The 55,501-nt window shown below is 71.5% G+C and carries 54 protein-coding genes (2 of these 54 only partly in view); 30 read left to right on the top strand and 24 right to left on the bottom strand.

The annotated features are described in order from the left end of the window. A protein-coding gene (locus OHS58_RS28455) for a flavin-containing monooxygenase (protein WP_328644604.1) crosses the window boundary here: on the top strand, positions 1-853 show its 3' portion. Its footprint begins 605 nt before the window's first position; 853 of the gene's 1,458 nt are visible here — the last part of the coding sequence; the start codon falls outside the window, past its left edge; the stop codon is at positions 851-853. A 64-nt stretch (positions 854-917) separates the two neighbouring features. On the opposite strand, the gene OHS58_RS28450 is transcribed toward OHS58_RS28455, so the two are convergent. From OHS58_RS28450 to OHS58_RS28440, 3 genes are all read right to left on the bottom strand, one after another. Then, entirely contained in the window at positions 918-1,388 is a 471-nt protein-coding gene (locus OHS58_RS28450) for a helix-turn-helix transcriptional regulator (protein WP_326944062.1), read from the bottom strand. A 202-nt stretch (positions 1,389-1,590) separates the two neighbouring features. After that, positions 1,591-3,240, bottom strand: a complete 1,650-nt coding sequence (locus OHS58_RS28445) for an LCP family protein (RefSeq protein WP_442788285.1) — start codon at positions 3,238-3,240, stop codon at positions 1,591-1,593. A gap of 339 nt (positions 3,241-3,579) precedes the next feature. Continuing rightward, positions 3,580-5,733: a phospholipase gene (locus OHS58_RS28440; RefSeq protein ID WP_328644603.1), complete on the bottom strand. Its 2,154-nt coding sequence runs from the start codon at positions 5,731-5,733 to the stop codon at positions 3,580-3,582. Between the two features lie 153 nt (positions 5,734-5,886). Between OHS58_RS28440 and OHS58_RS28435 the strand changes: the two genes are divergently transcribed. Both OHS58_RS28435 and OHS58_RS28430 read left to right on the top strand, forming a co-directional pair. Beyond that, entirely contained in the window at positions 5,887-6,744 is an 858-nt protein-coding gene (locus OHS58_RS28435; protein ID WP_328644602.1) for a hypothetical protein, read from the top strand. A 242-nt stretch (positions 6,745-6,986) separates the two neighbouring features. After that, entirely contained in the window at positions 6,987-7,124 is a 138-nt protein-coding gene (locus tag OHS58_RS28430; RefSeq protein ID WP_326958317.1) for a hypothetical protein, read from the top strand. Here OHS58_RS28430 and OHS58_RS28425 read toward each other — a convergent pair. Both OHS58_RS28425 and OHS58_RS28420 read right to left on the bottom strand, forming a co-directional pair. Then, positions 7,110-8,510: a GGDEF domain-containing protein gene (locus OHS58_RS28425; RefSeq protein WP_442875475.1), complete on the bottom strand. Its 1,401-nt coding sequence runs from the start codon at positions 8,508-8,510 to the stop codon at positions 7,110-7,112. The genes OHS58_RS28430 and OHS58_RS28425 overlap by 15 nt on opposite strands. A gap of 364 nt (positions 8,511-8,874) precedes the next feature. After that, entirely contained in the window at positions 8,875-10,083 is a 1,209-nt protein-coding gene (locus OHS58_RS28420) for an MFS transporter (RefSeq protein WP_326944058.1), read from the bottom strand. 384 nt (positions 10,084-10,467) lie between these two features. Here OHS58_RS28420 and OHS58_RS28415 point away from each other — a divergent pair, with 384 nt between their 5' ends. Next, positions 10,468-11,364, top strand: coding sequence for an SDR family NAD(P)-dependent oxidoreductase (locus OHS58_RS28415; protein WP_247056950.1), 897 nt, complete (start codon positions 10,468-10,470; stop codon positions 11,362-11,364). Positions 11,365-11,433: 69 nt separating this feature from the next. Here the strand turns inward: OHS58_RS28415 and OHS58_RS28410 are convergent, their stop codons facing one another. Continuing rightward, complete coding sequence (locus OHS58_RS28410) at positions 11,434-13,290, bottom strand: AMP-dependent synthetase/ligase (protein WP_442875474.1); 1,857 nt, start codon at positions 13,288-13,290, stop codon at positions 11,434-11,436. 201 nt (positions 13,291-13,491) lie between these two features. On the opposite strand from OHS58_RS28410, the gene OHS58_RS28405 reads away from it, so the two are divergent. Continuing rightward, positions 13,492-14,148 (top strand): transcriptional regulator, encoded by a 657-nt coding sequence (locus OHS58_RS28405; RefSeq protein WP_326944056.1) that lies wholly within the window; start codon positions 13,492-13,494, stop codon positions 14,146-14,148. A gap of 24 nt (positions 14,149-14,172) precedes the next feature. Here the strand turns inward: OHS58_RS28405 and OHS58_RS28400 are convergent, their stop codons facing one another. After that, entirely contained in the window at positions 14,173-14,745 is a 573-nt protein-coding gene (locus OHS58_RS28400; RefSeq protein WP_328644599.1) for a TetR/AcrR family transcriptional regulator, read from the bottom strand. A gap of 630 nt (positions 14,746-15,375) precedes the next feature. Here OHS58_RS28400 and OHS58_RS28395 point away from each other — a divergent pair. Genes OHS58_RS28395 through OHS58_RS28375 form a run of 5 tightly spaced genes read left to right on the top strand, consistent with a single transcriptional unit; the run spans position 15,376 to position 19,832 of the window. Beyond that, positions 15,376-17,961 (top strand): sensor histidine kinase, encoded by a 2,586-nt coding sequence (locus tag OHS58_RS28395; RefSeq protein ID WP_328644598.1) that lies wholly within the window; start codon positions 15,376-15,378, stop codon positions 17,959-17,961. Next, positions 17,961-18,380, top strand: a complete 420-nt coding sequence (locus OHS58_RS28390; RefSeq protein WP_247056939.1) for a roadblock/LC7 domain-containing protein — start codon at positions 17,961-17,963, stop codon at positions 18,378-18,380. Before OHS58_RS28395 ends, OHS58_RS28390 begins: the two co-directional genes overlap by 1 nt. After that, positions 18,377-18,748: a DUF742 domain-containing protein gene (locus OHS58_RS28385; RefSeq protein ID WP_247056937.1), complete on the top strand. Its 372-nt coding sequence runs from the start codon at positions 18,377-18,379 to the stop codon at positions 18,746-18,748. The genes OHS58_RS28390 and OHS58_RS28385 overlap by 4 nt, the downstream gene beginning before the upstream one ends. Beyond that, positions 18,729-19,331: a GTP-binding protein gene (locus OHS58_RS28380; protein ID WP_247056935.1), complete on the top strand. Its 603-nt coding sequence runs from the start codon at positions 18,729-18,731 to the stop codon at positions 19,329-19,331. The genes OHS58_RS28385 and OHS58_RS28380 overlap by 20 nt, the downstream gene beginning before the upstream one ends. 30 nt (positions 19,332-19,361) lie before the next feature. After that, the gene (locus OHS58_RS28375) at positions 19,362-19,832 is read left to right on the top strand and encodes an NUDIX domain-containing protein (protein ID WP_328644597.1); all 471 of its coding nucleotides are present in this window, start codon (positions 19,362-19,364) and stop codon (positions 19,830-19,832) included. Here OHS58_RS28375 and OHS58_RS28370 read toward each other — a convergent pair. Both OHS58_RS28370 and OHS58_RS28365 read right to left on the bottom strand, forming a co-directional pair. Beyond that, the gene (locus OHS58_RS28370) at positions 19,822-20,469 is read right to left on the bottom strand and encodes an HAD family hydrolase (protein ID WP_328644596.1); all 648 of its coding nucleotides are present in this window, start codon (positions 20,467-20,469) and stop codon (positions 19,822-19,824) included. The genes OHS58_RS28375 and OHS58_RS28370 overlap by 11 nt on opposite strands. 28 nt (positions 20,470-20,497) lie before the next feature. Then, positions 20,498-21,019: an O-acetyl-ADP-ribose deacetylase gene (locus OHS58_RS28365; RefSeq protein ID WP_442875473.1), complete on the bottom strand. Its 522-nt coding sequence runs from the start codon at positions 21,017-21,019 to the stop codon at positions 20,498-20,500. A gap of 57 nt (positions 21,020-21,076) precedes the next feature. Between OHS58_RS28365 and OHS58_RS28360 the strand changes: the two genes are divergently transcribed. Then, positions 21,077-21,508, top strand: coding sequence for a hypothetical protein (locus OHS58_RS28360; RefSeq protein WP_328644595.1), 432 nt, complete (start codon positions 21,077-21,079; stop codon positions 21,506-21,508). Here the strand turns inward: OHS58_RS28360 and OHS58_RS28355 are convergent. The 3 genes from OHS58_RS28355 to OHS58_RS28345 form a co-directional block, all read right to left on the bottom strand. Then, a complete protein-coding gene (locus OHS58_RS28355; protein ID WP_328644594.1) occupies positions 21,505-22,302 on the bottom strand; it encodes an alpha/beta fold hydrolase in 798 nt (265 codons plus the stop codon). The two genes, OHS58_RS28360 and OHS58_RS28355, sit on opposite strands and share 4 nt — an antisense overlap. Before the next feature lie 28 nt (positions 22,303-22,330). Then, positions 22,331-22,975 carry a DUF998 domain-containing protein gene (locus tag OHS58_RS28350; RefSeq protein ID WP_328644593.1) on the bottom strand — a complete coding sequence of 215 codons (645 nt, stop codon included), beginning with the start codon at positions 22,973-22,975 and terminating at the stop codon, positions 22,331-22,333. Positions 22,976-23,072: 97 nt separating this feature from the next. Further along, a complete protein-coding gene (locus OHS58_RS28345) occupies positions 23,073-24,194 on the bottom strand; it encodes a metallophosphoesterase (RefSeq protein WP_326958338.1) in 1,122 nt (373 codons plus the stop codon). Positions 24,195-24,267: 73 nt separating this feature from the next. Here OHS58_RS28345 and OHS58_RS28340 point away from each other — a divergent pair, with 73 nt between their 5' ends. Next, positions 24,268-24,540: a DUF6412 domain-containing protein gene (locus OHS58_RS28340; protein WP_326944047.1), complete on the top strand. Its 273-nt coding sequence runs from the start codon at positions 24,268-24,270 to the stop codon at positions 24,538-24,540. Between the two features lie 62 nt (positions 24,541-24,602). Continuing rightward, positions 24,603-25,280 (top strand): YidC/Oxa1 family membrane protein insertase, encoded by a 678-nt coding sequence (locus OHS58_RS28335; protein ID WP_328644592.1) that lies wholly within the window; start codon positions 24,603-24,605, stop codon positions 25,278-25,280. On the opposite strand, the gene OHS58_RS28330 is transcribed toward OHS58_RS28335, so the two are convergent. Continuing rightward, positions 25,263-25,676, bottom strand: a complete 414-nt coding sequence (locus tag OHS58_RS28330) for a J-domain-containing protein (protein WP_326944045.1) — start codon at positions 25,674-25,676, stop codon at positions 25,263-25,265. The genes OHS58_RS28335 and OHS58_RS28330 overlap by 18 nt on opposite strands. 106 nt (positions 25,677-25,782) lie before the next feature. On the opposite strand from OHS58_RS28330, the gene OHS58_RS28325 reads away from it, so the two are divergent. Next, the gene (locus tag OHS58_RS28325; protein ID WP_328644591.1) at positions 25,783-26,565 is read left to right on the top strand and encodes a TetR/AcrR family transcriptional regulator C-terminal domain-containing protein; all 783 of its coding nucleotides are present in this window, start codon (positions 25,783-25,785) and stop codon (positions 26,563-26,565) included. A 37-nt stretch (positions 26,566-26,602) separates the two neighbouring features. On the opposite strand, the gene OHS58_RS28320 is transcribed toward OHS58_RS28325, so the two are convergent. From OHS58_RS28320 to OHS58_RS28310, 3 genes are all read right to left on the bottom strand, one after another. Further along, positions 26,603-26,869: a hypothetical protein gene (locus tag OHS58_RS28320; RefSeq protein ID WP_247056913.1), complete on the bottom strand. Its 267-nt coding sequence runs from the start codon at positions 26,867-26,869 to the stop codon at positions 26,603-26,605. Positions 26,870-26,874: 5 nt separating this feature from the next. After that, positions 26,875-28,041, bottom strand: coding sequence for a lytic transglycosylase domain-containing protein (locus OHS58_RS28315; RefSeq protein ID WP_328644590.1), 1,167 nt, complete (start codon positions 28,039-28,041; stop codon positions 26,875-26,877). 206 nt (positions 28,042-28,247) lie between these two features. Continuing rightward, on the bottom strand, positions 28,248-29,150 hold the full coding sequence (locus OHS58_RS28310) for a LysR family transcriptional regulator (RefSeq protein ID WP_328644589.1): 903 nt from the start codon (positions 29,148-29,150) through the stop codon (positions 28,248-28,250). A gap of 46 nt (positions 29,151-29,196) precedes the next feature. Here OHS58_RS28310 and OHS58_RS28305 point away from each other — a divergent pair, with 46 nt between their 5' ends. Together OHS58_RS28305 and OHS58_RS28300 are read left to right on the top strand one after the other, a co-directional pair. Beyond that, positions 29,197-29,967, top strand: a complete 771-nt coding sequence (locus tag OHS58_RS28305; RefSeq protein ID WP_328644588.1) for an SDR family oxidoreductase — start codon at positions 29,197-29,199, stop codon at positions 29,965-29,967. A gap of 92 nt (positions 29,968-30,059) precedes the next feature. Continuing rightward, positions 30,060-30,710: a hypothetical protein gene (locus tag OHS58_RS28300; protein WP_328644587.1), complete on the top strand. Its 651-nt coding sequence runs from the start codon at positions 30,060-30,062 to the stop codon at positions 30,708-30,710. On the opposite strand, the gene OHS58_RS28295 is transcribed toward OHS58_RS28300, so the two are convergent. Next, on the bottom strand, positions 30,707-31,144 hold the full coding sequence (locus OHS58_RS28295; RefSeq protein WP_326944039.1) for a GNAT family N-acetyltransferase: 438 nt from the start codon (positions 31,142-31,144) through the stop codon (positions 30,707-30,709). The genes OHS58_RS28300 and OHS58_RS28295 overlap by 4 nt on opposite strands. A 132-nt stretch (positions 31,145-31,276) precedes the next feature. On the opposite strand from OHS58_RS28295, the gene OHS58_RS28290 reads away from it, so the two are divergent. From OHS58_RS28290 to OHS58_RS28245, 10 genes are all read left to right on the top strand, one after another. Beyond that, entirely contained in the window at positions 31,277-31,504 is a 228-nt protein-coding gene (locus tag OHS58_RS28290; RefSeq protein WP_328644586.1) for a hypothetical protein, read from the top strand. Positions 31,505-31,716: 212 nt separating this feature from the next. After that, complete coding sequence (locus OHS58_RS28285) at positions 31,717-32,598, top strand: SIS domain-containing protein (protein ID WP_328644585.1); 882 nt, start codon at positions 31,717-31,719, stop codon at positions 32,596-32,598. A 7-nt stretch (positions 32,599-32,605) separates the two neighbouring features. Beyond that, positions 32,606-33,499, top strand: a complete 894-nt coding sequence (locus OHS58_RS28280) for a 1-phosphofructokinase family hexose kinase (protein ID WP_328644584.1) — start codon at positions 32,606-32,608, stop codon at positions 33,497-33,499. A 66-nt stretch (positions 33,500-33,565) separates the two neighbouring features. After that, positions 33,566-34,420 (top strand): class II fructose-bisphosphate aldolase, encoded by an 855-nt coding sequence (locus OHS58_RS28275; RefSeq protein WP_328644583.1) that lies wholly within the window; start codon positions 33,566-33,568, stop codon positions 34,418-34,420. Positions 34,421-34,546: 126 nt separating this feature from the next. Then, a complete protein-coding gene (locus OHS58_RS28270; protein ID WP_442792351.1) occupies positions 34,547-35,923 on the top strand; it encodes an ABC transporter substrate-binding protein in 1,377 nt (458 codons plus the stop codon). Beyond that, a complete protein-coding gene (locus tag OHS58_RS28265) occupies positions 35,923-36,876 on the top strand; it encodes a carbohydrate ABC transporter permease (RefSeq protein WP_247056891.1) in 954 nt (317 codons plus the stop codon). Before OHS58_RS28270 ends, OHS58_RS28265 begins: the two co-directional genes overlap by 1 nt. 10 nt (positions 36,877-36,886) lie before the next feature. After that, positions 36,887-37,810, top strand: coding sequence for a carbohydrate ABC transporter permease (locus OHS58_RS28260; RefSeq protein ID WP_328644582.1), 924 nt, complete (start codon positions 36,887-36,889; stop codon positions 37,808-37,810). Positions 37,811-37,816: 6 nt separating this feature from the next. Next, positions 37,817-38,878: an ABC transporter ATP-binding protein gene (locus OHS58_RS28255; protein WP_328644581.1), complete on the top strand. Its 1,062-nt coding sequence runs from the start codon at positions 37,817-37,819 to the stop codon at positions 38,876-38,878. After that, positions 38,875-40,680 carry a DUF5107 domain-containing protein gene (locus OHS58_RS28250; protein ID WP_328644580.1) on the top strand — a complete coding sequence of 602 codons (1,806 nt, stop codon included), beginning with the start codon at positions 38,875-38,877 and terminating at the stop codon, positions 40,678-40,680. Before OHS58_RS28255 ends, OHS58_RS28250 begins: the two co-directional genes overlap by 4 nt. Positions 40,681-40,782: 102 nt before the next feature. Next, positions 40,783-41,568, top strand: a complete 786-nt coding sequence (locus OHS58_RS28245) for a DeoR/GlpR family DNA-binding transcription regulator (RefSeq protein WP_247056883.1) — start codon at positions 40,783-40,785, stop codon at positions 41,566-41,568. Here OHS58_RS28245 and OHS58_RS28240 read toward each other — a convergent pair. The 4 genes from OHS58_RS28240 to OHS58_RS28225 all read right to left on the bottom strand — a co-directional run bounded on the left by OHS58_RS28240 (position 41,565) and on the right by OHS58_RS28225 (position 46,587). Continuing rightward, on the bottom strand, positions 41,565-42,410 hold the full coding sequence (locus OHS58_RS28240) for an SGNH/GDSL hydrolase family protein (RefSeq protein ID WP_328644579.1): 846 nt from the start codon (positions 42,408-42,410) through the stop codon (positions 41,565-41,567). The two genes, OHS58_RS28245 and OHS58_RS28240, sit on opposite strands and share 4 nt — an antisense overlap. Positions 42,411-42,482: 72 nt before the next feature. Beyond that, on the bottom strand, positions 42,483-43,985 hold the full coding sequence (locus OHS58_RS28235) for an alpha/beta hydrolase (protein ID WP_328644578.1): 1,503 nt from the start codon (positions 43,983-43,985) through the stop codon (positions 42,483-42,485). A 138-nt stretch (positions 43,986-44,123) separates the two neighbouring features. After that, positions 44,124-45,503 carry a DHA2 family efflux MFS transporter permease subunit gene (locus tag OHS58_RS28230; protein ID WP_328644577.1) on the bottom strand — a complete coding sequence of 460 codons (1,380 nt, stop codon included), beginning with the start codon at positions 45,501-45,503 and terminating at the stop codon, positions 44,124-44,126. 91 nt (positions 45,504-45,594) lie between these two features. After that, positions 45,595-46,587, bottom strand: a complete 993-nt coding sequence (locus OHS58_RS28225) for a LacI family DNA-binding transcriptional regulator (protein ID WP_328644576.1) — start codon at positions 46,585-46,587, stop codon at positions 45,595-45,597. A gap of 96 nt (positions 46,588-46,683) precedes the next feature. On the opposite strand from OHS58_RS28225, the gene OHS58_RS28220 reads away from it, so the two are divergent. Further along, positions 46,684-48,174, top strand: coding sequence for an FGGY-family carbohydrate kinase (locus OHS58_RS28220; RefSeq protein ID WP_328644575.1), 1,491 nt, complete (start codon positions 46,684-46,686; stop codon positions 48,172-48,174). Positions 48,175-48,177: 3 nt separating this feature from the next. On the opposite strand, the gene OHS58_RS28215 is transcribed toward OHS58_RS28220, so the two are convergent. Beyond that, on the bottom strand, positions 48,178-48,507 hold the full coding sequence (locus OHS58_RS28215) for a hypothetical protein (protein WP_328644574.1): 330 nt from the start codon (positions 48,505-48,507) through the stop codon (positions 48,178-48,180). A 515-nt stretch (positions 48,508-49,022) separates the two neighbouring features. Here OHS58_RS28215 and OHS58_RS28210 point away from each other — a divergent pair. Further along, positions 49,023-52,157 carry a TIM-barrel domain-containing protein gene (locus OHS58_RS28210; protein ID WP_328644573.1) on the top strand — a complete coding sequence of 1,045 codons (3,135 nt, stop codon included), beginning with the start codon at positions 49,023-49,025 and terminating at the stop codon, positions 52,155-52,157. A 993-nt stretch (positions 52,158-53,150) separates the two neighbouring features. Here the strand turns inward: OHS58_RS28210 and OHS58_RS28205 are convergent. Next, on the bottom strand, positions 53,151-53,618 hold the full coding sequence (locus OHS58_RS28205) for a GNAT family N-acetyltransferase (RefSeq protein ID WP_328644572.1): 468 nt from the start codon (positions 53,616-53,618) through the stop codon (positions 53,151-53,153). A gap of 70 nt (positions 53,619-53,688) precedes the next feature. Here OHS58_RS28205 and OHS58_RS28200 point away from each other — a divergent pair, with 70 nt between their 5' ends. Continuing rightward, positions 53,689-54,285: a TetR/AcrR family transcriptional regulator gene (locus OHS58_RS28200; RefSeq protein WP_328644571.1), complete on the top strand. Its 597-nt coding sequence runs from the start codon at positions 53,689-53,691 to the stop codon at positions 54,283-54,285. A gap of 4 nt (positions 54,286-54,289) precedes the next feature. Here OHS58_RS28200 and OHS58_RS28195 read toward each other — a convergent pair whose 3' ends face one another. After that, the gene (locus OHS58_RS28195) at positions 54,290-55,267 is read right to left on the bottom strand and encodes a helix-turn-helix domain-containing protein (protein WP_328644570.1); all 978 of its coding nucleotides are present in this window, start codon (positions 55,265-55,267) and stop codon (positions 54,290-54,292) included. A gap of 43 nt (positions 55,268-55,310) precedes the next feature. Here OHS58_RS28195 and OHS58_RS28190 point away from each other — a divergent pair, with 43 nt between their 5' ends. Then, positions 55,311-55,501, top strand: the beginning of a protein-coding gene (locus tag OHS58_RS28190; RefSeq protein ID WP_326958385.1) for a cupin domain-containing protein. 199 nt of this gene lie beyond the right edge of the window; the window shows 191 of its 390 coding nt (coding positions 1-191); its start codon is at positions 55,311-55,313; its stop codon lies beyond the right edge, outside the window.

The following is a 55,501-nucleotide window of genomic DNA, read 5'->3' as shown; positions in this document are numbered from 1 at the left end:
GCGCACGCCGCCGTGGATCATGCCGAAGGCCGACCACGAGATGTCCGGCCGCGCGCGGACGCTGTTCAAGGCGTTCCCGCTCGCCCAGCGCGCTTACCGCAACTTCCTCTACTGGACGCTCGAAGCGCGCGCGATCGGCTTCAACGGCCAGACGTGGATGATGAAGATCGGCCAGCGCCTGGCCAAGCGCAACATCGACCGGGCCATCCAGGACCCGGCGCTGCGCCGCAAGGTCACGCCGGACTACACCATGGGCTGCAAGCGCGTGCTCATCTCGAACGACTACTACCCGGCGCTCGCGCGGGACAACGTCGACGTCGTGACCGACGGCGTCCGGGAGGTCCGCGAGCACAGCGTCGTCGACGCGGCCGGGGTCGAGCACGAGGTCGACGCGATCGTCTACGGCACCGGCTTCCACGTCTCCGACGCCTTCGACGACCTGGAGATCGTCGGCCGCGACGGGCGCAACCTCGGCAAGGAGTGGGCGACCGAGGGGATGCGGACGCACCTCGGGATCACCGTCGCCGGCTTCCCGAACCTGTTCTTCCTGCTCGGCCCGAACACCGGCCTCGGCCACAACTCGGTGGTGTTCATGATCGAGGCGCAGATCTCCTACGTCGCCGAGGCGCTGCGGCTCGCGGGCGGCCGGGCGATCGAGCCGAAGGCCGAGGTGCAGGAACGGTTCAACACGCGGATCCAGCGCAAGCTCGCGAAGGGCATCTGGACCCGCGGCGGCTGCAAGAGCTGGTACCTGGACGCGAAAGGCGTCAACCGGACGATCTGGCCCGGGTTCACCTGGCGCTACTGGCTCGACACGCGAAAGGTGCGGCGCGAGGACTACCGCGTCGGCTGACGGCCGCGGTCGTGAGTGCGTAACAGTGTTAGAACACTGTTACGCACTCACGACCGGGCGGGGATCAGCGGGAGACGTAGCGGCGGAGGCTGGCGATCAGGTCCACAGTGGGCAGTTCGCAGAGCTCCGCCATCCGCTCCAGGGCGGGCAGGTCGAGGGCGATCTCGCCGGGGCCGTGGTCGCCGGCCGTGCGGAGGCGGTCTTCGGCCCAGCGGCGCAGGGGGAGCAGTTCGGGCGGCGCGTCGGCGACGACCTTGCGCAGGTCGACGCGGACCCGGCCGGGCTCGTCGACGAACACCCGCCGGTGCACCTTGGCCAGCAGGTCCTGGGGCAGCTCGTCCATCGCGACGCACAGCTCGACCAGCCGCACCACGGAACACTGTCTGGTGCCCAGTTCGTAGGTGGCCAGCGTCTGCAGCGAGATCTCGCTCTGCAGGTGCTGGTTCAGCTCCTTGCGCGTCCAGCCTCGGCTGCGCCTGAGCTTGCGGAGCTCGTCTCCGAGTATCCGCTGGTAGTCCTCGGCGTCGATCAGCACATCAATGTCCCCTGCCGTGTTCCTCCCGCGGCACCTTCACGGAGGTGGCAGTTTCCGTGCAGGTGCACCCTCACGTGTATGTAAGTGCGCAGGTGCCCGCGCATTACGCGGATTCCGGCATGTCTTTGATACCGATTGTGAGAGTTAGGCCTAACGGGTTAACGGCAGATGACCACGACGGGCAATTTGCAGGTGCCGTGACTCAGTTGACGCAGGGAACGCCCTCGGCGGTGATGGGCTTCTCCTCGTCGGCCGGCGGCGGCGCGGGCGCCTGGGACGTCGCGCCCCCCGCGCTGGAACCGGCGTTCGAGTCGGTGCTCGGGGCCTTGTAGTCGGAGCCGAGGAACACCGTCACGTGCCCGGCCTGGACGCTCTTGTCCTCCTGGACCGTCGGCGAGCCGCCGAGGGTGTCCGCGACGGCCTGGCCGGTGTCCTTGCCACCCTTCGGCACCCAGATCACCGTGGTCTTGCGCGCGGCCGAGTTCGCCGTGTCGCCCGCGGTGAAGCCCTTGGCCTCGAGGGCCTTGGCGACGGTCGCGGCCAGGCCGGTCTTGCCGGAGGCGTTGCGGACGTCGACCTTGGTCGCCTTGTTCGCGCTGTCGACCTGCGGCGCGGGCGTCGTCGCCCCCGGCTGCGGCCCGGCGAGGCCCTGGACGAAGTTCTTCACCTCGGCCGGGTCGACCTGGATGGCCGAGCCGTCTTCGGGGGTCTTGTAGTCGATGTTCTTCACCGGGATGGTGCGGAACTCGAGCTGGCCGCCGGTCAGGCCCTTCATCTGCTGGGCGAACCCGAAGATGTCCCAGTTCTGGTTGAGCACGACCGACTTCTTGATCGCGTCGATCAGGTCGCTGAGCTTGCCCGGGTTCGTCAGCGTGCCGGCCGAGAGCACCTTGCGGGCCATGCCGGCCATGAACACCTGCTGCCGGACGACCCGGTCGAGGTCGCCGTTGGGCAGGCCGTGGCGCTGGCGGACGAACTCGAGCGCCTCGACGCCGGAGATCGTGTGCTGGCCCTTGGTGAAGTTCGCGCCGGAGTACTCGTCCTTGACGGTGTTGTTCAGGCAGACGTCGACGCCGCCGATGGCCGTGGTGATCTCGCTGAAGCCGAGCAGGTTGACCGCGGCGTAGTTGTCGATGGTCGACCCGGTGAGCTTCTCGACGGTCTGGATCAGCTCCTTCGCCCCGGCCTGGTTGGCCTGGACGTCGAGCTGCTTGGGGTCGGTGAGGCCCTGCTTCTGCAGGTCCTTGCGGGCCGACAGCATCGCGCGGGCGTACGCGGAGTTGATCTTGTGCTTGCCGTAGCCGCCGGGGATGTCGACGTAGGTGTCGCGCGGCAGCGAGATCGCCACGGCCTTGCTGCCGTCGTTCGGGATGTGCACGAAGATCAGCGAGTCGGTGTTCAGCTCGCCGTCGGAGTCGCCGGCCCGCAGCTGGTCGAGCACCTCGCGCGAGAGCGGGTTGCCCTGGGCGTCGGTGCGGCTGTCCAGGCCGACGAGCAGGATGTCGCGCGCGCCGTCGGCGGGCTTGTCGCCACCGGCGTCGTTGCTGATCACGTTCGCGTAGTTGAGGCCGTTGACCAGGCCCTGCATGGCGGCCCACGCGTACCCGGTCAGGCCCATCACCAGCAGCGAGACGACGGTCAGCGCGATCTTCGCGCCCCGGAAGGAGTTGCGGCGGGCCCGCGGCGCCGGCCGCTTCGGCGGTGGCGCGCGGCGGGCGTCCACCGGTTCACGGCGAGGTGCGGGACGGCGAGGAGGCGGCGTGCCACGGCGAGCGTCGGCTCGTCCTGGCTCGTCCTGCCAGGGCCGGGCGGGGCGGCGGTCGCCTTGCCCGTTCCGAGGCGGGTGATCCACGCGGGCGCCTCCTCACTGCTCAGATCTGTAGGGCTACAGGATGGGACGCATGGTGCCTTCCCCTGGTTGCCGTAGCGTTACACATCCCCCTGTGGATGTGGCGTGCACCACCCATTTTCCCGCAGGCCTGCCGGTTTCGCCTGGTCAGGACGCTGCCTTCGCCGGACGCCGGAGTGGCCGCCGCGAGGAGCTGGGCGAACCGGTCTGCGCGGGGTGCCCCGGAAGGGTGCCGGTGTCCCACGGACGAGTGAACGCGAGGCCGAGCTTTCGCCGGGAAAGATGCGTCGCGGGGGCCCTCGGACGCATCTTTCCTGGAGAAAGCTCGGCCTTCGGACGGGGTCAGGGAGCCGCGTTGGCGGCTCGGCGCGCCGGGAGCAGCGTTCCCGCCGCGGCCAGCAGGGCGAACACCGCCGTGGCCGCGTGGAGCGTCACGCCCAGCAGGCCCGGGTTGCCGCCGTCGGCCGCGAAGAGCAGGGAGGGCGCGCAGGCCAGCGCCGTGGCCAGCCAGGTGCCCGTCGCGGCGCTCGCGCCGATCCGGATCGTGTGCAGCAGGAACACCCCGAGCAGCAGGTGCACCAGGCTCTGGATCGGGTCGAGCCGCAGGCCGAGGATGTCCGCGTCCGCCGCGACACCGCCGAAGCGCGTCAGGGCGAAGCCGAACACCCCGAGCGTCGCGTAGCCGATGCCCAGCGCCGCCGCGGCCCTGGTCAGCACGGCCGTCCGGCGGCCGGGGAGCTCCGCCGCGCGCGGGTGGCCGGCGCCGTGCGTGTGCCGCTCGAACCACCAGAACACCAGCGCCCCCGGCACCGCGAGCAACCCGACCGCGACCAGCGTGCGCGGCCGGACCAGCCACGTCAGCCCGTCGGCGATCCGGCCCGGCAGGTAGACGAGCGCCACCAGCAGCAGCATCCCGGCGAGGAACGCCAGGTAGAGGCTCATCGGCGCGCGCACGACGAGCCGGCTCACCGCGGTGACGCGGGCCCGGGAACCGAGCCGTGACAGCGGGCCGGCCAGCAGCCCGAGCAGGCTCAGCTGGGTCACCCCGAGCAGCAGCACGCCCCACGGCGGCGCCGAGAACGCGGCCGGCGCGCCCGGGCTGCCGAGCAGCAGCGGCGGCCCGCCCCGGACGACGCTCACCACGGCGAGGGCCGCGACACCGGCGAAGGCCGCGAAGCCGAGAAGACGTCGTGACGGCCGTACGCCGTCGGCGTGCGCGAAGGCGAGTTGCTGGGCGAGGAGCGCGAGGGCGAACGTCGCCGCGTAGCGGGGTTGCGGCGAGCCGGTCCAGTTCGCGGCCAGTTCGCCGCCGACGACCAGCGCGAGCAGGCCGGCGGCCGCCATCACCGGGGCGCGGCGGTGCAGCGCCAGCAGCGGCGGCGCGCAGACGATCGTCAGCAGGTAGACGCCGAGCAGCCAGAGCGGGTGCAGCGCGATCCGCATCACCGTCGCCGTGGTGCCCGCCGGGATGCCGAGCAGTTCCAGCGCGAGCGGCGTCAGCAGCGCGACGACGGCGAAGATCAGCGCCGGGCGCAGCAGCGGGCTGGCGCGTTCGGCCAGGTAGTGGCGGTAGCCGCCGCCCGTCTCCTGCTCGGCGCGCCAGCCGGCCGCGTTGGCGTGGCCGCCGGCGAAGAAGATCAACGGCGCGAGCTGGGCGAGCCAGGTCAGCGGCCACAACGCCGGTTCGGGCGCCCCGGCCCAGTCCGCGAGCGCCGTCACGGACTCGCCGAGCAGCAGCAGGACGACCCCGCCGGCGCCGAGCAATGCCCAGCGGCTCACCGACGCGGGTGCGGTCGCGGGGCGCGGAGTGGGCGTCACGCGGCGGGCGTAGTGCCAGCCGCGCAGCCGGAACACCAGCAGGCAGGCGATCACGAGCACGCCGGCGACCATCGGGCCGATCGGGTCGCCGACCGGCGGGCCCCAGCGCTGGTGCCACGAGTTGACGACCAGCCCGGCCGAGTAGAACGACGCGACGACCCGGCAGGTGCCCGCCGAGTCCATCGGGTTGAGGTCGCAGGCGTGGTGCATGTCGTAGGACAGCCGGCTGTCGAGCGCTTCGCGGACCTCCGGGCCGAGCGGGTGGCCCTTGCGGTCGGCGTAGCGCAGCAGGTCGTACCCGAGGTCGTGCGCCTTGCACGGCACCGCGTAGTCCCACTTGGTGTTGTCGTCGCCCCACGGCGTCGAGCAGCCGCCGTCGACGTGCACCGCGCGGACCGTGCCGTCGCGGGCCGGCATCGAACCCGGCGTGACGCCGCTGAGCGCGGTGAAGTCCTTGGGCAGCAACGCGAGTGCGTCCGGGTGCGGGCCGGGGTGGACCAGGGCCTCGATCGCGTTCTGCGCGGCGAGGACGTCGCCGGTGGGCGGTCCCTGGTCGGGTGGCGACGGCGGGCGTGAGGCGATCAGCCCGAACGCGAACACCACCAGCAGCACCAGCAGCAGCCAGCCGGACGTCGACCAGGGTCGGCGGACACGCGGCGGCTCGGTCGGGGCTGGCATGGGACAAGGGTGCCAGCCCCGCCGCCGGGCCGACACGGGGCTAACCCCCGGGTGCGCGGTGGGGTTGCCCCATCGGCTGCCCGTTCTCGCCTTCCGCGGCCGGGCCGCGGTGCGCAGACTCGGGGCGGGGCGCGGTGACCAGGAGGACGTCCAGTGTGCTCGACCGATCGGCGGGTGCCGGTGGAGAACACCGTGCGCGCGCTGCGCCGGCTCGCCCCCGGCGCGTCCCTGCGGGAACCGCGGGACCCCGACGTCCGGGTGCTCGCCCGGGCGTTGCGGAGCGTGGAGCCGGCGTCGCTCGCCCGCGGCTGTCCCGGGGAGGTCGCGCGCGTGGTGCTGGCCGACCAGGTGCGGGCGCTCGGCCGGGCGGCGACCGGCTTCTTCGGCGCCGGGCCGCCGGAAGCGGCCCGGCTGGTGCGGGCTTCCCGCTGCGGCGCCGGCCCGGTGACCGACCGGCTGCGGGCCGAGCCCGGGCTGCGGTGTGCCGCGCTGGCCTGGGCCGAGGTCATGGGCCACGGCGTTCTCGGTGCTTCGTTACGCGGCGTGCCGCCGGTTCCGGCGGAGGAGGAGGGCCGTCGTGCGGCCGAGCTGACGGTCGCCGCGCTGCTGCCCCGCGCCGACCGGCTTCCCGGCGAGCCGGCGGCGCCGAAGGGCGGGGCGATCCTCGAGGCCCGCGGGATCCGCGTGGGCTCGAGCGGGTTCCGCGTCGACGTCGAAGCGGACCCGCCGGTGGAGCTGGCGTCCGGGCCGACGTTGCGGGCGCTGTGGTGGAACGGTCTCGGCCGGGTGACCGACGACCTCGGGTTCGAGTACCTGATCCTGGCGAAGGACCCAGCTGGCACGGGCCCGGTCCGCCACTGGTGCCACCCGCGCCCGGCCCCGGGCGCCCGGGTGCTGCGCCTGGAGTCAGCGGGCTACCGCGGCGAGCGGTTGCGGCTCACGCCGGCGGCGCCGGGGACGACGGCGGAGGTACTGGTGAAGGCCCGGCTCACGGTCCGGCTGGGCGGTTGAGGGGCGAGAACGGGTCGGCGCGGGCCGGTCGGCTTGACGCGGAGGTGTGCGGTTGCGCCGGTCGCTCCGCGATTCGGGGTTCCGCGGGTGGCTCGCCGTCGCGAGTTGCGCGAATTGGTGCGGTTGCGCGGGCTGGGCCAGTCGCCCTGAGGGTCGCGGCCGCGTGGGTTGTTCCGGTGGTCGGCTGAGGAGGGGACATTCGCGCGGCGACCCCTCTCCCGGAATCCGGTGAACGCGCCCGGGTGCTGCGCCTGGAGTCCGCGGGCTACCGCGGCGAGCGGCTGCGGCTCACCCCGGCGGCGCCGGGGTCGACGGCGGAGGTGCTGGTGAAGGCCCAGCTCACGGTCCGGCTGGGCGCCCGGCCGTCAGGACGCGGGTAGCTCGTCCGGGGTGTCCGGGGCGAAGCTCACCTGGTCGCGGCCGCTTTCCTTGGCCCGGTAGACCGCCGCGTCGGCCGCCTGCAGGAGCCGGTCGAGCGTGTCGCCGTGCCGCGGGTACCGGGCCACGCCGATCGACGTCGTGCGGTCGGCGATCGTGGCCGGGTCGCCGCGCTTGTCGGTGGTCACGATGTGCAGCTTGGCGATCGCGATGCGGATGCGCTCGGCGGCGTCGTGCGTGGCCTCTTCGTCGATGTCCGGTAGCAGAATGAGGAATTCCTCGCCGCCGAAACGGCCTACCGAGTCACTCGGTCTGGTCACCTCGTCGAGGGTTTGCGCAACAGTGCGCAGCACGTCGTCACCCGCCGGGTGTCCATAGGTGTCGTTAATCCACTTGAAGTGGTCGAGATCGACCATCAGCAGCGCCAGCTGATCACTCGAACGCGCGGTCCGTTCCAGTGCGCGCTCCGCCGTCTCCGACCAGCCGCGCATGTTGAGAATGCCGGTTTTCGGATCCGTCCGGACGTCGTTCTGCAGCTGGTCGAGTTCGGCCAGGCGATTGAACACGACCGTCACCACGGCCATCACCGCGACCATCGGCGGCACCACCGCCAGCAGGATCGCGGTCACCGCGCCGAGGCCGATGGTGATCGCTTCGAGCATGTTGTCGGCCGGGCTGCCGAGGACGTTGCGAACCGTGGGCTCCGACGACATGCCGAGCGCGAGCGCCCCGCCGACGTAGACGATCTGGATCGCCTCGTAGATCGCGCCGGTGATGGCGATCGTGGCGAACTCGTACAGGAAGTCGCCCCAGCCGAGGCCCAGCAGGTGCGGTCCGAGCGCGACGTAGGTGAGGTGCGCGAGCACCCCCGCGAGGCCGTGCGTGAGCGACGAGAAAATGAAGTTGTGCGCCGGCCGCCGGGCGATGAACCAGTGCTGCAGCCGGATGACGAAGATGACCAGCAGAATCAACAGCGGGGGAAGGATCATCGCCGCCGAAAAGGTCCACACCGCGGTGAGGCCGATGAGGACCGTCTTTTTGCGGTTCCGGCGTCTTTCTTCCTGCCGCTGGGTCAGCTGGATGTGAATGGTGGCGCCGGCGGCGAGAATCGCGAAATTGATCCAGTCGCGCGGCACCAATGCCGGGGAACGGGTGAGCGAAAAAGCGAGGACGGCGACGGCGATCGCCTCGCTGGCGAGGATGAAGGCGACCACCCGCGGACGGCGGCGCCAGAGCGCCCAGTTGCGCGGCGAGTACGGGTGGTCGCGCCGGAGTGTCCCGGATGGACCACTGGTAGTGGTCGCCACCTGGTCCGGTTCCGCGCGCGACGACGCGGGCCGCGGTGCGCGGCGGCCTGCGGTCGGGGCGTCGTCTGGTCCGGGATGCAATTGGTCACCTCCTTTCCAGCCTACTTGGGGTCTTGAGTAATCTCATCGGTACCTGCCAGAGTGGTTCACGCATTCCGCCGCCGGGTATCATCCGACAGCAACGGAACTGCCGGGTCCCCGTCGTATCCGCCGGGAACGCGGCCCAAAAGCATCTTCAGGCTCCCCACACGGAGGTGGCACCGTTGAGCAACCGCGATCTCTGATCCGTCGGCTAATTGTCGTCCCTTGATTACTCCGAGAGGTGGCTCCCGTGCGCAACCGCGACCTGTGACGAGTGCGAATCCCATTCACGATCTTGACTTCACGGAGAGGTGGCTTCCGATGGCGAACCGTGACCTCTGAAACCAGACCTTTTCCCCCCGGCTCATGACGGCGGTGGTTCCGGCCCGTCGACCCGGCGCCAGGCGAGCGCGACCGGGACGGCCAGCAGCAGGCCCACCGCACCGGCGAGCGCGATCGTCGTGTTCGCGGAGCCGACCCACTGCGCGACCAGCCCGCCGATCCCGACGCCCAGCCCCTGGGCGACCCGCAGCCCGGTCCGGTACAGCCCGCCGGCGCTGCCGCGGATGTCGTTGGGGACCCACGTGATGAACGTGGCCGACACCGTGATGACGTAGGCACCCGTCGCCCCCGCCAGCGCCAGCAGGACCAGCGCGGTCGCCAGCCCCGGCCGCAGCGCGAAGGCCGCCAGCGCGGCCAGCGGCAGCGCGGCCAGCACCCCCAGCAGCTTGCGGCGGCGTTCCGTCGAGACGAACCGCGACAGCACGAACGTGCCGACCACGAAGCCCAGCGGGTCGGCGGCCAGCAGCCAGCCGACGGCTTGTTCACCCGTGCCCAGTTGCGCGGCGAGCGGCGCGGCGAGGCCCTCCGGGATGACCGCCAGCCCGACCAGCCAGGACAGGTAGAGCAGCACCCGCAGCCGTTCGTCGCCGAAAACCTGCCGGATGGCGCCGAACCACGGGGCGCCGCCGTCGCCGGCGGCCGGGCGGCGCAGCACCAGCAGCTGAACCGCGGCCGCGGCGACCAGGAACGTCAGCGCGTCGATCGCCAGCGCCCACGACGTGCCGATCGTCGTCACCAGCAGGCCGCCGACGGCGAGGCCGCCCAGCATGGCCGTGTTGTTGGTGATCCCGCGCAGGTCCTGGCTCTGCAGGTAGACGTCGTCGTCGGTGAAGATCTCCCGGCCGAGCGCGTTCTGCGCGGCGTTGCCCGGCGCGTTCGCCAGCCGGGCCAGTACGAACAGCACGAACAGCCAGCCCATCGGCAGGCCGGGCACGGCCATCAGGCCGATCAGCACGGCCTGCGCGAGCGACCCGGCGGCCAGCACCGCCCGCCGCGGGAAGCGGTCGGCGAGCTGCGACAGGCCAAGGCCGCCGGCGAGCGCGGGCAGGAACGTCAGTGAGTAGACGACGGCCGAGAGCAGCGGCGACCCGGTCCGGTCGAACACGAGGATGGCCAGCGCGACGATGGTGAGCTGGTCGCCCAGCATCGACTGCGTCTCGGCGAACCACAGCGCGCGGAACTCGCGATTGGCGAGGACGGCCCGGAACCGGGGTGTCGCGCGCGTCGTCACCTTCTGACCACCGTCCCCCGATCGAGTGAATATGGATCGCCCCGCATTGTGCCTCGTCAGTGACGATCCGGTCCGGGGGCGTCACACCCGCGCTCCCGGGACCACTAACAGTATGCCGTCGGCTACTCGCCGACGTAGGCGCAACGACGCGGTACCGCCTCCTCGAACCGATCGGGTTACATCGCCTGACCGGCGGCGGACGGTGGCCGTGACCGGTGCGCGGGTATCTCCGGGCTGATCGAACCGGACTCGCTCGGCGCAGGGCAGCGGCCGCTCGTCGTCGTGGCGATGCTCCGTTGGGCCGAACGGGCGAAGACTGGAGCCAGGACCGGCCGGGGTGGACGGGCCGCCGCGCCGACGGCGCCGCAGATCGGGGAGATGACGATGGACGACTTGATGCAGGGCAAGGCGGTCGTGGTGACCGGCGCCGGGCGGGGGCTGGGCGAGGCGTTCGCGGTGCACATCGCGCGGGCCGGCGGCGCGGTGGTCGTCAACGACATCGACGTCGAGCTCGCCGAGCGGACCGCCCGGACCATCCGGGACCACGGCGGCCGGGCCGTGGCCAGCGGGCACAGCGTGGCCGACGCCGGCGAGGCGCAGGAGATCATCGACTGCTGCGTCAAGGAGTTCGGCGGCATCGACGGGCTCGTCAACAACGCCGGGCTGAACTACGAGGCGCTGCCCTGGGAGGACGACGCCGAGCAGGCCCGCGAGCTGGTCCAGGTCAACGTGCTGGGCGTCGTCAACACCGGCCTCGCCGCGATCAAGGCGATGGTCGACGCGGGCACCGGCGGCTCGATCGTCAACATCTCCTCCGGCGCCTCGCTCGGCCAGCGCAAGCTCGGCGTCTACGCCGCGAGCAAGGGCGCGGTCGCGTCCCTGACCTACTCGTGGGCGCTGGACCTCGAAGACGTCGGCATCCGCGTCAACGCCGTCTGCCCGCTCGCGCACACGCGCATGGTGTGGAAGTCCGAACGCTCCCTGCGCGCCTGCCCGCCGGACCGCACGCCGTCGCGGATCGCGCCGGTGGTGCTGTTCCTGCTCGGCGAGGGCTCGGACGGCATCACCGGCCAGATGATCCGCTGCAACGGCCCGCAGCTGCACGTCATGGGCCAGCCGTTCCTCAAGCAGCCGATCCTGGAGCGCCCGGTGTGGGACACCGAGACGGTGCAGAAGGCCTTCGACGAGGTCTTCAGCGCGCACCTGGAGAACTACGGCCTGGAGAAGCGCGTCCCGCCGCGGCTGCGCAAGTGGACCGACACCTCGCCCCGCACCGCCTGACCCCGCGCCGTCGTGAGTGGTTAGGGCGGTTCTAACCGCCCTAACCACTCACGACGGGCTGCGGCAGACCTAGGAGCCGGCGGCGGGTTCCGGGTTGCGGGCGGCGGCGTAGAGCGCCTCGATGTCGGCCGAGTAGCGGTCGTTGATGATGCGGCGCTTGAGCTTCAACGTCGGGGTCAGCTCGCCCGACTCGGGCGTCCACGTCTTCGGCAGCACGTGGTATCGCTTGATCTGCTCGATCCGCGCCAGCCGGCTGTTGGCCGACTCGACGGCGCGCTCCAGCTCCGCGCGCACCGCCGGGTGGTCGGCCAGCTCGTCCGGCTTCGCGTCGACGCCGTTGGCCGCGGCCCAGCCGGGCGCGATCTCGTCGTCGATGACGAGCAGCGCCGTGACGTAGGGCCGGTCGTCGCCGATCGCGACGGCCTGGCCGATCAGCGGGTGCTCCTTGAGCAGGCCCTCGATCCGCGTCGGGGCGATGTTCTTGCCGCTCGACGTGATGATCAGTTCCTTCTTGCGGTCGGTGATCGTCACGAAGCCGTCTTCGTCGATCGTGCCGATGTCGCCGGTGGCGTACCAGCCGTCGGCGTCGGTCGCGTCGGCGATCGTGCCGTCCTCCTGCAGGTAGCCGAGGAAGACGATCGGGCCGCGGACCAGCAGCTCACCGTCGTCGGCGACACGCACGTCGACGTCGGCGAGCGGCTTGCCGACGCTGCCCGCGCGGAACGCGGTGCCCGAGTTCGACGTCGCCGCGCCGGTCGTCTCGGACAGGCCCCAGACCTCCGCGATCTCGATGCCGAGGCCGGCCAGGAAGTAGATGATCTCCACCGGCAGCGCGGCCGCGCCGCTGGAGGCGACGAGCACCTGGTCCAGCCCGAGCAGCGCGCGCACCGGCGCGAGGGCGGCCGCGTCGGTCTGCTTGATCCGCTCGGCCAACTCCGGCGGGACCTCCTTGCCGGCGCTGCGCAGCTTGTAGCCCTGCTGCAGCAGCTCGTTCGCCGCGAGCAACGCCGCCCGCCGGTCTTCCGGCACGCCGCCGAGCATGTTCTTCAGCCCGGCGACCATCTTCTCCCACACGCGCGGGACGCCGAAGAAGCTCTGCGGGTGCACCTTGCCGAGCGCGCCGACCACGCCGGACGGGTCGGCGAGCGTGTGCACGTGCCCGGCCCAGACGATCGGCAGGTAGACCGACAGCTCCCGCTCGGCGATGTGCGCGAGCGGCAGGTACGCGATGTTCGTCGCGTGCATCGGCGGGTGGTGCAGCTCCGTCACCGCGTACGCCTGGTGGATCGCGTTGCGGTGGGACAGCACGACGCCCTTGGGGTCACCGGTGGTGCCCGAGGTGTAGATCATCGACAGCGGGTCGTCGGGCCGGATGCCCTGCCAGGACTGCTCGAAGATCTCGGGGTCGGCGGCCAGCGCGTCCCGGCCGCGCGCCCGGAGGTCGGCCAGGGAGACGAACCGGTCGTCGCCTTCGGGGATCGCCGTCTCGTCCATCACGACGATGTGGCGCAGCGCGGGGAGGTCGTCGAGCACCGTCCGCCAGCGGGCCAGCTCGGTCTCACCGCCGAGCACGACGACCGGCGCCGCGCTGTGCAGCGCGACGAACCGGATCTGGTCCGGGCTGAGCGTGGCGTAGGCCGTGCACGGGATCGCGGACAGGTGCGTCGCGGCGAGGTCGGCGATGATGTGGTCCGGGCAGCCGGGCGCCATGATCAGCAGCCGGTCGCGCGGGGCGAGCCCGAGCCCGGCCAGGCCGCGGGACACCTCGGCGATCGCGGTGCGGAACTCCAGCCAGCTGAGCGTCGGCTGCCCCTCGATGTCGAGCGAAGTGATCGCCGGCAGGTCGGGGTAGGTGACCGCGTTGCGGTGCAGCAGGCGCGGGATCGTCTGACCTTCGGTCTGCTCGGCGACGGACGGGGTGGTCAACACTGGCCTCCTGGTGGTCCGGATGGCCACACTTTAGGGGCTCCGCAGGCTGGTGGATAGAGAATCGCGGCCAGGTCAAATGTCTCCTTCATCCGGTTTCGGCCGGTCAGCTCCTCACGACCGGACCCAGCGCACGCGGGCGCCGGGCCGCGAACTTCGCTTGAATGGACGGGCCACGTCCGGCGCACGACAGGGGATCCGATGACCCGGCAGGCTCGTGAACTGCTCGACCAGATCCAGGCCGGGCTCGCCGCGCGCGACGACGACAACCGGCTGGTCCCGTTGATCACCGCCGGCCGCGCGCCGCGGCGGGTGTTCGCCGCGCTCGCCGCGGAGGAGAAACGGATCACGCTCAGTGACTGGCGGAGCTTCCACGCGCTGGCCGCACGGGCCGACGAGCCGAACGCGCGCACGTTCTTCGGCGGGCTCGCGCCGGGGGAGCAGCAAGCGCATCTGATGCTCGACGCGCTGATCGCCGCGGCTGGTCCAGACCACGGCGAAGAGCAGCCGCGCGCCGGCTGCCAGGCGTACCCGGCCTACGTCGCGTGGCTGGCGCTGAACGGCGAGCAGGCGGCGGCCACGGCCGGAATCTTCGCCAACTTCGCCGCCTTCGGCCGGTACTGCGCCGACGTCGCGGCCGGCATGCGCGAGCACTACGGGTTCGACGACGCCGCCTGCGCGTTCTTCGACTTCTTCGCCGCGGACGTCCCGGAGATCGAGCAGCAGGCGCTCGCCGCGATCCAGGCCGGGATCGACGCGCACCGGCTCGACGTCCACGAGGCGCTGCTCTGCGCCCGGCTGTTCCAGAGTTACGAACTGCAGTTCTGGAACACCCTCGCCGACGAGTTCCCGGGCTGAGGAAACCCTTGCGGTGAAAGGACTTCAGCCGCCGACGACGGCCTCGGCGGCGCGGATGAGGCTCGCGCGCACCGCGGGCGCGTCTTCGAGGTAACCGCCGACCATCGCGCCGTCGCGCAGCAGCGTCAGCTCCCGGGCGGCCTCCCCGGGTTCCGGGTGACCGGTGGCGCCGAGGATCCCGGCGATCGACTCGCGGAACCAGGTGCGGTGCTCGTGCACGACCCGGCGGATCGGGTGGTCGGGGTCGGGGTACTCGGCGGCGGCATTGATGAACGGGCAGCCGCGGAACCCCGGGCCGCAGATCTCGTCGCCGATGCCGAGCACCAGCAGCTTGACCAGTTCGGCCGGCGCCACGTCCGCCCCCGCCGCTTCCGCGACGCGCGCGCGGATCGCCGCGTCCTCCGCCGCCAGGTAGGCCTCGACCAGGTCTTCCTTGCCGGGGAAGTGCCGGTAGAAGGTGGCGCGGCTGACGTCGGCCGCCTCGATCACCTCGTCGACGGCGACGGCGTGGATCCCGCGGGTGTAGAAGACGCGCGACGCCGTCTCCAGCAGGCGGTCCCGGGCCGCGGACCGGCGTCCGGTGGTCGTGGTGCTCATGCCCCGAGTGTAGAGAACGCTCTGTCTCATCGCCGTCCGGTAATCGAATTCTTCGACGACGCGCTATTCCATTCGGAGCAGTGCCGCGGTATCGACTTCCGGAACCGGTTCCGGGCCTGTCGCGGGCCGGTCGAACTCACGATACGCGGAATGGCGCGAATTCCGGCCCGCGCTCCGGTGAATCCGTGGCGCCGCTCGCGAATCTTGCGCATTTCCGCTTTCCGGCGGCCCGTGGGCCCGAACGAAGTGACGATGTGGCCTGGTCGTGGCACACTCGTGATGTTTCTCACCGAACGATTCGGCGCTGCTGTACGTAGCGCACCCTGGTGCGGCGACTGGTTCGACCGCGCCCGATCACAGCGTGCGCCCGTGGCGTGAAACGGAAGCCGCCCTGGGACGAACGTCACGACTTTCGGTGGTGGACTTTCCAAGCACGGGCAACGAGTGTGAGCAGGTCACCGTTTCCAAGATCACGGTTATCGCCGCGGACTTGACGTGCCCTGAAGGGCTGCCTAACGTCGTCGCGGGCGAAGCAGACCACGGTGATGTTGATCCGGCTGGTCGGAATCCGGGTGTTGACCGCCTCGGGCGACCCGAAACCATGTACTGCCGGAAGGAAAACGGACCCAGGTGAAGCAGATTTCTCTTCGACGCAACCGGGGATCCTCGATTCGGAAGCGCGTCCTCACGATCGCGCTCATCCCCAGTGTCGCGCTGTTGCTCGTCGGCGTGGCTCTCGCAGGTTACCTGATCTACGACGCCGTCACTGGCCGTGACTACGTGAACCGGATCCGCGGCTCGGAAGCGCCGTCGATCCCGTTCTTCGGCGCGCTGCAGCAGGAGCGCCTGGCGACCCTGAGCCTGCTCGCGGGCCAGGGCAACCAGCGCGCGGTGCTCGCGGCCGTCCGCCCGAAGACGGACCAGAACGCCGCGAAGACGATCGAGTACCTCAAGGACAGCTTCGCCGGCTACGACGACACCCCGCCGAGCGTGCAGAAGAACATCACCACGTTCTTCGGGCTCTACCAGCAGCTGCCGCAGACGCGCCAGGCGGTCGACAGCGGGCAGATCCAGATCAGCCAGGCCTTCAGCTTCTACAACAAGATCATCGACCAGTTCACCGACGGCCTGGCCGGGCTGGCGCAGAACGCGCGTGGCGCGCAGAACGCGTTCGACCGGCTGACCGCCATCCCGATGTTCACCGCGGCGGAGGCGATGCAGCGCAGTGACGCGCTCGCGGCCGCCGGGCTGGCCGCGGGCGGGCTGACGAACGACGACTTCCGCACCTACGTCGGCCAGGTCGGTGCCTACCACGCGCAGCTCGACGCGTCGGCGCCGAAGATGATCCCCGACGTCAAGGCCAAGTACGACCAGCTGCTGGCCAGTCAGCCGTGGCAGATCGTGAACCAGGTCGAGACCGCGTTCCTGCGCGGTGACCTCACCAAGCTGCCGGTGGCGCAGGACCAGTGGCGCGCCGCCGCGAAACAGGTCGGCGACGCCCTGTCGGGCATCTTCGTCGCGCAGAGCGCCAGCGCGAGCCAGGCCGCGATCGACGACGCCGACTCGACGTTCACCGAGTCGCTGATCGCCGGTGTGATCGCCGTGCTGTTCGCGGTCTTCGTCGTCTTCGTCGCCGTCCGGCTGTCGAACCGGCTCATCGGCCGGCTGCACCGGCTGCGCGAGGACACCCTCGACGCGGCCGAGGTCCGGCTGCCCGAGCTGGTCGCCAGGGTCCAGGCGGGTGAGCCCGTCGACCTCGAGGAGGGCGGGCACTTCCTCGACCACGGCACCGACGAGATCGGCCAGGTCGCCGACGCGTTCAACAAGGCGCAGCAGACCGCCATCGCGGCCGCCATCGACGAGGCGAAGATCCGCGAGGGCACCAAGGCGGTGTTCCTCAACATCGCCCACCGCAGCCAGGTCATCGTGCACCGCCAGCTCAAGGTGCTCGACCAGGCCGAGCGCAAGCAGGAGGACCCGGAGCAGCTGGACACGCTCTTCCAGCTCGACCACCTCTCCACCCGCGCCCGCCGCAACGCCGAGAACCTGATCATCCTCGGCGGCGGGCAGCCGGGCCGGCAGTGGCGCAACCCGGTCGGGCTGGCCGAGCTGGTCCGCGGCGCGTCCGCCGAGACCGAGGACTTCGCCAGGGTGAAGACGGCGGCGCTGCCGCAGATCGCCATCCGCGGCCCGGTCGTCGGCGACCTCGTGCACCTGCTGGCCGAGCTGATCGACAACGCGACGTCGTTCTCGCCGCCGCAGTCGCGGGTCGAGGTCCGCGGCAACGTGGTCGGCAAGGGCGTCGTCATCGAGGTCGAGGACCAGGGCCTCGGGCTCGAGCCGGACCAGACCGAAGAGATCAACACGCTGCTGGCCGCCCCGCCGGACTTCGGCATCATGGCGCTGTCCGACGAGCCCCGCCTCGGCCTGTTCGTGGTCGCGCGGCTGGCCGCGCGGCACGGCATCCAGGTGCATCTGCGCGAGTCGGCCTACGGCGGCACCCGGGCCATCGTCCTGGTCCGCACCGACCTGCTCGCCCCGCTCGCCGAGCTCGAGCCGGAGCAGCCGATCACCCCGCCGAAGCCGGAACTGGTGCCGAACCCGGGCGAGACCGAGCCGCCGAACGACGAGGTCCGGCAGCTGCGGCGGCAGCCGCGCCGGCCGGCCCGCCACCGCACCGACCCGCCGCCGATGCCCACGCAGCCGGCCCCGGTGATCGCGCCGGCCCCGGCGCAGCCGCCGTCCGAACCGACGCCGGTGCCGGTCGGGACCGTCTCCGAGCCGGTCAGCCAGCCCACCCAGATCCAGCCGGTGAGCCAGCCGTCCAGCCAGCCGACCCAGGCCCAGCCGGCGGCGTCGGCCCGGCCGCCCGCGCCGCCCGTCCGCTCGCGCCCGGCCCGCCCGGCCGCGCAGCAGCCGGTGTGGCCGCCGCAGGAGCCCCGGCAGGAACCCCGGCCCGCGGTGTCGGAATCCCGGCCCCAGCAGCCACGGCGTCCGGAGGCCCCCGGCCGCCCGCCGCTGCCACAACGGCGACGTCAGCAGAGCCTCGTTCCCCAGTTGAGGGAAGATAGGCCCGCACAGCAGGAGCGGGAAGAGGTCCGGCTCGACTCACCGGAAGCAGCCCGCAGTCGGCTGTCCGCGTTCCAGCAGGGCACCCGCCGGGCCCGGGACGCGGAACCAGCCGAGAACGACGACACGTACGGAGAGCGCGAGTAATGGCCAACTCAGGCGTCAGTGAGCTCGACTGGCTGCTGGACGACCTCGTCAAACGGGTCGCCGGAGCGGACCGCGCCGTGGTGCTGTCCTCGGACGGCCTGCTCATCGGGCGGTCCGGGAACCTCACCGAAGAGGACGCCGAACACCTGTCGGCGGTGGCTTCGGCGTTCCAGAGCCTCGCGCGCGGTACCGGGCGGCACTTCGGCGGCGGTAACGTCCGTCAGACGATGGTCGAGATGGACCACGCGTTCCTGTTCGTGACGGCGGCCGGGCGCGGTGCCTGTCTCGCCCTGCTCGCCCGGGAGGACGCGGACATGGGCCTCGTGGCCTACGAGATGAACCTGATGGTGAAGCGGGTCGGCCAGGTGCTCACCTCGGCCCCGCGGACCGGCGCCGGCGTCCTGCCCACGACGACATGAGTGCCAAGCACGAAGCCTGGTTCGACGACGAGGCCGGCCCCCTGGTCCGGTCCTACGCCGTCACGGGTGGGCGCACGCGCTCCGACACCCTGGGGCTCGACCTCATCACCCTGGTCGTCGCCCTGCGCACGGCGCACGAGGCGGGCATGCTCGAACCGGAGTACGCCCGCATCGTCGCGCTGTGCCAGCGGCCGGTCTCGGTGGCCGAGGTGGCCGCGCGGGTCGATCTGCCGTTGCCCGTGGTCAAGGTGATGCTCAGCGACCTCATCGAGCAGAACCTGGTGCTGTTCCGTACCGCGGCGCCGGTGAACGAAACCCCCAACAAACACGTACTCCAGGCGGTTCTTGATGGCATCCGGAAACTCTGAACCCCGGCGCAACCTGACCGCGACCGCGGTCAAGGTGCTGATCGCCGGCGGCTTCGGGGTCGGCAAGACCACGATGGTCGGTTCGGTGAGCGAAGTGCCGCCGCTGCGCACCGAGGAAGTCATCACGACCGCGTCCGAGGGCGTGGACGACCTTTCGGGCGTCGAGCAGAAGACCACCACGACGGTCGCGCTCGACTTCGGCCGCATCACGATCAACCCCGACCTGATCCTGTACCTGTTCGGCACGCCCGGGCAGGACCGGTTCTGGTTCATGTGGGACGAGTTGGCGGAGGGCGCGCTCGGCGCCGTCGTGCTGGCCGACACCCGGCGCCTCGACAGCTGCTTCGCCGCGGTGGACTTCTTCGAGCGCCGCAACCTGCCGTTCGTCGTCGGCGTGAACTGCTTCGACGGTGGCTACCGCTACGGCACCGAAGAGGTCCGGCAGGCGCTCGACATCGGCATGGACGTCCCGCTGCTGCTGTGCGACGCGCGCGAGCGGGAGTCGACGAAGCAGGTGCTGACCAGCCTGATGGAACACGTGATGGCGCGGTCCGACCTGGCGGCCGCCCAGGGCGGCTTCTGAGCCGCGGACGGGTTTCGGCAGACTGGGCCGATGGCGGGCAAACGCAGTGCCGGGCTCCTGCTCCACCGCGGGCGGGGCGACGACGTCGAAGTGCTGCTCGGGCACATGGGCGGGCCGTTCTGGGCGAAGAAGGACGCGGCTTCGTGGTCGCTGCCGAAGGGCGAGCTCGACGAGGACGAGCCACCGGAGGACGCGGCGCGGCGCGAGTTCCGGGAGGAGCTCGGTCTGCCCGCGCCCGAGGGCGACTACGTGCCGCTCGGCGAGATCAAGCAGTCGGGCGGCAAGGTCGTCACGGCGTGGGCGGTCGAGGCCGACCTCGACCCGGCGGCCGTCGTGCCCGGGACGTTCACCATGGAGTGGCCCCCGCGCTCGGGCCAGCAGCAGGAGTTCCCCGAGCTGGACCGCGTCGAGTGGTTCACCCTCGACGTCGCCCGGGAGAAGCTCCTCAAGGGCCAGCTGCCGTTCCTCGACCGGCTGGTCGCGTCGCTGCCTAACGGCTGAGAAGCGCTTCGAGCGGCTTCGCCGTGAAGGACGGCAGGACGACGTCCGCCGCGCCGAAGTCGAGGCTCTCGGTGATCGCGTTGGGCACCGCGACGCAGGTCAGCCCGGCCGCCTTGGCCGAGGTCACGCCGTGCGGGGTGTCCTCGAAGGCGATGGCGTCGCCGGCTTTGGCACCCAGCGCGTCGAGGGCGGCGAGGTAGAGGTCGGGCCGGGGCTTGGCGGCGTGCCGGTCACCGGTGCAGACGGCGTCGAAGTAGCCCGCGATGCCGAGCCGTTCGAGGTGCGGGAGCACCCAGCCCCCGGACGAGCTGGACGCGACGGCCAGCTTCAGGCCGTGGTCCCGCGCGGAGTCGAGGTAGCCGAGGACGCCGTCACGCGGCCCGAGCGTTTCGAGGAGCTTGAGGACCCGGGCCCTGGTGACGGGACGCAACGCCTCGGTGTCGACGCCCGGGACCCGCTCGGCGAGCAGGGCGAACATCGCGTCCGTGGTGTGCTGGGTGCCGATCACGGCGTACCAGGCTTCGAGGGGCAGCTCGACGCCGTGGTCGGCGAAGGTCTCCTGCCAGGAAGCGAGCACGGCGGACTCGGTGTCGGCGAGCGTGCCGTCGAAGTCGAAGACCAGAGCGCGAGTGGGCACGCCTGCACCTTGCCCGGTCGTTGATCGCTCAGGCAAGGGAGTTGTGACACGCGCGAAACGCGTCCATGGCCTCTTCGCCGCGGAGCGCGAAGACGATCTCCTCGACGTCGGTCTCCGCGGCGCGGACGGTGGCGAGCGCGATCTCGGCGGCGGACTCCATCGGCCAGCGGTAGATCCCGGTGGAAATGGCGGGAAACGCGATGGTCTTGGCTTGGAGTTCGTCGGCGACCTTCAGCGAGTTCCGGTGGCAGTCGGCGAGCAGGTCGGACCGGTCTTCGTCGGCGGACCACACGGGCCCGACGGTGTGCACGACCCACTTGGCGGGCAGGTCCCCGGCGGTGGTGGCGACGGCCTGCCCGGTCTTGAGCCCCCGCCCGTAGTGCCCGGCCCGTAGTTCGCGGCACGCGGCGAGGATCGCGGGCCCGCCCATGCGGTGGATGGCCCCGTCGACGCCGCCCCCGCCCAGCAGCGAGGAGTTGGCGGCGTTGACGACGACATCGACGTCGAGGGTGGTGATGTCGGCTTCGACGATCCGGATGGACGGGCTCATGGTGACCATGTTCCCGGGCCCGTCCACCGGTAATCGCGGCGATGGCAGACTTCCGGCGTGCTGCTGACCTGGATCGCCGAGCTGGGCGCCGAGGAGTTCCTGGTGGAGCCCGCGGATCCCATCGCGGAAGCGCGGCACAACACTTGGTCGCTGAGCGCCGGCCCGGTGGCGGTGCCCACCGGGGAGGTCGTTGCCGCGTTCGAAGCGCTCACCGAGGTGCTCGCCGGCCGCCTGACCGGCGTGACCCTCTACGTCTGGCACGACGAGCAGGTCGGGGCGCTCCGGTGCTCGGTCTCCTCGCGTGCCCCGGAGGCGTTGCCCTTCGGCGGCTCATATCGGCTGGCCGGCGACCTGACGCCGATCGTCGACGCGTTCCTCGCCGACCCGCATCCGGGCGCCGTTATCTGGAGTGAGCTGGAGGACGCGCCGGACGGGGTGGACGAGCCAGGGCCGCCGCCATTTCCCGTCTGGGCGCGGGTGCTCTCCTAGCTCCGGAAGAAGTCCGTCAGCACCGGGGCCAAAGCCGCCGCCTTCACGATGTGTGTCTGGCCCGCCAATGTCCGGTGGTCCGCCGACGGCAGGGCCTTTGCCAGCGCTGCCACTCCGTTGCGCATCCACTCCGGGCTCTTGCCGCCGTCGATGGTCACCGTCGGGATCTTCACCTGCGGCCACGCCGGGGACGGCAGCGCGGCGCCCGACTGGTGGTCGCCCACCACCGCCGTGTCGTACGGGAGGGTGTGGGCCACTCGCTTGAGCTTCGACCAGAACGGCATGATCCGCATCATCGCGACCACGCCGCCGCTCAGGCCGACGCCCTCCCTCATGAAGATCTTGACCGCCTTGCCACGCTTGCCCGCCGCCACGGCTTCGTCGAGGCGGGTCGCGTAGTCGGCCGGGACCGGCTTGCGGGTGTCGTCGAGGATGAACGGCGGTTCGTACAGCGCCAGCTTCGTCGCCGGGAGCCCGCGGTCCACCGCTTCCAGCGCCAGCGCGGCGCCCGACGAGATGCCGAACAACAACGCCGTGCCGCCCGCTTCCCCGACCAGCGCCTCGAGGTCCTCGACCTCGCGCTCGACCGCGTACGGCGTCGTGTCGGTGCTCTCGCCGCGGCCTCGGCGGTCGTAGGTGTAGACCGTGAAGTGCGCGGCCAGCTCCTTCGCCAGGTCGTCGTTGGGGGACGACCCGCGGTAGCACATCGCGCCGTCCACCAGGACGAGCGCGGGGCCGGACCCGGCGCGGGTGTAGGCGATCTTGGTGCCGTCGGCGGAAACCGTCGTGCTCATGGGGACTTCTCCTTGTCCGGTAGGGGTTTCAGCGCCGCGCCAGGTGGGCTGACGTCGTCGCGAGCCAGAGCCAGGCGACGGTGACCGCCGCCCAGAAGCCGAGCGTCACGGCCGGGCTCGTCGAACCGGACGCTACGCCCGCGAAGCCGAGGAAGAAAAGCACGCCGGTGATCCGCGCGTACCAGGCCCGCCCCGGCGTGAGGTGCGAGCCGATGACGAAGCACGCCGCGACCAGGCCGGCGAAGCCGAGGCCGCCGCAGACGAAGTGCAGCGTGCCGTGCCAGCTCACCGACGCCGGCGGCCCGGCGGGCGTGCCGAGCGGGAAGCCGTCCTGCGGGTCGGCCCGGAAGACGCCGGCGCAGAGCAGGCCGACGCCGTAGACCGTGAGCAGTCCCGGGCCCCACCGGCCGGGGAGCGCCCGCCGGATCCCGGCGGCGGCTGCGACCGTCAGCAGGCCGCTGACCAGGAAGTTCGTGATCTGGATGAAGCCGAGCGAGCCGTTCGACAGCAGGCTCGCCGGGTGCCGCGTGAGGTCGAAGCCCGCTCGCGTCAGGCCCTGGACCAGCCCGGTCAGAACGAAGACGGGCCCGGCGAGGACGCCGCAGGCGAGCAGGGCGCGGGTCCGGCCGTCCGACGTCGGGGCGGTGCGGGCGGGGCTCAGGGTGGTGGTCATGCCGCACAGCCTGACATCCGAGTACAAAAACTGTCAAGACAAAAAAACTTGTCGGTAACGCCGGAGAGAGGCCGCCCCGGGATCGAGGCGGCCTGACTCAGGCGCGGCGCAGCGTGAGGAGCGTGATCTCGCTGGGCGCGAAGACCCGGAACGGCGGGCCCCAGAACCCGGTGCCCCGGCTGTTGTACAGCTGGGTCGGGCCGAACCGCTTGAGGCCGGACAGCATCGGCTGGTCCAGCCGCACCAGGAAGTGGAACGGCCAGATCTGGCCGCCGTGCGTGTGCCCGGAGATCTGCAGGTCGATGCCCGCTTCCCGGGCCTGCACGACCTGCTTCGGCTGGTGCGCGAGCAGCACCACCGGCACTTCGGACGGGACGCCGTCGAGCGCCGCGGGCAGGTCGGGGCCGTGGCCGGGCAGGCCGGACGACGCGCCCGTCGGGTCGTCGATGCCGGCGAACACGATCCGGTCGCCGCCGCGCTCCAGCAGCGTCGAGCGGTTGTGCAGCGGGTCCCAGCCGAGCCCGGCCATGTGGTCGAGCCAGCCCTGCGCCTCGCCGAAGTACTCGTGGTTGCCGGTGATGTAGAACCGCCCGAGCTTGGCCTGGACGCCGCCGAGCGGGTCGACCTGCTTGCGGCGCCGCGCCACCGAGCCGTCCGCGAGGTCGCCGGCGTGGCAGACGACGTCCGCGTCCAGCGCGTTCACCGCCGCGACGACCTTCTCCGACCACTTCGTGCGGTCGATCGGGCCGAAGTGGGTGTCGGTCAGCACCGCGACGCGCAGGCCGTCGAGCGCCGGGCCGAGCCGCGGGATGACGACGTCGGTCGCCTTCACCGGCGGCACGCGCATCGCGACGCGGTTGCCGTACACCAGCAACGAGACGGCGACGAGCGCCGCCGCGCCCGCGACGATCCGCGACCGCGCCGGGTCGTCGACGCCGAGCAGCGCGACGCGCAGCACCAGGCTCAGCACGGACCACGTGAACAGCACCCAGCTGACGGCGAGCAGCGTGTCGCCGAGGCGGGCACCGCCGTCACGCTGGCGCTTGCCGTGGCCGAAGACCATCGCGACGGGCATCGTCACCAGGCCCAGCGCGAAGAGCGCGGTGCCGGCGACGAAGCCCGCGGTACCCCACTCCGGCGCGAGAACGAGCGTCCACCACGGGACGGTGAACAGCAGAAGCAGCGCCAGAATCGGCACCGCGAGGAAAGGGCCTCTCATCGAACCAGGTTACAGCCCATCGGGCTGTTAGCACTTCGGCTACGCTGGGAGCGGAAGGAAGGGGACGGCCGCCGTGAACACGTTGCTCGAGCTGGCGTTCCCCGCGTTGATCAGCCCCACCGCGCTGGTCGCCTTCGCCTCCCTCGCCGCCGCGAGCCTCCTGGTCGTCCTGCTGGTCGGCAGCACGCAGCGCAGCGAGCTCGCGCTCTGGTCGGTGCCGGCGCGCAGCCGGGTCGCCGCCGCTCGCCGCCGCGCCCGCCGGGCCGAGTCCATCCGGCTCCGCGACCCAGGCGCACCCGGACGCAGCAGGCCACGAGCACCCGGTTTCCGCAGCCTGGCTGCGTAGAAACCCTTTCACGCAGCCATTCCGCCTGCCCTTCTCCTTCTCACTCATGCGGAGTGCTGCCCATGTTCGGCTTTCTCGACGTGCCCGTTTCCGGCGCGTACCACCTGATCCACTGGCTGCTCGCGGCCACGGCGTTCACCGGCCCGCTCGCCGCGGCCCTGGCCATCGCCGGCTTCACCCTGTCCGTGCGGCTGCTGCTGCACCCGTTCGCCCGTGCGGCGGCCCGCGGCGAGCGCGCCCGGGCGGTCCTGATGCCCGAAATCAAGGCGCTGCAGACCAAGCACGGCCGTGACCGGGAGCGCCTGGCCGCGGAGATGACGAAGCTGCAGCAGGAGTCGGGCACGTCGATGTTCGTCGGCTGCCTGCCGATGCTGGCGCAGCTGCCGTTCTTCATGGTGATGTACCGCGTCTTCACGACGGCGACGATCGGCGGCGAGCCCAACTCGCTGCTCGGCGCGACGCTGTTCGGCACGCCGCTGGGCGCGCACGGCCTGGCCGGCAGCCCGCTCGTCTTCGTGATCGCGGCCGGGCTCGCCGTCGTCGCGTGGTTCTCCGTGCGCTGGCAGGACCGGCAGCGCGAGGCCGGCGCGGCCGAGGTGCCGGGCGGGAAGCTGCTGCGGCTGCTGCCCTACGGCACGGTGCTCGCGACGCTCGTCGTGCCGCAGGCCGCCGGGATCTACCTGCTCACGACGACCGCGTGGAGCGCGGCGGAACGCGCGTGGTTACGGCGTGGCGCGTGACCGGCGCCAGTCCTCGAGCGCTTCCTCGACGTCGACCAGCGCGACGGTGAGCGGCGGCCCGGACAGGTGGTTGCGGTAGGCCTGGCGGATCCGCTCGTTGAGGTCCTCGACGACCTCCCGCACCCGCCGTTCGGTCCGCTCGCCGGCGACGGTGCCGGGCAGGTCCTGCACCTCGCGCTTGAGCGCCAAGGCGGGCGGCAGCAACGCCGCGGTGTCGTGGCCCTCGGCCCGGACCCGCCGCAGGACCCAGTCGGTCGCGGCGTCGTTGCCGGTGGGCGGCGGCAGCGGCTTGCCGGTGCCGGGCAGGTCGTCGAACTCCCCGCGGTCGCGCGCTTCGCTGATCTGGCGGTCGACCCACCAGCGGAAGGAGACCTTGGGCGGCTTGCGTCCGGTCATGTGGTCCAGGGTAGGTGGACGCGCGTCCGGATTCACGGGACCAACGTCCTGAAGTGCCAGGTGAGGGCGGTTCGCCGGTAAGATCCGGGAGGAGCGAGGGGAGCGCATGACCGCCGAACGCAGTGGTGCCGAGAACATCGACCGCACGCTCGGATTGCTCTGGCGCGCGCGGGGCGGCGGTGCCGAACCGACGAGGGGCCGCCGTCCGACGCTGACGGTCGAGCGGATCGTCGCGGCGGCGATCACGGTCGCGGACGCCGACGGGCTGGCGGCCGCGTCGATGCACCGCGTCGCGAAGGAGCTAGGCGCGGGCACGATGACGCTCTACACGTACGTGCCGGGCAAGACCGAGCTGGTGGACCTGATGGTCGACGACGTGCTCGTCGAGCGGCGGCTGCCCGGGCCGGGCGAGCCGCGCCCGGCCGGCTGGCGCGAGCAGGTGGCGCTGTACGCGTCGCGGACCGGCGACGCCTACCGCGACCACCCGTGGCTGTGCGAGGTCTCGCGGGTGCGGCCGCCGCTGGGCCCCGGGCAGCTGGCCGGCCAGGAGTACCTGCTGTCCATCATGGACGGTCTGGGCCTGTCGCCGCGGGACGCCGTCGCGGCGGCCAACGGGATCGGCACGTACGTCGACGCGAACGCGGCCATGGGCGCGGAGAACACCCGCCTGGAGCGCAGCACGGGACAGTCCACCGAGGCCTGGTGGCACCAGCGGTCGTCGTTCTGGGAGAACCACTTCACGGTCGAGGGCCACCCGGCGATCAACCGCGCCTGGCTGGGCGGCGGCTTCGACGGGACGGCGGCGGCCCAGGGCGAAGCGGCCTACGAGTTCGGGCTGCACCGCATGCTCGACGGCATCCAGGCCCTCGTGAGTGGTAATTCGGGTTAGAACCCGCATTGCCACTCACGACCAGCGGCACCGAGGTCTAGCGGCGCGTGGTGCGCAGCCACCGCGACCGGCGGCGTTCCTGGGCCGGGACCGACGGCTCGGCCGGCGTCGTGTCGCCGCGCAGGATGTCGCGGCACGTCGGGTCGAAGCGGCCCGGGGCCTCGATCATCGGGGCCGCCAGCACGACGTGCCCGCAGATCGCGCGGAACCGGCCGCCGTGGCGGCCCGTCGCGAACTCGTCCTCGGTGACGGCGTGGGTGTAGCCGTCGGTGTCGCAGCGGATGTGCACCAGGAACGGCTCCACCGCGCTCAGCCCGTCGGGCTGGTCGTGGTGGTGGTCTCGGTGGGCGTCTCCGCCGAGTCCGCCGGGGTCGTCGCCGTGGTCGGCGGCGGCGGGGTGGTCGTGCTCGTGGTCGACGGCGGCGTGGTGGGCGTCGTCGGCGTGGTGGAGGCCGGCGGGGTCGACGTCGTCGGGGTGGTCGACGTCGCCGGTGACGTCGGGGACGTCGAAGTGGTCGGCGTCGTCGACGTGCCCGGCAGCGGGAGCGACCCCGGCGGGCCGGTGACCACCGGCGGAGCGGGCGGGGCGGGGACGCCGACCGGACCGCCGGCCGCGGCGTTGTCCGGGGCGCTCGGCGTGCCGATCGGGACGTCGCTGTCGGGCAGCTGCGCCACCCCGCCGCGGTAGGCCGTGGCCCACGCCAGCACGGTGTCCACATAGGACTGGGAGTTGTTGTAGCGGCGGACGGCGACGCGCTGGCCGGCGTCCGTCGAGAGGTCGAGCCCGCCCGAGCACAGGTACCGCGCGCTGGCCAGGGTCTCGTCGTAGATGTTGTTCGGGTTCGAGACGCCGTCGCCGTTGCCGTCGGAGGCGTAGCCGCGCCAGGTCGCCGGGATGAACTGCGTCGGGCCGACCGCGCGGTCCCACAGCGCGTCGCCGTCGTACTTGCCGCCGTCGGTGTCCGGGATCGCGGCGAACGCGCCCGCGCCGTTGAGCACCGGGCCGAGGATCGGCTCCAGCGTGTCGCCGGCCGCGTTGACGTACCCGCCGCGGGCGTGGTTCGACTCGATGCGGCCGATGCTCGCGATCAGCGCCCAGTCGATGTGGCAGCCCGGCTGTTCCTTGTTCAGGATGTCGGCGGCGTTCTTGTACGCCTTGAGCATGCTGGCAGGGATGCCGAGCGGCCCGGAGATGCCCGCCGAGCCGGCGTGCCCGCCCGGCACGATCAGCGGCATCGGCACGGGCGGCTGCGGCAGGCTGCCGTCGACCGCGACCGGCGGCATGACGATGTTCGGCTGCTGCAGCGGCGCGGCCTGACCCGGCAGCAGCGCGTCCCCAGTGTTCGCCACGACGACCGGCGCGGGCAGGCCGCCCGCGGTCAGCGTGGGCAGCACGACGAGCGCGCCACCGGCGAGCGCGGCGGCGGTCCGGCGAACGGAACGCGCGCTCTTGCGACGTGGCCGGTGCTTCGGCATGGTCGTCCCCGCTTCCCTCGATCTTCGCTGATCGCCCTCACCCGATCGGCCCCACCGCCGGTACTGGCCGGTAGGAGCAAGCTATCCGATGGAAGCAAACTTTGGCGAATGGCACAGCGAAATCCGGCCGCGACGGAGAAGTTCGTCCTGTTGGCACAAAACCTTCGTAGGGAATCTGTCACATTCACCAGGATTTAACGGGTCACTCAGGAGAGTTTGTCCAGTAGTGCGGCCGGGACGGTGATCCCGCGGTGACGCACGTCCGAACGAAACCGCCGGACGAGCGAATCCGACGGCGTAACGGTGAAAGTGACGACGTCGCGGTGCGGCGCGGGCTTCAGCCGCCGCAGCGCCCCGGCGAACGTCCGGGTCAGCGCCGTCGTCGGGACCAGCGCGACCCCCAGGCCGGCCGCGGCCAGCTCGGCCGCCGTCGCCGCCTGCTTCGTCCGCATCACCGCGTCGAGCACCGCGCCGTGCTCCGCCACCACCTCGTCCAGCCAGCCGCCGAGGCCGTTGTCCCGGTGGTAGTGGACCACCGGCAGCCCGGCCAGGTCCGTGATCGGCACCGACGCGCGGGTGGCGAGCGGGTGGTCGGCGGCCAGGGCCAGGACGATCTCCTCACGCCCCACCACCTCGGTGTGTCCAGTCCAGCGGCTCGGCCGCGGCCCCACCGCGACGTCGGCTTCGCCCGCCTCCAACGCCGCGACCAGCGCGTCCGCGCTCGTCGTCTCGGTGAGCGTGATCAGCACGCCCGGCCGGTGCCGGTGCCAGGCGCGCAGGACCGGCGCGAGCAGCCCGGCGGTCATGGACTCCGCGCACGCGATCCGGAGGGTGCCGGCACCGCTGTCCGCCACCGCGCGGCCGGTGCGGACCACCCGCTCGGCCGCCGCCAGCGCCGCGCGCGCGTCGGCCAGGACCGCCCGGCCCGCCGCGGTCGGCCGGACCCCGCGCGGCAGCCGTTCGAGCACGGGCGTGCCCAGTTCGCGCTCGAGCGCGCCGATCTGGTGGGACAGCGCGGGCTGCGACAGGTGCAGCCGCGCGGCCGCTTCGGTGATCGACCCCGCGTCCAGCACGGCGACCAGGCACTCCAGCGCGCGCAGCGTAGGCATTCGCCGATTCTATCGCAGCCATCGAAAACCTTCGGATCGCGACGGGATGGATCCGGCGCCGCCGTGCGCTGAACCCGGTGTGCGAGACGAAAGGAGCACGACGATGTCATTGGTGTCATTGGTGTCATTGCGGGAAAAGCGTTTGGTGGTCGTGGGCGGCGGTTCGGGGATCGGCCGCCGGATCGCGGCGGACGCGCACGCGGCGGGCGCGGAAGTCGTCTTCGCCGGGCGGAATCCGGAGCGTTTCACCGAGCCGGGAATACGCGCGGAATTCGCGGATCTCGGGGACGAATCATCGCTGGAAACGCTGGCCGGGAAGGTGGGCGAACTCGATTATCTGGTCACCCTCGCCGCGGCCCCGGCGAACGGGCCGGTCGCGACGCTGGAGCGGGACGCGATCATCCGGGCGTTCGACGCCAAGGTGATCGGGCCGCTGCTGCTGGCTAAGCACTTCGCGCCGCGATTCCGCGCCGGGGGCGCGATCGTGCTGTTCTCCGGCGTCGCCGCGTGGCGCCCGCAGCCCGAGCGGGCGGTCATGGCCACGACGAACGGCGTGGTCGCGTTCCTGGCCGAGGCGCTCGCGGTGGACCTCGCGCCGATCCGCGTCAACGCGGTGTCGCCGGGCATCGTCGACTCAGGCGCGTGGGACCGCCTCGGCGAAGCGAAGGACGGCTTCTTCCGCCGCACGGCGGAATCGAATCCGGCGCGCCGGGTCGGCACCACGGCGGATATCTCCGCGGCCACCCTGAGCGTGCTGGCGAATCCGTTCATCACCGGGACGACCCTGCACGTCGACGGCGGTGGCCGGTTGTCCTGAGCGCGGATCCTTTACACGGCCCCCGGTCATTCCTAAGATCGCCTCGACCGGCCGCGTCGCCACCGTCCGGTCGACCCAGGGTGGAGGGTTTGATGACACGTCGGGCTCCGCGCCGCGAGCAGGTCAGCGTGGCCGAGTTGCTGGTCAGGTCGGACAGCTGGCAGGACGCGCTCGAAGCGCCGCCGTCGCGGCACCGGCGCCGGTCACCGGTGCTGCGTTCGCTCGCCCGCGTCCGGGCGCTCTCGGTCGTCGCCGGGGCGCTCGCGATCACCGGCGGGGTCGCGGCCCTGGCGGCGCAGCCGTTCGAGCACGCCGCGGGCGCGGTCTGGCCGCCCGTCGGTCTCGAACCAGTGCCGCTGGCCCTGACGCCGTCGCCGGCGGACGTCGTGACGCCACCGGAATCCGTGGTGCCGGAATCGAAACTCGGCGGAATCATTTCCGCTGCCGTCGTCCGGCCGGCGAATTCCGGAAAGCCGGCCGGAAACACCGCCGCGCCGTCGAACCAGGTGGCGCCGGTGCGGCACGAACTCCCGGACTGGGCCGCCGGTGCCGATCGGCACTCGGCCCGGCCCGCGAGTCCGTCGCGTCAGCAGGTTTCGCAACGGCAGCAGGCTTCGCAACGACAGTCGGTTTCGCAACGGCAATCCGCCTCGTCGCGGCAGTCGGCGTGGTCCGGCGGTCACCACGACGGCGGCGGGCACGGCCACCACCGCGGTGGCGGCGGTGGCCGGCACCGCCGCTAGCCGAGCGGGATCTGGTACTGCATGAACCCCTTGTCGAGCGCGACCTGGTCGTAGAGCCGGCGCGCGGTCGCGTTCGACGTCTGCGTGTGCCAGTAGACGCGCACGCAGCCCCGGGCCCGCGCCCAGCCGGCGACGGCTTCGATCAGCGCCCGGCCGACGCCGTGGCCGCGGGCTTCGGGCGCGGTGAAGAGGTCCTGCAGGTAACAGACGTCGCCCGACGTCGTGCTGGCGTGCGTCAGGAAGTGCGTGATCCCGACGAGCTCGCCGTCGAGCCGCGCGCCGAGCGCGTGCATCCGCTCGCCGGTCGAGAACTCGCGCCAGTCGCGATCCGCCAGCTCCGGCGTGAGCGGCCTGCCGTAGAACTCGTTGTAGCCGGCGAACAGGTTTTCCCAGGCCACACGGTCGGTTTCGGTCAACGCCCCAGTGGTGATCATGCGGCGAGGCTAACGCGGCGGATGGCCGGTCGAGGGACACGCCGGACACAACTGGTGAGTAAGGTGACGAACCCGAATTTGATTCATAGAATCAGCGCCATCCCGCACGGCAGCTACTCCCGGAGGTTCCCGATGGCGCGCACGCCACCCCGTGCCAGTGGCAAGCCCGTCACGGTCAGCGAGCTGTACCTGCGGCCGGACGTCCACGGCAGACGCCGGCCCGAAGATCTCGAAGTGCTCGAACTCGCCTACCGCATGCGTCGCCGGATCGGCCCGGAGGCGGTGGTGGCGCCGGTGCCGTCGTCGCGTTCGCGCGCGATGGCCGTCGTCACCGGGCTGCTGCGCCGCAAGCCCCGGTAGCCGCCGGACCCGCTCTCCTGCTGCAGGCCACCCTCGCCGAGGGTGGCCTTTTTGCTGCGCCCGGATCCGGCGCCGCTCCCGCCGTCTGCTGTCTTCTCGCGCACTTCTCTGCGCGGACTCTGTGTGAAGTTGCACGATACGACGATTGACGACGCACAAAACTGCACCTAACGTGACAGGTGTTGCGCACAACCGGCACGGATGGGGAGTTCATGAGCGGGACCTTCATGGCGGCGGAGATCGCGAGCCAGCCCGGCTGCTGGCGGGACGCGGCCGCGCTGGCCTCGGCGAACAGCGGGCAGCTGCCCGCGCCGGGCGCCCGGGTGGCGATCGTCGGCTGCGGCACGTCGTGGTTCGTCGGCCAGGCGTACGCGGTGCTGCGCGAAACCGCCGGGCTCGGCGAGACCGACGCGTTCGCCGCGTCCGAGTTCCCGGTCGGCCGGGCGTATGACCACGTGCTCGCGCTGAGCCGCTCGGGCACCACGACCGAGGTGCACAGCCTGCTCGCGCGGTTGCGCGGCCGGACCAGGACCACGGCGATCACCGGCGTGCCCGCCGAGATCGAGCGGGCCGCGGACGGCGTCGTCGACTTGTCCGCGGTGGACGAACGCTCGGTCGTGCAGACCCGGTTCGCCACCACCGCGCTCGCGATGCTCCGTGCGCACCTCGGCGAGGACCTGACCGGCGTCATCGCGCAGGCCGAGCAGGTGCTGGCCGAGCCGCTGCCGGAGTCATTGGTCGGCGCCGGGCAGTTCAGCTTCCTCGGCACCGGCTGGTCGGTGGGGCTCGCGAACGAGGCGGCGCTCAAGTTCCGCGAGGCGTGTCTGCTGTGGACGGAGTCGTACCCGGCGTGGGACTACCGGCACGGCCCGATCAGCATCGCCGAGCCGGGCCGGGTGACCTGGATGTTCGGCCACGCGCCGGACGGGCTGGCCGAAGACGTCCGCCGGGCGGGCGGCACGTTCGTCGAAAGCGGCCTCGACCCGATGGCCGACCTGGTCCGCGCGCAGCTCGTCGCGGGCGCGATCGCCCGGCGCAAGGGCCTGGACCCGGACAACCCGCGCAGTCTCTCCCGCTCCGTCGTCCTGACGTGAGCCCGCCGTGATCCTCACCGTCACGCCCAACACCGCGCTCGACGTCACGTACACAGTGGACGGTCTGCGGCCGGACGGCGTGCACCGCGTCCGGGAGGTCCGGAGCCGGGCCGGGGGCAAGGGGATCAACGTCGCGCGGGTGCTGCAGGCGCTGGGCGTCGACGTCCGCGCGGTCGCGACGGCCGGCGGGGCGACGGGGTCCGCGGTCGCGGCGGACCTCGGTGCGGCCGGGCTGCCGGCCGAGCTGGTGCCGATCGCCGGCGAGACGCGCCGCACCACGACCGTGCTGGGCGACGACGGGTCGGTCACGCTGCTGAACGAGCCCGGCCCGGCGCTGTCCGGCGGGGAGTGGGCGTTGCTCGCCGACGCGGTCCGGCGACACGCGCCCGAGGTGCTGGTCTGCTCCGGCAGCCTCCCTCCCGGTGCGCCGTCCGGCGCCTACGCGTCGCTGCTCACGGCAACGTCCGTGCTGGATACGTCAGGCCCGGCACTGCTGGCCGGCCTGGCCGCGCACCCGGCCGTGGTGAAGCCGAACGCCGAAGAGCTGCGCGAGGTCACCGGCCTGGCCGACCCGGTCGCCGCGGCGGGTGAGCTGCGCAAGGCGGGCGCGGGTGCGGTCGTCGTGTCGCTCGGCGCCGACGGCCTGCTCGCGGTCACCGGCTCGGGCACGTGGCACGCGACGCCGTCCACCGCGCTCCACGGCAACAGCACCGGTGCGGGTGACGCGGTGGTCGCGGCACTCGCACTGGGCCTCAGCCGCCGCGAGCCGTGGCCGGACATCCTGCGCCGGGCCGTCGCACTGTCCGGCGCAGCGGTGCTGGGTCCGCTGGCCGGCGACGTCGACCTGGCGCACTACGAGCGCGAACTGGACTTGGTCGCGGTGCGGGTCGTGAGTGGTTAGGGCGGTTAGAACCGCCCTAACCACTCACGACAAGCCGCGGCAGACCCGAAACGACAGGAGTAGGTCATGCCTCTGGTGAGCACCGGGGAGATCGTCACCGCCGCCGCGGCGGCGAGACGCGGCTGTGGAGCTTTCAACGCCATCCAGCTGGAACACATCACCGCCATCGTCGACGGTGCGGCCGCGGCCCGAGCGCCCGTGATCGTGCAGCTCAGCCAGAACGCCGTCCGCTACCACGGCGCCCTCACGCCGATCGGTGGTGCGGCGCTCGCCGCGGCCCGGGAGGCCGAGCCGGACGTCGCCGTGCACCTCGACCACGCCGAGTCCGCCGACCTCGTGCGGGAGGCCGTCGGGCTCGGGTTCGGCTCGGTCATGTTCGACGCGTCCAAACTGGACTACGCCGACAACGTCCGCGCGACCCGTGAGATCACCGAGTTCTGCCACGACCACGGTGTCTGGGTCGAAGCCGAGCTGGGCGAGGTCGGGGGCAAGGATGGCGTCCACGCGCCCGGCGCGCGCACCGATCCTGACGAGGCGGCGGAGTTCGCCGCGGCCACCGGGGTCGACGCGCTCGCCGTCGCCGTCGGCAGCTCGCACGCGATGCTGACCCGGGACGCCGCGCTGGACTTCGAGCTGATCGCGCGGCTGCGGGCCCGGGTGCCGGTCCCGCTGGTGCTGCACGGTTCTTCCGGGGTGTCCGACGACGGCCTGGCCGAGGCCGTGAAAGCCGGGATGACGAAGATCAACATCGCCACCCAGCTCAACAAGGTGTTCACCGCGGCCGCTACCGGCGACTGGCGTGCGCACCCGGACCGCGTCGACCCGCGGAAGTACCTGGGGGCCGGGCGGGACGCCGTCGCCGTCGAGGTGCGGCGGTTGCTCGGTGTGCTCATGCTGGTCACGGAGGGCGGACCCAAGTGACGATTGAGCAGAATTTGTTCCAATGAGTGTTGACAGATGCGTGAAACCTAACAAAACTGCGCAGCAACGCGCAGAAGTTGCGTGAAACTCGAACTCTGGTGGTGGCGGATGCGGCGAAGCAAGGTCATGGCGTGTGCGGTGGGGGCCTCTCTCCTGCTGGCCGGCTGCGGCGGGGGCGCGGACTCCGGCAGCGACACCGGTGAGAACGCGCTGCCCGGTGTCGACCAGTACCTCAACGCGCCTTGCCCGGAGGCGGCGGTCAAACCCGCCACGGACAAGGAGTTCACCTACTGGGCGATGTGGACGGCCGACGAGCCCCAGGGCAAGGTCCTGCAGAAGGCCTTCAAGTGCTTCCAGGAGAAGACCGGCGTCAAGGTGAACGTGCAGTGGCTGGGGCGCAAGGCCTACACGCAGAACCTGGTGCCCGCGCTGAACACCGACGCGGTGCCGGACCTGTTCGACCAGGACGTCAGCAAGGTCGGCGCGGCGATCGCGACGCCGGGCGGCACGCAGAGCGTCGACGACGTCTTCGCGATGAAGGTCGGCGAGGGCGACAAGACCGTCAAGGACGTGCTTTCGCCCAGCTCGTACGACTTCCCGCAGAACAAGGACCGCGAGGGCCACAACTTCATGGTCCCCTACACCGTCCAGTCGAGCGCCTGGTGGTTCAACAAAGACGCCGCGGGTGACGTCCAGCAGCCGAAGACGATGGACGACCTGACCGCGCTGTTCGACAAGGCGAAGGCCGACGGCAAGGCCGCGATCAGCCAGGACGGCGACATCCCGTTCTACAACATGTACTTCTTCACCCAGCTCGCCGAGCGCTACGTCGGCTCGGGCGGGCTGAACAAGGCCGCGGCCGACAAGACCGGGCAGCTCTGGAAGACCGACCCCGGTTTCCTCAAGGCTGCCACCGAAACCGCGAAGCTGCCGAAGTACTTCATCGACGGCTGGGACGCGGCGAAGTTCCCGCAGGTGCAGCAGCGCTGGGCGGACGGTGACTCGCGCTACCTCTACGTCGGCACCTGGGCGCCGAGCGAGACGCGCGAGTACCTGGACAAGCAGGGCGCCGGGACGAAGATCAACTACGGCTCGTTCCAGTTCCCGATGCCGGCCGGTGCCACGCACGACACCGTCGAGCAGATGTCGATCGGCTTCGCCGTCACCAAGAAGGCCAAGCACGCCGAAGCCGCGAAGGCGTTCATCGCCTACTTCCTCAACAAGGACATCCTGTCCGGCATCCCGGCGGTGGCCGACAACCTGGTGCCGCGCGCCGACCTCGCCGTGCCGGACGACCTCAAGCAGGTCAAGGCCGCGATGGACGACCCGAAGAAGGAGCACGTCCTGCAGTACGACGGGATCGACGGCATCGCCGGCGGCAAGTGGCAGACCGACGTCTTCGACCCGGCCGACACTTCGCTGCTCAAGGGCGAGCTGAACCCGCAGCAGTTCGTGGACCAGCTCGCGACCAAGGGTGCCGACTTCTGGAAGAACCAGAGCTGATGGCCACGGTCACGACGACGGCGGCGCGGGATCGGGGGACCCGCGCCGCCGGGGCCGCGCACCTGCGCCGCAAGAAGCGGCTGTTCTGGCCGTTCGCCGCCCCGGCTTTGGTGCTGTACCTGGCTTTCCTCGTACTGCCGACGCTCGCGACCGTCGTCCTGAGCTTCACCAGTTGGGCCGGCGCAGGCGACACGCCCAAGCCCAACGGCGTCACCAACTACACACAGATGTGGGCGAGCGACTCGTTCCAGTACGCCTTCCGCAACACGCTCGTGTACGTCTTCCTCGGCGGCATCGGCACGTTCGCGATCGCGTTCCTGTTCACCATGGTGCTGCGGGACATGCGCGGCGGCAAGGTCGTCCGGGCCATCCTGTTCTTCCCGAACATCGTCGCGCCGGTGGCGCTGGGCATGTTCCTCGGGTTCGTGTTCAAGTACCAGCCGGGCAAGCAGGGCCTGGCGAACTACGTGCTGGAGCACGTCGGCGCGGACGCGGCGAAGTTCCTGGCCCCGGCCAACGTGACCGGCGTCGTGACGGCGTCGCTGATCTGGGCCAGCTCGGGCTTCTACATCACCATCCTGATGGCCGCGGTCGACCGGATCCCGCCGTACCTCTACGAGGACGCCGAGCTGGGCGGCGCGTCGCCGTGGCAGAAGTTCCGCAACATCACGCTGCCGATGACGTGGGACGTCGTCGGCGTCGCCGGTGTCCTGTGGACGATCAACGCGCTCAAGATCTTCGAGCTGGTGTTCGTGCTGGCCGGGCCGGGCACCTACGCCCCGCCGAACCAGGCGTGGACACTCGGGATCTACGTGTTCGACCGGACCTTCGGCTCGAACGGCACGCCGGACTTCGGGGCCGCCTGCGCCTGCGCGGTGGCGATGATCGCGCTGGTTTCGATTCTCGTTGTCCTGCTGCGCCGGTTGATGCGCCGTGACGCGATCCAGTTCTGAGGGAGATCCGATGACCGTCACCGAAGCGCCGGCGCGCGCGGTCGCGAAACCGCCGCGCAAGGTGCCGCGCAAACCGCGTCTCGCGCCGGGTTCGCGGAAGCTGAGCCCGTTGCGGCTGCTGGGTTCCGTGATCGTCTGGGCGTTCACCGCGGGCAACGTGCTGGTGCTGTACTGGCTGCTCACGGCGTCGTTCAAGACGCCGGTGGAGATCTTCACCAAGCCGTTCGCGCTGCCGTACCAGTGGTTCCACCTCGGCAAGCCGTTCCGGAACTTCATCTACGCGTGGAACAACGCGGGCTTCGGCGACGCCGTGCTGACGACGGTGGTGCTGGTCGGGCTGGCGACGGTCGCGACAGTCGCCGTGTCCGCGCCCTGCGCGTACGCGCTGACCCGGCTCGGCGTGCGCGGGTCCGGGCCGCTGACGAACGTCGTCGCGATCGGCATGGGCGTCCCGTTCCAGACGGTGATCATCCCGCTGTTCGTGACCATGAGCAAAGCCCACCTGGACAACGAATACGGCCTGTTCCTGCTCTACGTCGCGTTGTCGATCCCGTTCACCGTGTTCCTGCTGACCGGGTTCTTCCGCTCGCTGCCGGACGAGCTGGAGGAAGCGGCCTCGTTGGACGGTGCCTCGCCGACGCGGACGTTCTTCTCCGTCATGCTGCCGCTCGCGCGCGGCGGCCTGATCACGGCGTTGACGCTGAACGCCATCGGCCTGTGGAACGAGACGCTGCTGGCGATCGTGTTCCTCAAGGACCAGGCCCACTTCACGCTCTCGCGGGCGCTGTTCACCTTCTACGGCGCCGCGAGCTACCAGTCGGAGTACGGCGGCCTGATCGCCGGCGTGGCGATCGTCGTGCTCCCGATGCTCGTGCTCTACCTCGTGCTCGCTCGCCGGATCATCACCGGCCTGACCCTCGGCGCCGGAAAGTAGGACCTGATGGCCACCGTGAGTTTCCAGGACACGACCCGGTTCTACGCCGGTGTCGAGCGGCCCGCCGTCGACGGGCTCGACCTCGAGGTCGCCGACGGCGAGTTCCTCGTGCTGGTCGGGCCGTCCGGCTGCGGCAAGTCGACGACGCTGCGGATGCTGGCCGGGCTGGAGGGCGTCGACGACGGCTCCATCCACATCGGCGACCGGGACGTCACCGAGCTGGCGCCCAAGGACCGCGACATCGCGATGGTGTTCCAGAACTACGCGCTCTACCCGCACATGTCGGTCGGCGAGAACATCGGCTTCCACCTGAAGCTGGCCAAGATGCCGAAGGCCGAACGCGAACGCCGGGTGCAGGAAGCGGCGAAGGTGCTGGACCTGACCGAGTACCTCGACCGCAAGCCCGCGAAGCTGTCCGGCGGGCAGCGTCAGCGCGTCGCGATGGGCCGGGCGATCGTGCGTGAGCCGAGTGTGTTCCTGATGGACGAGCCACTGTCCAACCTGGACGCCAAGCTGCGGGTGCAGACGCGCACGCAGATCGCGTCGCTGCAACGGCGTCTCGGCGTCACGACGTTGTACGTCACACACGACCAGGTCGAGGCGATGACCATGGGTGACCGGGTCGCGGTGCTCAAGGACGGCGTCCTGCAGCAGGTCGACACGCCGATCGGCCTGTTCGCGCGCCCGGTGAACGTGTTCGTCGCCGGGTTCATCGGCTCGCCCGCGATGAACCTGCTGGAGACCACTGTGGACGCCGACGGTGCGGTCGTCGGCGGGACGCACCTGCCGCTGACCCCGGCGCAGCGCTCGGCGCTGACCGGCCCCGGCGTCGTCGTCGGCGTCCGGCCCGAGGGCTGGACGATCGGCGACGGCGGGTTCGACGCGGTCGTCGAGGTGGTCGAGGAGCTGGGCAGCGACCAGTACCTGTACTGCCGTGACGGCGACCGGGTGCTGACGGTCCGCACGCCGGGCATGTCGCCGTGGCAACGCGGGCAGGCGATCGCGCTGGCGCCGCAGGTCGGCTCGGTCCACTTGTTCGACGCGGCCACCGGTGACCGGCTGCCATGACACGCCTGTACCGGACCGTGCTGGTGCTGCCCGCGGCCGAGCTGGGGCCGGAGAACCCGCTGCCGCCGCTGGTGAAGCCCGAAGCCGTCGCCTCGGTGTCCAATGTGGACGAGCTGCCGCCGGACCTCGCCGCTGGGCTCGAGTACGGGCGGCTCGACACCGTGCTGCCGTGCCGTCTTCAGGACGGGTACTCGAGGAATCGCGTCGAGCGGGAGCTGCCCGCGCTGGTGCTGGAGAACGACCGGGTGCGGGCGACCATCCTGCCGACACTGGGCGGACGGCTGTACTCGCTGGTCCACAACGGACGTGAGCTGCTCTACCGCAACCCGGTGTTCCAGCCCGCGAACCTCGCGCTGCGGGACGCCTGGTTCGCCGGCGGCGTCGAGTGGAACCTCGGTAGCACCGGGCACACAACGATGACCTGCGCGCCGATGTTCGCGGCTCAGGTCGACGGGCCGGACGGCACGCCGGTACTGCGGCTGTGGGAGTGGGAACGCACCCGCGACCTGCCCTACCACCTCGACTTCTGGCTGCCGGACGACTCGGACTTCCTGCTGGTGGGCGTGCGGATCCGCAACCCGCACCCGCACGACGTCCCGGTGTACTGGTGGTCGAACATCGCCGTGGCGCAGACGCCGGACACCCGCGTGCTCGCGCCGGCCACGCAGGCCTGGCACTACGGTTATTCCGGCCGGCTGGACCTGGTCGACGTCCCGGGTGCGCTGACCTACCCGGCGCGTGCGGAGTCTGCCGCGGACTACTTCTTCGAGTGCTCGAAGCCGTGGATCGCCGCGGTCGACGGCGACGGGCGCGGCCTGCTGCAGACGTCGACCGAGCGGTTGCGCGGCCGGAAGCTGTTCCTGTGGGGCGAATCCGCGGGTGGCCGGCGCTGGCAGGACTGGCTGGCGCCGGGCGCCGGCGGCTACCTGGAGATCCAGGCCGGGCTGGCCCGCACGCAACTGGAGCACCTGCGGCTCCCCTCGGGCGAGTCGTGGGACTGGCTCGAGGCGTACGGCCCGCTCGCGGCCGATCCCGCGGTGGTCCACGGCGACGACTGGCGGGCCGCCACCGACGCCGTCGTCGCGCCGGTTCTGACCGGGTACCACGAACAGTGGCGGAAGATCCTCGACGTCGAGCCGGGCCCCCTGCTGGCCACGGGATCCGGCTGGGGCGCGCTGGAGGCCCGCCGGATGCCGGCGTACCTGCCGGGCACGCCGTTTCCCCCGGAGTCGCTGGGGCCGGAGCAGGAGCCCTGGTTGTCCCTGCTGGACGGTGTCCCGCCGGCGGGTGACCCGCTGGCCGTGCCACCGTCGACGCTGGTCAACCGCTACTGGGCCGATCTGCTGGAGCACACGGCCGACAACTGGCTGACCTGGTACCACCGGGGTGTCGCGCGCTGGGCGGCCGGGCGTCACGAGGCGGCGCGGGAGGCATGGGCGGCTTCGGTGTCAGCGGCCGAGAACCCGTGGGCGCTGCGGTGCCTGGCGGTGACGGCCGGCTCGGCGGAGGCGGCCCAGCTGTACGAACGGGCGTTGAAGCTGGCGCCGGCTCTGGAGCCGCTGCTGGTGGAGGCCGTCGCGGCCGGGTGTGCGCCGGAGCTGCCGCCGGAACCGACGGGACGGCTCGCGCTGCTGGCCGCTCAGGCGCGGCTCGCACGGGGCGACGTCGAGGGTGCGCGGGCGATCTTCGACGCGGGGTTCGAGGTCGCGAACATCCGGGAAGGGGAGACGTCGTTGTCCGACACCTGGGCGGCGCTGTCGGCCGATCCGCTGCCGGGGCGCTATGACTTCCGGATGAAGTAGGCGGCGTGCCGCGTTTCGAGGACGGTGATCGTGCAGCATAATGCTCGAAACGGTGGTCAACAGCGCACTTCTTTGTGCACAGGAACCTAGGGAGTACCGCCGATGGCCCGGCACGAACGGTTGAGCACCCTGCTGGACATGCTGGGGCAGCGGGAAAAGATCGACGTCGAGGACGTGGCCGAGGAGCTGAGCGTCTCCGCGGCCACCATCCGCCGCGACCTCGACCACCTGGCCGAGCAGCAGCTGCTCACGCGCACCCGCGGTGGCGCGGTCGCCAACGACCTCGCCTACGACCTGCCGCTGCGCTACAAGACCGCGCGGCACGTCCCGGAGAAGCAGCGGATCAGCAACGCCGCGGCCGCGTTCGCCGCCAAGGGGATGGTCGTCGGCCTCAACGGCGGCACGACCACCGCCGGCGTGGCGCGGGCACTGGCGATCCGCTCCGACCTGTCCGGCCGGGGTGACGCGCCGGGCATCACGGTGGTGACGAACGCGCTGAACATCGCGCACGAGCTGGCGGTGCGGCCGAACGTCAAGATCGTGGTGACCGGCGGGGTGGCGCGACCGCAGTCGTTCGAGCTGAGCGGGCCGCTGGCCACGCGGGTGCTCAGCGAGCTGACGATCGACCTGCTGTTCCTCGGCGTCGACGCGTTCGACCCGGACGCGGGCGCGTTCGCCCACCACGAGGGCGAGGCCAGCATCAACCGCCTGATGGTGGAACGCGCCGAGCGCGTGGTCGCGGTGACGGACGGGTCGAAGCTGGGCCGCCGCGCGTTCGCCCGCATCTGCGAGACGTCGCAGGTGCACGCGCTGGTGACCGACGCGGAAGCGGACCCGGAGGTCGTGCGCGCGTTCGAGGCCGCGGGCGTCGAGGTCCAGGCCGTCTAGCGCGCCAGAGCGAGGGCCGCCGTGAGGACGCGGTGGCCGGCCGCTGTCGGGTGGACGTCGCAGCCCCCGGCCGGCAGCTTGATCAGCAAGCCCGCCGCGCACGGGTCGCCGCCTGTGCGCAGGGAAGCCAGCCGGAACGCCGTGAAGCCGTCGGCGATCTTCCCGTGGTAGCGGCGGGTCACCTGCGTGAGCGCCGCGTCGATCGCCTGCACCTGCTTGACCTGCACGGGATCGCGGTAGTCGAGCGAGTAGTACGACATCAGCACGACGTCACCGCGGTAGTGGGCGCGCACGGCGCCGAGGATCGTCGCGACGTTGCGGCTCATCCGGTTCAGCGCCGCCTGGAAGTCCGGGCCGGTGCACTGGTCCGGCGTCGTGGCCTGGCAGACGAACATGTCGTTGGCGCCGATGTTCAGCGTCACCAGCTTGGTGTCCTGGTGGGTGCGCAGGTACCGCGTGGCGTAGTCGATCTGGGTGCCCGCGTACGTCACGTGCAGCGGGAACGTCGTCCGGTAGCCGACCGGGGAGCCGACGGAGTTCTCGCAGCCGTTGCTCTGCGCGCCGGCCTTCAGCATGCTCCCGGTCGTCTCGCCGGGACACGACGCGTTCGCGACCCGCAGGCCGCGCAGGGCCGCGTAGTTCTCGGCGTAGCCGCGGAAGTTGGCCGCGTTCAGGTAGTCCGAAACCGGTGTCACGGCGCCGGGGCGGTAGCCGAACGCCACGGAGTCACCGAGCGCGAGGTACCCGCCGCCGTGCCGGACCCCGGCGTCCGCGGGAGCCGTGGCCAGCCCGGTCAGCGTGACGGCGATCGCCGTGCTCGCGAGGAAAGTCCTGAACCGCATGACGGTCTCCTTTGCCCGCGACGTTGCGGGGCCGGAACCGATTGTGCCGCTCCCGGCCTCGCAACGGAAGCGTCAGAAACCGATCGTCACCGGCGCCTTCGGCCCGGCGATCCGGGCCTGCGACGCGCTCGGCTCCACGGCGGCGCAGTGCGTGCCCCGCGCCGGGAGCTTGCCGGTGATCAGGTAGTCGTCGGTCGCCTTGGTGACGCAGTCGCTGTTCTTGAAGTAGGCGCCGTGGCCCCAGCCGTCGTAGGTGAGCAGCGTGTTGCCGGTCTGCCGGGCCACGGTCTGCGACCACGCGTACGGCGTCGCCGGGTCGAACTTGCTGCTCAGGACCAGCAGCGGCGGCGCGCCGTGCACCTGTAGCGGGTGCTGCGGGTTGCTCGCCTTCTCCGGCCAGCCGATGCAGGCGGTCACGGCGGACCAGCCCAGCGAGTTGACCTTGACGTCCGGTGCGGAGGCCGCGGCCGCACGCCGGTAGGTCTCCAGTTCGGCGTAGCTGTGCACCGGCAGTTTCCAGTCGTCGCAGAAGATGCTCTGGAACACGGTGTTGACCGGGATCTCGTCCCGCGCTCGCGCCGACGCGGCCGGCGGCGTGCCGTCCGCGAAGGACTTCAGCGTCTTCGCCAGCTGGTCCCAGCTCGGGCCGTAGAAGGCGCCCTGGAAGATCGACGCGAGGTTCAGCGGGGTGATCGGCTCACCGCTCTGCGGCGCCTTCAGTTCCCCGCGCGCGGCCTTGTCCTGCAGGTCCCGCGTCAGCTTGGAGACGTCCTGGCCGTGCAACGCGCAGGACGGCGTCCGGCCGCACCAGCCGGCGAACTCGCCGAACTCCGCCTGCACGGACTGCGTTTCGCTGCGCAGGAAGTCCCACGCGCCCAGCTGCGAGTGGTCCATGTTGCTGTCCAGCACGAGCGCGCGGACCTCGCCGGGGAACAGTTCGGCGTACTGCTGGCCCATCAGCGTCCCGTACGAAACGCCGTAGTAGGTCAGCTTCTTCTCGCCGAGTGCGGCGCGGATCGCGTCCATGTCCCGCGCGACGGTCTTGGTGTCGGCGAAACTCGCGAGCGGCCCGGTGAGCCGGGAGCAGCTTTCGCCGACCTTCCGGTTGTACTGCGCGAGCTGCTCGAACTCGGCCTGGTTGCGCGGCACCTCGGGGTGGTCGGCGATGACCTCGTCGAGGCCGCACTTGATCTGGGTGCTGTCGCCGATGCCACGCGGGTCGAAGCCCACGGTGTCGAAGCGCTTGGTGACCTCGGCCGAGAGCGACCAGCCTTCCTTGACCTGGCCCGCGCCCGGCCCGCCGGGACCGCCCGGGTCCATCAGGACGGCGCCGATCCTGGCCTGCGGGTCGGTGGCCTTCCGCCGGGCGAGCGCGACGCTCGTGGTGCCCTTCTCCGGATGGGCGTAGTCGATCGGCACGGTCACCGCGCCGCAGTCGACGCCCGGCGCGTCCGCGCAGGGTTTCCAGTCGACGCTCCCCGTGCTGGCCGCCGACGCCGGCGCGGCGGCCAGCAGGCTTCCCGCTACCGCCGTGACCGCCGCCGCGGTCAGCAGCCGCTTGCGTACCCCCAGCATGACCCGTCCTCCCCGTCACTGACCGTGGTTGATCGGCTCCAGGAAATCACCAAACCGGTGATCGCGCCAGGTTCGCAGGTGGGTCCTACCGTGGCGTCCACTGTGGACGATCGCGCAGCGTGGCCGTCGCGGTGCCGGTCAGCTCTTTCGCCGCTCGGCGCGGCGCAGCCAGGCCGTCGCGACGGTACCGAGCACGCACAGCGCGCCCAGCACGCCGAACGCCCAGCCGAAGCCGGTCGCCGGATCGATCGTGAGGCCGCGGGACAAGATGATCACGCACAACGCGCCACCGACCGCGCCGCCCATGCGCAGCACGATGTTCACCAGCGCCGTCGCGTGCCCGAGTTCGTTCGCGTCGACCGAGGCGTACGCCGCCGTCGACGCCGGCATGATCGACAACCCCAGCCCCGCGCCGCGGACCAGCAGCAACGCCTGGATCAGCCACATCGGCGTGGCCGGGCCGAGCCAGGGCATCGGCACCGTGCTCGCCAGCACCACCAGCGACCCGGTGAACGAGATCGTGCCGCCGCCGTACCGGTCGGTCAGCCGCCCGGCCACCAGCACGAACACCGTGGTGGCCAAGCCCATCGGCGCGAGCAGCACCCCCGCTTCGGCCGGGCCGGCGCCGAGGCGGACCTGGAACCACAGGGGGAGCAGCAGCACCGCGCCGAACATCCCGGCGCCGGCGAGCAGCACGGCGGCCAGCGCCGCACCCATGACCGGCCGGGTGGCCAGCCGCAGCTGCAGCACCGGGTGCGGCGCACGCGTCGACCACCAGGTGAAGACCGCGAGCGCGACCGCACCGACGGCCGCCAGCACGACGTTCAGCGGGCCGGTGGACCCGGGCGCGCCGAGTTCGGTGAGCGCGTAGACGACCAGCGGCAGGCCGAGCGAGACCAGGATCAGGCCGGGCCAGTCCACCGGCGGCGGCTGCCGCCGGTCGCCGCGCGGCACGAACCGCAGTGCCAGCCCGAACGCGACCACGCCGATCGGCAGGTTCAGCCAGAACAGCACCGGCCACGAGAAGTGCGCGAGCAGCAAGCCGCCGACGCTCGGCCCGATCACCGGCGCGAGCCCGACGACCAGGCCGAGCGTGCCCATGGTCCGGCCGAGCCGTTCCGGGCCGACGGCCAGCCCGATCACGGTCTGCCCGGCCGTGACCATGACGCCGGCGGCCATGCCCTGCACCGCGCGGACGCCGATGAGCGTCCCGACGTCCGGCGCGAGCGCGCACGCGGCCGACGTCACCAGGAACGCCGCGAGCGCGCCGAGCCACAGCCGTCCCGCGCCGAGCTTCCGGGCGAGCCACGGCGTCAGCGGCAAGGCCGCGGACAGCCCGAGGAGGTACGCCGTGGCGACCCACTGGACCTCGACCAGGCCGACGCCCAGACTCAGCCGCATCGACTCCAGCCCGACGGCGACGATCGAGCCGTCCATGTTGCCGAGGAAGCCGCCGAGGGCCATCACCCCGGAGGCGATCCAGACGGTCCGCGGGATCGGCGGCAGGAGAGCAGTCATGCCACCGACGGTAAAAGCTCAAGAATGGTTGAAGTCAACCGTGCCGGCGGGAGTGATCCGGAAGCGGCACTTTCACGTGAAAGTGCCGCTTTCAGCGCGTGGAGCTGCCCCGGACGATCAGCTGCGCCGCCATCGTCGTCGTGGTCGTCGCGGGGGAGCCGCCGCCGATGCGGTCCAGCAGCAGCCGCGCCGCGAGCTGGCCCATCGCGTGGGCGGGCTGGGCCACCACCGTCAGGGTCGGCGAAATCAGCGTCGTCCACGGCGCGTCGTCGAACGAGACGATGCCGACGTCGCGGCCCGCGCGCAGGCCCCGCTCCGCCATCATCTGCAGCACGCCGATCGCCATCGTGCTGCTGGACACCAGGAGCGCGTCCGGCGGGTCGGTCTGCGCCAGCAACTGTTTCGCCGCTTCGTATCCGCCGGTTTCGCGGAATTCGCAGCGGCGCACCAGCGGCGTCGAGAGCTTTCGGCCCGCGTCGCGAAGCCCGTCGCGGTAGCCGTCGAGACGGTCGTCCGCGGTGGTGATGCCCGGCGGTCCCGCGACGCACGCGATCCGCTCGTAACCGCGGTCGACGAGGTGCCGCACGGCATCCCGGGCCGCGACGCGGGAATCCACGAGGACCGCGTCGCAGTCGGCCGCTTCCAGGCGCCGGTCGACCGTCACGATCGGCGTGCCGTGCGCGAGCAGCGGCCGGACGTCGCTGTCGCCGGTGGTCGGCGACATGATCACGCCCGCCAGCCGTTCCTGCGCCGCGACCTCGACGTACCGGCGTTCCTTCGCGGTGTTCTCGTCGGAGTTGCACAGCATCACGGAGAACCCGGCGGCCTGCGCGGTGTCCTCGACCCCGCGCGCGATCGCCGTGAAGAACGGGTTCTCGACGTCGGAGATGATGAGCGCGAGCACCGCCGTCTCGCGGCGGCGCAGGCTGCGGGCCAGCCCGTTCGGTGTGTAGCCGAGCTCTTCCACCGCCCGCGCGACCCGCTCGGCCAGCACCGGGTCCACAGTGGACTTGCCGTTGAGCGCCCGGGACACGGTCGCGGTGGACACGCCGGCCAGCGCCGCCACGTCGGAGATCGTCGCCACCCGCGTCCTCGTTCACCTGTGTCGTTGACAGTGTTCCCGGCACACCATAGCTTGGTGGTAATCGATTTCCCGCATCAGCGGTGCGTGGAGGGGCGGATGACGGGGCTGCTGCTCGGCGTGGACATCGGCACGGCCGGCTCGAAGGGCGTGCTGGTGGACGCCGAGGGCGCGGTGCTCGCCCGGTCCGTCCGCGAGCACGGCGTCTCGGCGCCCCACCCCGGCTGGGTGGAGCACGACGCCGAAGCCGTGTGGTGGGCCGACTTCACCGCCATCGTCGCGGACCTGCTGCGTGCCGCGAACGGCCGGCCGCTCGCCGGGCTCGGGGTCAGCGGCATCGGCCCGTGCCTGCTGCCGGCCGACGAGCACGGTGACCCGTTGCGGCCGGCCATCCTCTACGGCGTCGACACCCGGGCGGGCGCCGAGATCGCGGAGCTGAACGAAGAGTTCGGGGCCGGCGAGATCCTGGCGCGCGGCGGTTCGCCGCTGACCAGCCAGGCCGTCGGGCCCAAGGTGCGCTGGCTGGCCCGGCACGAGCCGGACGTCTACGCGCGCACGGAGAAACTCCTGATGGCGAGCTCGTTCCTGGTGCACCGGCTCACCGGCCGCTACGTCCTGGACCACCACTCGGCCAGCCAGTGCACGCCGCTGTACGACCTCGCGGCCGGCGAGTGGGCGAAGGACTGGGCGGAGCGCGTCGCGCCCGGGCTCGAGCTGCCCGAACTGCGGTGGCCGAACGAGATCGCGGGCGAGGTGACGGCGGCCGCGGCGGCGCGGACCGGGCTGCCGCGGGGCCTGCCGGTCACCGCCGGGACGGTCGACGCCTGGGCGGAGGCGGCCAGCGTCGGCGTCCGCGAGCCGGGTGACGTGATGGTCATGTACGGCACCACGATGTTCCTCGTCCAGGTGCTCACCGAACCCCGGCCGCACCCCGGCTTGTGGGGCACGCGCGGCGTCACGCCGGGCAGCTTCACGCTGGCCGCGGGCATGGCGACGTCCGGCGCGGTCACCGACTGGCTGCGCCGGCTCGTCGGCGGCGACTACGCCGGCCTGGTCGCGGAAGCCGCGGAAGTGCCGGCGGGCAGCCGCGGGCTCCTGCTGCTGCCGTACTTCGCCGGGGAGCGGACGCCGCTGTTCGATCCGGACGCCCGCGGCGTGCTCGCCGGGCTGACGACCACGCACGGCCGCGCAGACCTCTACCGCGCGGCGCTCGAAGGCATCGCGTACGGCGTGCGGCACAACCTGGAGGCGATGGCCGCCGCGGGTGGTGCGGCCGGGCGGCTGGTCGCGGTCGGCGGCGGCACCAAGGGCGGGCTGTGGACGCGCATCGTCTCGGACGTCACGGGCCTGCCCCAGCAGATCCCGGCCGAGACGATCGGCGCCTGCTTGGGCGACGCGCTCCTGGCGGCGGAGGCCACCGGCGTCGAGATCGACCCGGCCCACGCCAACCCGATCGCGACGACGGTGACGCCGGACCCGGCGAACGTCACGCGGTACCAGGAGTTCTACGAGCACTACCGCGCGTTGTACGACGCGACGGCGAAGACGGCGCACTTCCTCGCAGCTCAGCAGCGCGAGGCGGCTCGGTAGCCGCTACTCCGGTGGGGGCAGCCGGCGCACCGCCGGGCCGTGCCAACGTTGTCGGTCGACGCGGCCGCGGTAGTCCTCCAGCGCCGCGATCGACTCCGTGACCTGCTCGAAGGACGGCAGCGCCCGCACGTTCGCGATCAGCGTCATGTCTTTGCGCGGGATCTCGACGAAGCACACTTCGACTCCGGAGAGTGACGCTTTGGCGGCCACCTCGGCCTGCCACGTCGGCAGGTCGCCGTCGTCGCCCAGCCATTCGTGCAGGTACACGCACCACTTGCCGCGTAGCAGCTCTTCGGCGATGGCGCCCTGTGCCACCAGATATGGCTCTGTCACTCGGTCGGACACTGCTTGTCCTGTGCGTACCACGGCATGACATCCCTCCTGCACCCGACGGCGACCCGACCGCCGGTAAGCGCTCTCTCCGGTCACCTCCCCGATCCCGTCGAGCAGCACGAGCCCCGATGGCTGATCCCCAGCCTTCGGTGGGCTGCCAACTTACTGCGGAAAGTGTTTCACAGCAAGCACTTCATCACTTGCTGACAACTTGCCTGCGCGAGCGTCGTGCGGATGCACGTGCTGTTGCACGCCGGAAAACGCGCATCGGAACCTGAAGTGTGACAACGGGAAACGGCGCGCGTCATCGTCCTGAATGGACAGAGAGATGCGATCTGCAATTTGCAGATGGAGTGACCTCTAAGACGCCGTTCAAGTACCCGGAGTAACTGTACAGCGGAAGGCCGACGGAAGTCGTGAGTCGGGGCGACGGAACCGGTTCAGTGGGTGACACTGCGCGAAACGTGCGCTATACAGACTCCAACATGCGTATTGATGCGCGAAAGGTGTCAGTAATGAGCAGAGTTGCGCAAACGCTCTGGTGTCTGGCGACGGCCGCCGTCCTCGGGCTCTCGCCCGCCACGGCCTACGCCGACCCGCCCGCGGCGCCCTCCGGGCAGCTCGGCGACCTGACCGGGATCTCCGCCGACGGCGCCACGGTGACGCTGACGTCGGGGAGCGCGGCGGTGCGCGTGAGCTTCCCGGCCGACGGCGCCGTCCGGGTCTGGCTCGCCCCCGACGGGTCCTTCACCGACCCCGCCGGCGGCAAGATCGTCCTCCCGAAGACCACGCCCCCGGCCACGCCGAAGCGCGTCGACAAGGGCGCATACTGGGCCATCTCCACCCCGAAAGCGACATTGCGGGCGTACAAGCACCCGCTGAAGTTCGCCCTCTACGACGGAGCGGACCGCAAGCAGCTCTGGGCGGAGTCCGCGCCGCTGTCCTGGACCGGCTCGACGACCACGCAGAGCCTGACCCGGACCGCGTCGGAGCAGTTCGTCGGCGGCGGCGAGCAGAACGGCCGCTACAGCCACCGCGACCAGACGATCAAGATCTTCGCCGACGACAACTGGAACGACGGCGGCGCGCCCAACTCGCAGCCGTTCTACGCCTCGACCGCGGGCTACGGCGTCCTGCGGAACACCTTCGCGCCGGGCAGCTACTCGTTCACCGACCCGGTCGAGACCACCCACGACGAGCGCCGCTTCGACGCGACCTACGTCGTCGGCGGCAACCTCAAAGACGTCATCAGCGGGTACACCGACCTGGTCGGGAAGCCATTTCTGCCGCCGATCTACGGCCTGGAAACCGGCGATTCGGACTGCTACCTGCACAACGCCAACCGCGGCGAGCGGCACACGCTCGACGCGGTGAAGGTGGCCGACGGCTACGCCGCGCACGACATGCCGAACGGCTGGATGCTGGTCAACGACGGCTACGGCTGCGGCTACGAGAACCTGCCGCAGACCGGCGAGGGCCTGCGGAAAGACACCATGCAGCTCGGGCTGTGGACCGAGAACGGCGTCCCCAACCAGGCCGAAGAGGTCAAGGCCGGGGTGCGGGTGCGCAAGCTGGACGTCGCCTGGGTCGGCCCGGGTTACCAGTTCGCGCTCGACGCCTGCGACACCGCCTACAAGGGCATCGAGGACAACAGTGACGCCCGCGGGTTCGTCTGGCAGCCGGTGAGCTGGGCCGGCGCCCAGCGCTGCGGTGTGCTGTGGAGCGGCGACCAGTCCGGCTCCTACGACTACATCAAGTGGCAGATCCCGACGTACGCGGGCGCGACGACGTCCGGCATCGCGTACAACACCGGCGACATCGACGGCATCTTCGGCGGCAGCCCGCAGACCTACGTCCGCGACCTGCAGTGGAAGGCGTTCCTGCCGGCGGCGATGACGATGGACGGCTGGGCGTCGGCGGACAAGCAGCCGTGGCAGCAGGGTGAGCCGTACACCTCGATCAACCGCAAGTACCTCATGCTCAAGGAACGCCTGCTGCCCTACACCTACAGCTACTCCGCGCAGGCGCACCAGACCGGCGTCGGCCAGGTCCGGCCGCTGGCCCTGGAGTACCCGGACGACCCGAACGTGTGGACCGACAAGGCGAAGTACGAGTTCCTGTCCGGCACCGACTTCCTGGTCGCGCCGGTGTACGAGAAGTCGAACGTCCGCAACGGCATCTACCTGCCCAAGGGCACCTGGGTCGACTACTGGAGCGGCAAGACCTACACCGGCCCGACGACGATCGACGGTTACGACGCGCCGCTCGACACGCTCCCGCTGTTCGTCCGGGCCGGCGCCGTGGTGCCGATGTGGGCCGACGGCACGAAGTCGTGGCAGACGCGCGACAAGGGTGAACTCGACCTGGACGTCTACCCGCAGAGCAAGGGCAGCTTCACCCTCATCGAGGACGACGGCGTCACCCGTGGGTACCAGCGCGGGGAGCAGGCGAAGCAGACGTTCACCGTGGACGCGCCCAAGTCCGGCCCCGGCACGGTGACCGTCGGGATCGGCGCGAGCACCGGCACCTACGCCGGCAAGCCGGCCGCGCGGAACTACCAGCTGTCCGTCCACACGGGAACGAAGCCGGCGCTCGTCCAGGCGGGCACCGGGATCCTGCGGCAGTACGGCAGTAAGGCCGACCTGGACAAGGCGGCTTCGGGCTGGTGGTACGACCCGGCCGGCCACGGCGTCGTGCGCGTGAAGACCGGGCAGATCGGCGCCGGTGCCCGCCAGGACGTCCGGCTCTTCGGGGCCAGTGCGGTCGGCGGGTTCTTCCCCGAGGACGACAACGGCACGACGACGCTGACCACGCCGTCGCTGGCCGCGCCGGGGCAGCCCACGGCGGCGACGGTGAGCTTCACCAACGGCACGCCGCTGCCCGTCCGGGACGTCGCGCTGTCGGTGCGGGGCACCGGGTTCCGCGCCGACGTCCCGGCGTTGCCGAAGCTCGTCCGGCCTGGTCAGACGGTGAAGGTGCCGGTGACGCTGACCCCCGACGCCGGGTTGAAGCCGGCGGACTACCAGGTCACCGCGGCCACGACCTACCGCGCGCGGCTGGACACGCACCAGGCCGTGGACTCGTCGACCGTCACGGTGCCCTACGCCTCCCTGGCGGCGGCCGCCTCCAACGTCGGCGTCACCGACACGGCACACGTGACGGCCGGTGATCTCGACGGCGGGGGTAGCAGCTTCCGGGCCGAAGGCCTCGCCGAGGCCGGGCTCAAGCCGGGAGCCGCGTTCTCGGCTCTCGGGGCGTCGCTGACCTGGCCTGATGCCCTGGGTTCGAAGCCGGACAACGTCGTCGCGGCCGGTCAGACCGTGGCCGTGAAGGGAACCGGGGCGAAGCTGGTGCTGGCCGGCACGGGCACCGGGACCGCCAAGGGCACGGTCGTCGTCCAGTACGCCGACGGCAGCACCAGCCAGGCCGACCTCGGGTTCCCGAACTGGTGCTGCGCCGACCCCGCCCAGTACGGCGCGACGACCGTCGCGACCGTCCTGGGCAAGAACACCGGCACCGGCGCGGCCTACCCGACCACGCCGTACCGGGTGTTCGCGAACTCCGTCCCGCTGACCGCGGGCAAGGAGGTCGTGGCGGTGACGCTGCCGGCGAACTCGGCGTTGCACGTGTTCGCCGCGAGCGTCGCCTGAAGCAGGTTCGGCGAGCCACCGAAGTAGGCGCCGTCCGTGACGAACAGCGTGTCGTCACGGACGGCGACCGCCGTCGGGTTGGCCAGTCCGTCCTCAGTGGACAGGATGGTCTTGACTCCGTCGCGGCCGACGGTAACCACGCGGTTGTCCTGGTTGATGGCCGCGACGACGGTGTCGCCGTGGAAGGCGAAGTCGTCGACCGGGCCGAGACCCGACGTGACGACCCGGCCGGGGCCGCCGTTGAGCAGGAAGCGGACCAGGGTGCCGCGGTCCAGGTTGGACACCCAGAGCGCGCCGTCGTGGACCTTGACGCCGTTGGCGCCGAAGCCGCTCACCGGGGCGAGCAGCTCGCCGGTGGCCCAGGCGGTGACGCGTCCCCGCGAAACCCGCCAGACCGTCGAGCCGAACGAGTCGGCGACAAAGAGGTCGCCGGTCGCCGGGTCGCGCGCGACGCCGTTCTGGAAGCCGGACGGCGGTAGTTTCGCTACCTGCACCGGTGGCACCCCGGCCCTGACCCGGTAGAGGCCGGTGGCCGCGGTGCCGGTGGAGACGGCGACGTACAGGTCACCACCGGGTGCGCGGACGATGCCGCCGAGGAACAGTCTCTTGTGGACGACCGGGACGTCGCCGTCTGCGGGGATCGGGATCCGGGCGATGATGGTGACCCGGCCGTCGCGGGAGACCCGGCCGATCTCGCCGGTGTAGGCGAAGGTCAGGTCCGCGGAGCCGTCGGGCTCCAGGGCGATGTTCTCGGGCTGCTGCCCGGGGGCGAGTGGCACGATCCGCGGTGCCGCGCCGGCCGGGGTGGCCGGCAAGGCGACCATGGCGATCGCGGCCAGCGCGACGCCGATGTGCTTGATGCGCAAGGGAAAACTCCGTCTGAGTCGGGAGCGGCGGCCCGACCCTGGGCCGCCGTGCCTTCGACGGTAGGCCCGTGGTGTCCTCGCGAACCAATAGCTTGCCTTGGCCTGGTCATCGGAAAACCGATGGCGCTCAGAGATCCCGGGCGAAGCAGCGCGAAATCGATACGCCGCGGTACGGCCCGTAGGCCTCGATCGGTTCATAGCCTTCGCGCTGGTAGAAGCGCATCGCGTCCGGCTGCCCGGTGCCGGTTTCCAGCAGCAGCCGCGGAATCCCGAGGTCGCGCGCGTGGTCTTCGAGCGCGCGCAGCAGGGCGGTCGCGACGCCGGTGCCGCGCGCGGCCGGGTCGACGTACATCCGCTTGATCTCGGCGGAGTCGGGTCCGAGCGGCCGGAGTCCACCGCAACCGACGGCGGTGCCGTCGCGTTCGTGCGCGACGAGGAACACCGCCATGGCCTCGGCGGTCGGGAGCGCGCCGGGCTCGTGGTCGTCGGTGCCGTAGCGGGCGTCGAGTTCGACGCGCTGGGCCTCGCGCAGCCGGACGGCGTCGGGATCGTCCCAGCTCACAGGCTTTATTTCGCTTGTGCCGAGATTGGTCATCGGGCACCCCTCCGTTTCGTAACGAGCGTTACCGTAGCACCTGTTACGCTACCGGGGAAGGAGGTTCCGGGTGCCGAGACAGCGTGACGTGGAGGCGCAGCGCGAGCTGCTGTCGAACGCGGTGTGGCAGGTCCTCGCCGAGGCGGGCCTGCCGGGCCTGACGCTGCGCGCGGTCGCCGAGCGCGCCGGCTGCACGACGGGCTTGGTGCTGCACACGTTCCCGACGAAGAAGGCCCTGCTGCTGCACGCACGCGACCTGCTCTACGAACGCACGGCGATCCGCGCGGACGCGGCCGAAGCAGCGGCCATCGACGCCCCGGCCGCACTGCGCGCGGTCCTGGGCTGCGCGATCGACCTGCCGCATGGCCACCGCGAGGAGTCGAGCGTCTGGGTCGGCTTCCTGGCAGCGGCCCTGGCGGACGACGACCTGGCGCAGCGCCACCGAGCGGCGAACCACTCGTTCCTGGCCCGCGTCCGCCGCCTGATCGCCGCCTGCCGTCCGGAATGGACGGACAACCACCTGGAGCTGACGACAAAGAGCTTGGTGGCACTGGTGGAAGGCCTCAACGTCCTCGCGGCAGCCGACCCCCACGCCTACCCGGCGCGGCTGCAAGAGGAGGCCCTGGCCAAGGCGCTCCAAGACGTCGTGAGTGGTAATTCGGGTTAGAACCCTAATTGCCACTCACGAGGGCCGGACCGAAGCGGCGGCGGTAAGCGCTCGGGCTGAGACCCGTGTGGCGTCTCAGCTGCAGCCGCAGGTTCGCCGCCGTGCCGAAGCCGCTTGCCTCGGCCACCCGGTCCAGCCGTAGCTCGCCGCGTTCGATCAGGCGGCAGGCCAGCGTCACCCGCTCGGTCGTCAGCCACGCCAGCGGCGTCGTCCCCAGTTCCGCGCGGAACCTCCGGTGCAGCGTTGCCGGGCTGGTCGCCGCCCGTGCGGCCAGGTCGGTCACCGTCAGCGGGGTGTCCAGCCGTTCAAGGGCCCAGGCCAGCAGCGGTGCCAGCGAGGTGTCCGGCACCGCCGGCACCGGCCGGGCGATGAACTGCCGCTGCCCGCCGTCGCGGTGGCCGGTGAACACCAGGCGGCGGCTGACCGCGTTGACGACCTCCGCGCCGTGGTCGCGGTGGATGAGGTGGAGGCCGAGGTCGAGCGAGGCCGCGCTGCCCGCCGCCGTGAGGACGTCGCCCTCGTCGACGAACAGGACGTCCGGCTCCCAGCGCACCGCCGGGAAGCGCTCGGCGAACTCCGCGGCCCACCGCCAGTGCGTGGTCGCGCGCCGGCCGTCCAGCACGCCCGCCTCGGCGAGCGCGAACGCGCCGGTGCAGAAGCTGACCAGCCGGGCGCCCCGGTCCGCGGCCCGGCGGATCGCCGCGATGATCGCCGGGTCGGTCGGCACGCCGGTGTCCGGGCGGGCCGGCGCGATGAGCGTGTCCGCCGTGTCGGCGGCCTCGAGCCCGGCGACGCCGGAGAGCGTGAACATGCCCAGGTTCATCCGCACGTCCGGGGTCGCGGCGCAGAGCGTGAAGTCGTACCAGGGCCGGTTCAGCTCGGGCCGCCGCAGCCCGAACAGCTCGGTCGCGACGCCCATCTCGAACGGGTTCGACTCCGCCGTCACGATCGCGACGACCCGGTGAGAGAATTCTTGCGGCATGTGCGATTCCTAGCACTCGTGCCGCTCACCCGCCAGGTCGACCATGGTGGGCATGAACCCGATCGACCTGACCGAAGTCCTGGCGAGCTTCGACGCCGCCTGGAGCCCGCGGATCGTCACCCGCGTCAACGACTACGACATCCGCCTCGCGCGGTTCGCCGGCGAGCACGTCTGGCACGTCCACGAGGACACCGACGAGTTCTTCCTGGTGCTGGACGGCGAGATCGAGATCGG

The organism is Amycolatopsis sp. NBC_00348 (genome assembly GCF_036114655.1).
Taxonomy (GTDB): Bacteria; Actinomycetota; Actinomycetes; order Mycobacteriales; family Pseudonocardiaceae; genus Amycolatopsis.
This window is presented reverse-complemented; position numbering and strand designations above follow the sequence as displayed.

What these genes read in the sequence shown, in the direction of transcription:
- OHS58_RS28400 (WP_328644599.1), bottom strand. Translation starts at nt 14,745, where the DNA reads ATGAGCACCACGACCACCGGACGCCGGTCCGCGGCCCGGGACCGCCTG.
- OHS58_RS28245 (WP_247056883.1), top strand. Translation starts at nt 40,783, where the DNA reads ATGGCCCGGCACGAACGGTTGAGCACCCTGCTGGACATGCTGGGGCAG.
- OHS58_RS28300 (WP_328644587.1), top strand. Translation starts at nt 30,060, where the DNA reads ATGACACGTCGGGCTCCGCGCCGCGAGCAGGTCAGCGTGGCCGAGTTG.
- OHS58_RS28255 (WP_328644581.1), top strand. Translation starts at nt 37,817, where the DNA reads ATGGCCACCGTGAGTTTCCAGGACACGACCCGGTTCTACGCCGGTGTC.
- OHS58_RS28240 (WP_328644579.1), bottom strand. Translation starts at nt 42,410, where the DNA reads ATGCGGTTCAGGACTTTCCTCGCGAGCACGGCGATCGCCGTCACGCTG.
- OHS58_RS28235 (WP_328644578.1), bottom strand. Translation starts at nt 43,985, where the DNA reads ATGCTGGGGGTACGCAAGCGGCTGCTGACCGCGGCGGCGGTCACGGCG.
- OHS58_RS28325 (WP_328644591.1), top strand. Translation starts at nt 25,783, where the DNA reads ATGACCGCCGAACGCAGTGGTGCCGAGAACATCGACCGCACGCTCGGA.
- OHS58_RS28380 (WP_247056935.1), top strand. Translation starts at nt 18,729, where the DNA reads ATGGCATCCGGAAACTCTGAACCCCGGCGCAACCTGACCGCGACCGCG.
- OHS58_RS28315 (WP_328644590.1), bottom strand. Translation starts at nt 28,041, where the DNA reads ATGCCGAAGCACCGGCCACGTCGCAAGAGCGCGCGTTCCGTTCGCCGG.
- OHS58_RS28275 (WP_328644583.1), top strand. Translation starts at nt 33,566, where the DNA reads ATGCCTCTGGTGAGCACCGGGGAGATCGTCACCGCCGCCGCGGCGGCG.
- OHS58_RS28265 (WP_247056891.1), top strand. Translation starts at nt 35,923, where the DNA reads ATGGCCACGGTCACGACGACGGCGGCGCGGGATCGGGGGACCCGCGCC.
- OHS58_RS28205 (WP_328644572.1), bottom strand. Translation starts at nt 53,618, where the DNA reads ATGACCAATCTCGGCACAAGCGAAATAAAGCCTGTGAGCTGGGACGAT.
- OHS58_RS28330 (WP_326944045.1), bottom strand. Translation starts at nt 25,676, where the DNA reads ATGACCGGACGCAAGCCGCCCAAGGTCTCCTTCCGCTGGTGGGTCGAC.
- OHS58_RS28385 (WP_247056937.1), top strand. Translation starts at nt 18,377, where the DNA reads ATGAGTGCCAAGCACGAAGCCTGGTTCGACGACGAGGCCGGCCCCCTG.
- OHS58_RS28270 (WP_442792351.1), top strand. Translation starts at nt 34,547, where the DNA reads ATGGCGTGTGCGGTGGGGGCCTCTCTCCTGCTGGCCGGCTGCGGCGGG.
- OHS58_RS28230 (WP_328644577.1), bottom strand. Translation starts at nt 45,503, where the DNA reads ATGACTGCTCTCCTGCCGCCGATCCCGCGGACCGTCTGGATCGCCTCC.
- OHS58_RS28390 (WP_247056939.1), top strand. Translation starts at nt 17,961, where the DNA reads ATGGCCAACTCAGGCGTCAGTGAGCTCGACTGGCTGCTGGACGACCTC.
- OHS58_RS28335 (WP_328644592.1), top strand. Translation starts at nt 24,603, where the DNA reads ATGTTCGGCTTTCTCGACGTGCCCGTTTCCGGCGCGTACCACCTGATC.
- OHS58_RS28195 (WP_328644570.1), bottom strand. Translation starts at nt 55,267, where the DNA reads ATGCCGCAAGAATTCTCTCACCGGGTCGTCGCGATCGTGACGGCGGAG.
- OHS58_RS28210 (WP_328644573.1), top strand. Translation starts at nt 49,023, where the DNA reads ATGAGCAGAGTTGCGCAAACGCTCTGGTGTCTGGCGACGGCCGCCGTC.
- OHS58_RS28345 (WP_326958338.1), bottom strand. Translation starts at nt 24,194, where the DNA reads ATGAGAGGCCCTTTCCTCGCGGTGCCGATTCTGGCGCTGCTTCTGCTG.
- OHS58_RS28440 (WP_328644603.1), bottom strand. Translation starts at nt 5,733, where the DNA reads ATGCCAGCCCCGACCGAGCCGCCGCGTGTCCGCCGACCCTGGTCGACG.
- OHS58_RS28260 (WP_328644582.1), top strand. Translation starts at nt 36,887, where the DNA reads ATGACCGTCACCGAAGCGCCGGCGCGCGCGGTCGCGAAACCGCCGCGC.
- OHS58_RS28350 (WP_328644593.1), bottom strand. Translation starts at nt 22,975, where the DNA reads ATGACCACCACCCTGAGCCCCGCCCGCACCGCCCCGACGTCGGACGGC.
- OHS58_RS28250 (WP_328644580.1), top strand. Translation starts at nt 38,875, where the DNA reads ATGACACGCCTGTACCGGACCGTGCTGGTGCTGCCCGCGGCCGAGCTG.
- OHS58_RS28220 (WP_328644575.1), top strand. Translation starts at nt 46,684, where the DNA reads ATGACGGGGCTGCTGCTCGGCGTGGACATCGGCACGGCCGGCTCGAAG.
- OHS58_RS28305 (WP_328644588.1), top strand. Translation starts at nt 29,197, where the DNA reads ATGGATCCGGCGCCGCCGTGCGCTGAACCCGGTGTGCGAGACGAAAGG.
- OHS58_RS28355 (WP_328644594.1), bottom strand. Translation starts at nt 22,302, where the DNA reads ATGAGCACGACGGTTTCCGCCGACGGCACCAAGATCGCCTACACCCGC.
- OHS58_RS28415 (WP_247056950.1), top strand. Translation starts at nt 10,468, where the DNA reads ATGGACGACTTGATGCAGGGCAAGGCGGTCGTGGTGACCGGCGCCGGG.
- OHS58_RS28375 (WP_328644597.1), top strand. Translation starts at nt 19,362, where the DNA reads ATGGCGGGCAAACGCAGTGCCGGGCTCCTGCTCCACCGCGGGCGGGGC.
- OHS58_RS28295 (WP_326944039.1), bottom strand. Translation starts at nt 31,144, where the DNA reads ATGATCACCACTGGGGCGTTGACCGAAACCGACCGTGTGGCCTGGGAA.
- OHS58_RS28365 (WP_442875473.1), bottom strand. Translation starts at nt 21,019, where the DNA reads ATGAGCCCGTCCATCCGGATCGTCGAAGCCGACATCACCACCCTCGAC.
- OHS58_RS28405 (WP_326944056.1), top strand. Translation starts at nt 13,492, where the DNA reads ATGACCCGGCAGGCTCGTGAACTGCTCGACCAGATCCAGGCCGGGCTC.
- OHS58_RS28310 (WP_328644589.1), bottom strand. Translation starts at nt 29,150, where the DNA reads ATGCCTACGCTGCGCGCGCTGGAGTGCCTGGTCGCCGTGCTGGACGCG.
- OHS58_RS28290 (WP_328644586.1), top strand. Translation starts at nt 31,277, where the DNA reads ATGGCGCGCACGCCACCCCGTGCCAGTGGCAAGCCCGTCACGGTCAGC.
- OHS58_RS28285 (WP_328644585.1), top strand. Translation starts at nt 31,717, where the DNA reads ATGAGCGGGACCTTCATGGCGGCGGAGATCGCGAGCCAGCCCGGCTGC.